The following is a 56,677-nucleotide window of genomic DNA, read 5'->3' as shown; positions in this document are numbered from 1 at the left end:
GATGACCTCACGGGTCATGGCTCCGGGCACGAAAACCAGCGATGCGCCGGCGTCGAGGAACGCCCGTCCCCTGACGATGGCGTCCTCGATGCTGTCCTTAATGGGCCGGTCGCCGCCACGGGCAATTGCATCAGTGCGGGCGTTCAGCTGGAACGCAATGCCTTCGTCCTCGGCGGCCGAAATGATCGCCTGAACACGGGCCACGGCCTCGTCGAAGGGCCGCAAACGGTCTTCTACATTCGCGCCAACCACGCCGATCGCGATAGCCCTGCGAATGGTCTCGGCAGGGTTCTCGTAGCCATCGTCCAGGTCAGCAGTGACCGGGTGATCCACGGCGTCGACAATTCGCTTGACCCCTTCCAGCGCGACGTCCAACGGCATGGTTCCATCGGCGTAACCAAAGGCCGCAGCAATGGAATGCCCGGCGGTTGCGATTGCCTTGGTTTCAGGCAGGTCTGCCACAGTGCGGGCACTGATGGCATCCCACACATTGACCACGCTCAGGATTTCCGGTGCCTCATGCAGGGCCTTGAGCTGTAGTGCACGTGCAGCGGTATTTGCTTCAGTCATTGTTGTTCTCCGTCATCGTTGTCCGTCATTCACGGGTGGAACTACCACCCACAGCCTAGGCATAACGTCACACAGGTTCCGGGTAAGGCCTGACGCCATGTCCTCGTATGTCCGTGTACTACGGCCTTTGCTGAATCGTGGGTAGCGGCTCCACCGATTCCGCACCCACCACCTGGTCGCGGCCCTGGGCTTTGGCGCTGTATAACGCCGCGTCTGCCACACTGATCATGAAATTCAGGTCTGCGGCTTTGGCGCCTGTGGATGTCACCCCATAGCTGACCGTGGGGTAGGGCAAACCAGCTGGATCTGCCATGGCGGACAGGCGCTGGCTGATTTCCGAGGCGATGGCCTCTGCCCGTTGTTGCGTCGCGCCCGGCAAGAGAAGAATGAACTCCTCCCCGCCGTATCGCCCCACAAGATCCGTTGACCTTACTGACGCGGTGCAGGCCTCGGCAAAGGCACGCAAAGCAGCATCTCCTGCGGCATGTCCGTGTTCATCATTGACGGCCTTGAAATAGTCCAGGTCCGCCAGGATCAGTGCAGCGTTCTGGTGGGCAGCCGGGCCTGCCAGTTCCTTTTCGGCCAGGCCCAGGAAGGCGCCCCTGTTAAGCAGCCCGGTCAGATGGTCCCGTTCGGCACGTTCCCGGAGCCTCTTGATCAGGTGGCTGTTGCCGAGCGAGTTGATGGTGAAAGACAGCGAGACCAGCAGAATCAGGTGCATCAGCGCCGCCGGTGCATAGCCGAAAAGTGTCCGGAAGGAACTCCCGTCCGGCCCTTCCAGTACAAACGTGACGCCCCGGCCCAAGTAGTACAGGGACGTAAGTCCGGCGATGAGGGCCAGAAACTTCGTCATCCGGGACTGGGCGGACTTCGCCAACCACAACTCTCCTGCGGCCATGCCAAGGCCTGCTGCCGTCATTCCCAGATACATCAAGCCTCCGGACCACAGGCTGGATTCGACACCGTCCATCGCTGATGCAAGGAAGGTGATCAGCGGTGCCGGCGATATCTGCCACGCGCTGACTTTTCGCTCGCGAAGAGCTCGAGCGCCGGCCCAAATGCTGAACGCACCGGCCACGATCAGCGCTTTGCCCGGCGGATTGGCCCAGGCCAGAAAGGAGGTTCCGTTCAGCAGGAAAGCGAAATTTCCGGCGAAGAAGAGAAGGAGGGCAACCCGCCACCATGTGGTGGAGGTGGACCGGATTCGCCGTGAGGAGGCGGCGGACAGCACTATCAGGGTCAACGTGACTATCCCCAGGACCATCCTTACGGAGAACGGGTCCAGGACTATCGCTCCTTCATGCAAAGAGGCTGCAATCATGGCTCGGTCCTGCTACCGGCAAACCACCGCGAACATCCTGTTTGTTGACCTCATGGCTCTTTGACCTCGCAAAACATCTGATCCCCCAGTACGTTGTGGCGGCCGATTGGCCGCAAAACCACAGTCAAGCACGTTTTCCCGCTGCAGCATCCAACGGTCACCACAAGCGGCGAAAAAGTTTTCTGATTTTCGCGTCACGATCAGGGGTTTGGGTGCACTGTAACCGTAAGGGTCCCTCTTGCCCGAAGTTCGGACTATCCACATACGCCCAAAAAACCGTTGCTACCCGCACGCCCTGATGGTTCGATGGGGTTCATGGCTACCGCAGAGAGTTACGTCATCGCGATCGGAACCAAGAAAGGCCTGTGGCTCGCAAGCAGCCCGGACCGCAAAGTATGGTCCCTCTCCGGCCCGCACTTCCTGATGAGTGAAATACCCAGCATCGGGATAGATACACGGGACGGCAAAACACGAATCATGGTGGGTGTGCGGTCCGAGCATTGGGGTCCCACCGTTGCCCACTCGGACAACCTCGGCGCTACATGGACCGAGCCCGAGCACGGCGCCATCAAGTTCCCGGAGGGCACCGACGCCGCGTTGGAGCGCATCTGGCAGATATACCCCGACGCCGCATCACGCCCGGGAGTTGTCTGGGCCGGGTGCGAGCCGATTTCCGTTTGGAAATCAACCGACGGCGGCGAGCACTTCGAGCTGAACCGCGGACTCTGGGACCACCCCCACCGTAGTGAGTGGGGTGCCGGCTACGGCGGGGCGGCGGCGCACTCCATAGTGGTTGATCCTTCCGGGGAGAAGGTTCACATCGCCATGAGTACGGGCGGCGTTTACAGATCGCTCGACGGCGGCGCCTCCTGGGAGCCGCGCAACAAGGGAATCTCGGCCTACTTCATGCCCGATCCCAACCCGGAGTTCGGCCAGTGCGTTCACAAGATCGCGGCGGATGCCGCCGTCGAGGACCGTTTGTACGCGCAGAACCATCACGGCGTGTACCGCACGGACGATGGAGGCGAGAACTGGGACTCAATCGCGGACGGACTTCCGGCGGACTTCGGGTTCGTGATGCTGACTCATCCTCGGCGCGAGGGCACGGCGTGGGTGGTCCCGTTGAAAGCTGATGGCGAACGCATCCCGCCGGACAGCAAGCTCAGCGTCCATCGCACAGACGACGCCGGCCGGACGTGGAAAGAGCTGCATACCGGTCTCCCGGACCACGAATACAACGCCGTGTTGAGGGACGCAGCGTCCGTGGACACCGCCGAACCCACCGGCGTGTACTTCGGAACCCGCGGAGGCGCCGTGTATGCCAGCGCAGACGAGGGCGAGACGTTTACCGAAGTGGCATCGCACTTGCCGGACGTGCTGTGCGTGCGAGCCGCCGTCGTGGTGGGAAACCCGGCAGGGGCAGAAATCCCGCTGGCAGTCGCGGAAGCCACGTTGGTGGCGGAAACTGAACAATTCGTGGAGGCAGCAGCGCAGACGCGGGATCCTGGTACCGAAAACCAAGCCCCGGTGCCTGGTTAGGCCCATCATGGCTGACTATACGGTCGTGTTGCCTGGTGTCCTGCAGCCACTCGTCGGCGGACAGTCCTATCTGACTGCGTCCGCCGACGGGGCTGTGACCGTTGGACAGTTGCTGGACTCGGTGACCGGAGATTATCCGGTGCTGGCCAGGCGTTTGCGTGATGAAACCGGGGCTCTCCGCCGTTTCGTGAATATTTACGTTAACGGTGACGAGATCCGGCGTGTGAAAGGTCTTGATACTGAAGTTGCGGCCGGCCAGGAGGTTTTGATCATCCAATCCGTGGCTGGCGGCTGAGAGGGGTTTGGGGTCGAGCCGGATCAGGCGACACGCCAAACACTGCATTCGTCGGTGTTGATGGCTTTCCGCATTCCTGAGGCGTGGTCCATGATCCACACCACGCCGATGCCCGGCGCAGTTTCCTGGACGCGTCCGCGGCGGATAACCACGTCATCATAGGCGGGTCCCACGGACAGGCGGGCTTCGATCTCGTCTCCCCGATGGAGCTGGCTGATCGCGCGTATACGTGTTGTGTGTGTTGTGACTTCCTTCAACATGGTGGCCTCCTGGGCTGGAGCTTGTGCCTGCACTTGCCGGCTCTTCCAGTGTGGCGCGGCAATGTTGCCACGGTATTTCGGCCCGGTTAGGGTCCCGTTAGCATTCCGGGATGGTTGGGTTTCCAGGTGAACAGCCCCGCCTGCCGGGCTCGGTGACTACCCGGTTGTAGCCTGATCTCGGTTGCTGAGACTCACAGGAACCACAGGCTCCGGCTCAGGGAGATCGAATGGGTGCGCTACGGCGATCAATCGCGTTATCTACAGGCTTGGTGGTGTTTGCTACCGGCCTGTTTTTCGTACAGACCCCCGCGCCGGCGGTGCCGTTGCCCGGGCCGGACAATCCGAACGTCCAGTTCGTGGAGGGTACGCCGCACTCGGAGCATGAGTTCGAGAATCCCCCCGAGCGTGCCACGCCGTTCAATACCGGCCCTGACTCGGGCGCAGGTCCAGACTCCGGCGCGGCGGCTGCCGGGCCCAGCGGCGACATCCGGGTACGGCTGGTCACGGCCAAATTGGCGGACAACGGCAACACGGTCTCCATGACCAGTGCCGAGCAAGCTGTCACTGCGTCCAGCAATTACTGGAAAGCCATGACGGCCAACAAACTGTCCATGACGGTGAATACCAAGGTTGCCGGTCACCAGTCCAAGGCGAAGTCCACCGATAGCTACAGCACCATCATGTCCACCATCACCAGCGAGCTGGGTTGGTCGGCCAGCCCGTACACGGCACTGGTGATTTTCATTCCCACGTCCACGTTGTCCGGAAACGCCCTGGGCGCCGGATACAGCAGCGGAAGCTACAGCGGCCGGGTCCTCCTGCCGCAAATCAGCGGGTTCACGAACAACGTGATGAGCCATGAGTTCGGGCATGTCATCGGCCTGATGCATGCGGACGCGTTGCAGTGCGGCAGTGGTGCGTCCGACGTCGGCGTTGACGGTTACGGTCGGTTCACGGATCCTTCGTGCTACATCCGGGAGTACGGTGACACGACGGACATCATGGGTGCCGCCCAATTCGAATCGCCCGTGGTGAGCAGCTCGCTCTGGGACTACGCGGGGCTGGGTCGTGGCGACGAAATCCGGGACGTGGGGATTGCCACCGGCGCTAAGACCTACACGCTCAAACCATGGGGTGGAACGGATGCCCAGCGTGCCATCAAGTTCACGGATCCCATCAGCAAAGAGGTCTACTACCTTGAGCTGCGGCAGGCCGCCGGATATGACAGCTACCTGGACGACTCCGGCAAGCCAGCAGGAAACAGGGGCGTCAAGATCGTCCAACGCGGCGGAGCCACGGTCGCTTCGTCCCTGATCCTCATGCCGTCCACCAAGCCATTCCCGGAACCTTGGTACGCCACCAACCACGCATGGCAGGCCGGCAGCACTTTCACCACCTATACCGGCACTCAGGTGACCATCAATTCGGTGTCCACCACAACGGCGTCGGTCACTATTTTTGCCGACCCCAAGCTCACGGCGAAGATTCGGTTCTCGGCCGGCGACTTCGACGGCGATAAGCTCGCCGACGTCCTCTCCCGTGAGGCGAACGGCTCCCTGATGCTGTACACAGGACTGCCCGGTAACAGGCTCAACAATCCCCGTGAGATTGGCTCGGGATGGAACATCTTTGATGCCATCACCGGTATCTCGGACTTTGACGGCGACGGCCGCGGGGACATTTTGGCACGCACCAGCGACGGTGCCTTGTGGCTGTATCCGGGCGATGGTCGCGGCGGTTTCCTGGCCAAGCGGCAGATCGGATCAGGTTGGCAGGGCTTCTCAAACCTCATTGGCGTGGGGGATTTCGACGGCGATGCCCGCCCCGATCTCATGGCCACCAAGCCCGATGGCAGTCTGTGGCTCTACCCAAGCGACGGCCAAGGTGGATTCCGGGCATGGTCGCAGATCGGCTCCGGCTGGAACGGCTTCACCAGCATCACTTCCGACGGCTCCTTTAGCGGTGCCGGTGCCGGACTGCTGGCGCGGACAAGCGACGGCACTCTCTACCTGTACCCCGGAAACGGCTGGGGTGGCTTCGTGCCCCGCATCAACCTCGGGGGTGGTTGGAATTCGGTGGGCGACATCGTGAGTGGGCAGGACTTCACGGGTGATGCGAAGTCGGACGTGCTGACCGCGACCTCGTCAGGAACCATGCGCCTCTACCCGGGCAGCGGTTCGGGATTTGCCGATCGGCTGGCCATTGGGGCCGGGTGGAACCAGTTCAGCCAGGTGTGGGAGGCAGGAGATTTCGACGGCGATGGTGTCGCGGACATCCTTGCCCGCGGCACCAATGGTGTGTTGTGGCTCTACCCCGGCAACGGTTCCGGCGGATTCCTTCCAAGGGTCCAAGTGGGTTCTGGGTGGGCCGCGTTCACCTCCGTTCTCAGTGCGGGAGATTTCGACGGCGATGGCCACCCGGACCTTGTGGCTCGGACCTCTGACGGTGTGTTGTGGCTGTATCCGACGGATGGGCGCGGCCAGTTCCTGGCCCGCAAACAGATTGGCACAGGGTGGCAAGGCTTCACGCAGATGCTGGCACCGGGCGACTTTTCGGGCGACGGCAAAGCCGATCTCGTGGCGCGGGCCGCCGACGGAAATCTTTGGCTCTACCCGGGCAACGGAGCCGGTGGTTTCCAGCCATGGCGGCAGATCGGAACCGGCTGGAACATTTTCGATTCAGTCATGCAGGGCGGTGACTTCAACGGCGATGGCCGGGAAGACATCATGGCCCGCGGAAGCGATGGCTCGCTGTGGCTCTACCCGGGCAACGGCAACGGGGGCTTCCTGGCACGGGCTTCCCTGGGGGCAGGCTGGAACATGTTCTCTACCTTCGCCGCTTTGGGGAATGGCTTTACGGGATTGGGGAATCCTTCAGTTGTTGGAATCGCCGGTGATGGAACATTGTTCCTTTACGTCGGCACCGGCCAGGGGGCCTTCCAGAAGGTGGTGGTGGACCCGCGGTAGGGGATTAGCGCCTCGCTCCTGCCCAGTTGCGCCCCTCCCGTTGTGCGCTCCTGCCCAGTTGCGCTCCCGCCCAGTGCCAGACCCGGCCCGCGAGCAGCAAAATGCCCGGCACGTCACAGGACGTGCCGGGCATTTCCGTTGCTCCAGGCCGAGTAACCGGGCAGGAGCGTCGGGGTTAGACGTGCTGGTGTCGCTTGTGGACGCCGAGTTCCGCAGTGGGCGTCTTGGCTGATTCGCGGGCTGTCATGGCCGAGACAGCTGCGATGACGCAGATGACCGCGGTAAAGATGGAGATCTGGACCCAACCGCCGGGTTTGGTGCCACCCAGGGCGGTGACGATTGCGGGAGCGAAGCCTGCCATCAGGAAGCCGAGCTGCGTACCGATGGCCAAGCCGGAGAAGCGGACCTTGGTGCTGAACATTTCACCGTAGAAGGATGGCCAAACGGCGTTGGCTGCGGCGTATCCGAAGGAGAAGTAGACAACGGAGACCAGGAACATCAGCGGCACGTTGCCGCCCTCCAGGGTCAGCAGGAACACCGGCGTCATGATGGCGCTGGACAAAGCTCCGTAGATGAATACGGGTTTGCGGCCGATCTTGTCCGAGAGCATGCCGAACAGTGGCTGGGTTCCCAGGGCAACAACGTTTGCCGCGACCACCAGCCAGAGCGTGATGGTGCTGTTGACGCCGGCAACGTCCTGGGCGTATTTGATGGCGAGCGTACCAAAGACAGTGCTGACGGCGGCGATGAAGGCGCAGCAGACCACGCGGAGAACATCGCGCCAGTGCAGCCTGAGGAGGTCGGCAACGGGGAGCTTGGAGATCTGGTTGTTCTTCTTGGCTTCGGCGAATGCGGGCGGTTCGTGCAGGGTGCGGCGGATGAAGAAGGCCACCAGTACTACCACAGCGCTGAGCCAGAACGGGATGCGCCAACCGATGCCGTACTTGATGTCATCCGGCAGGGCCACCACGGGGATGAAGACGAGGGCTGCAAGGATTTGGCCACCCTGTGTACCGGTGAGGGTCCAGGAGGTGAAGAAGGAGCGGCGGTTGTCCGGGGCGTGCTCAAGGGTCATGGAGGAAGCGCCGGCCTGCTCGCCTGCAGCGGAGAGGCCCTGGCAGAGCCGGGCGAGGACCAGCAGGGCCGGAGCCCACCAGCCAATGGTCTTGAAGTCGGGGAGGCAGCCGATAACAAATGTGGCTGCCCCCATGAGGACCAGCGTGAACATCAGGACCTTCTGCCTGCCAATGCGGTCACCGAAGTGACCCAGAATCACCGCACCCACGGGGCGGGCAACGTAGGCGAAGCCGAAAGTTGCGAAGGACATGATGGCCGCGTTCGCGTCGGCGGAGGGAAAGAAGACGTGGGGGAAGATCAGGGCCGCGGCAGAGCCGAAGATGAAGAAGTCGTAATACTCGACGGCGCTGCCCAGGAAGCTGGCAAGCGCGGCTTTCTTGGGGGTTCCGGAAGTGGTTTCAGTGCCTGGCGTCGCTGACGGCATTGTTTGGCTCATGGGGTGTTCCTTCTGTGACGACGATGTCGCGGATCTGGCTTCTGTGGGGAGACCCAAGCATGGTGCGGCCGGTCGATCCCTGCATTAGTAACCACATGGTGAGAGCTACTTGTGCAATACAGCAATAGTGGCTGTGAGTGGGGTCACTTGTCAAGAGATGTCACCACCATCTAGAAATAGCTCTCACTATGTGAAAGCATCAAAACATGAGTGTGAAAGAGGACACAAAGACCGACATGGTCGGCAAGGCCTTGAGCCTGTTGGTTCTATTGGGAAATGAACCGCGCGGGGCGAGTGCGGCGGATCTGGCAAGGAGTGCGAATCTCCCGTTCAGCACCACGTACAGACTGCTGGGTTCACTGACCCGCGATGGATTTGTTGACTACGAGCCCGATGGGCGTCGGTACCACTTGGGACTACGCGTCTTCCAGCTCGGCCAGCGCGTTTCCAATCACCACGGCTTCGCGGCAACGGCGCTGCCCGTCCTTCAGCGTGTCACTGAAATTACGCATGAGGCCACCATCTTGTCCGTGCGCGACGGCAATCATCACCTCACTGTAAACAAGGTGGACGGACCCAAGACCTTTCGGGTCACCAGCGACCCCGGTCACCTGGGCGCCTTGCACACTACCTCCGTGGGTAAGGCGATCGTGGCGTTTGAGGATGAGATCGAGCGGAAGAGGCTGCTGGAGGAGCTCCCCCTGGATCCGCTCACCGAGCACACCATTACCGACCGCGACAAGTTCCGCGAGGAGATCGAGCAGGTGCGACGCCAGGGTTACGCGGTGATGGATGAAGAAAACGAGATTGGCATGCGCGCCGTCGCTGTTCCGGTTCTCAACTCACAGGGCCATGCGTTCGCCTCCCTCGCCACGGCCGTCCCGGTGTTCCGCATGAGCATGGAGGAATTGATTGCCCACGTCCCTACCCTGCAGGAGGCCGCGGCTGAACTCGCGGCCCGCCTGCCCCAGCGGTGACCCTCACCCAACCAGGTCGCAATAGTGCGCGTTTAGACGGCTCTAAGCGCGCTTAACTGCTACTTGGTTGGGTGCGCACTGTGGAAATGTTCGCGATAAGAACAAGCGTGCGGAATATGAACACTTGTAGTAATCTAAATAACACCCCGGCTGGAAGCGCCCCAGAAAGCGCCAAAAGCTCGGCGGTGCTGAAGTCAAAGGAGCTTTAGGATGAGCAACCGAGCCGAGTCCGTTCTGGTGGGCCTCGTAGGCGAAGGCGTCATGCCCTCGCTCACGCCGCCCATGCACGAACGCGAAGCCGATGTGCAGGGCCTTCGCTTGCTGTACCGCCCCATCGACTTGCTGGAACTGCAGTTGCCGGCCGCCGCCGTCGGGGATCTCCTCACCGCAGCCCAGCGCATGGGCTTCAACGGGCTGAACATCACTCACCCGTGCAAGCAGCTGGTGCTGGGGCACCTTGATGAAATTTCCGACGACGCCGCGCGCCTGGGCGCCGTTAATACAGTCCTGATCCAGGACGGTCGGTTCATCGGCCACAACACGGACTTTTCCGGCTTCGGCTCGGCGCTCGCCGACGGCCTCCCCGAGGCGCGACTGGACCGCGTAGTTCAGTTGGGCGCAGGCGGTGCCGGCTCGGCCGTCGCGTACGCGCTGCTCAAAGCCGGCGTCAGCACGCTGGACCTTGTAGATATGGATCCCGCCCGCGCTGCGGAACGCGCTGCCGAGCTCGGCGGGCTGTTCCCCGAAGCCATAGTGACACCGCGGAGCATCAACGAGCTGCCCGAGATCATGCCCCTCGCTGACGGCTTGGTGCACTGCACTCCCATCGGCATGGCGGCCCACCCCGGGCTCCCCTTGGACATGGGCCTGGTGGAGCCGCGGCATTGGGTGGCGGACATCGTCTACCGCCCCATCGAAACGCAACTGGTCCGCGAGGCGCGGGCCAAGGGATGCGACGTCCTCGACGGCGGTCGCATGGCAGTCGGTCAGGCAGCCGACGCCTTCCAGCTCATCACTGGACGCGAGGCGGACCGCGATCGCATGCGGGCGCACTTCCTGGAGCTGATCGCCGCCGAAGAAGAGGCGCTCTTGGCAAAGGCGGCCAACTGATGCGCACCGGAATCGCCACGGTTTGCCTGTCCGGCACGCTGAAGGAGAAGATGCAGGCCTGCGCGATTGCGGGCTTCGATGGCATCGAGATCTTCGAACAGGACCTCGTCACGTCCCCCCACAGCCCGGAAGAGGTCCGGACAATGGCCGCCGACCTCGGCTTGGGCCTGGATCTCTACCAGCCGTTCCGGGATTTCGACGGCGTCACTCCGGACCTGCTGAAGGCCAACCTCAAGCGGGCCGAGGCCAAGTTCAAGCTCATGTCACGTTTGGGCATGGACACCATCCTGGTCTGCTCCAACGTGGCCACGGCAACCATTGACGACGACGATCTCAGAGCCGAGCAGCTCGCGGAATTGGCAGAGTTGGCCGGGGCGCACGGCGTCAAGGTTGCCTACGAAGCCCTGGCGTGGGGCAAATACGTCAACGACTACGAGCACGCCTACCGCCTGGTTGAGATGGTGGACCACCCCAACCTCGGCACCTGCCTTGACTCCTTCCACATTCTTTCCCGTGACTGGGACACCGCGCCGATCGAGCAGATCAACGCGGAGAAAATCTTCTTCGTTCAGGTTGCCGACGCCCCCAAGCTCTCCATGGACGTGCTGTCCTGGAGCCGCCATTACCGGGTTTTCCCGGGTGAGGGCCAGTTCGAGCTTGCCAAGTTCATGGGCCACGTTGTCCGTGCCGGATACACGGGCCCGGTCTCCCTCGAGGTCTTCAATGATGTCTTCCGCCAGTCGGACACCGAGCGCACCGCCGTGGATGCCATGCGCTCCCTCATCTGGCTGGAGGAACAGAGCGCCAAGTGGCTCGCAAGCACCTCCGTGGCAGATGCACCGGAAGACAAAGCCGCGTCCCGCCGTCGTTATCCCATGGAACTGGCCACGCTGCCCAAGGTGAGCGAACCCGCCGGCTTCAACTTTGCCGAGGTCAAGGCTGACGACACCGCTCAGCTTGAGAAGCTCCTGGGCCAACTCGGCTTCGGGTTCGAAGGCCGCCACCGCACCAAGGATGTCCAGCTCTGGACCATGGGCCAGGCGCGCGTCATCATCAACGAGCAAGCGGCCTCGCACACCGAACCGGCTATCGCCGCGTTGGGGTTCGACGTCGACTCTCCAGTGATTGCCTCCGCTCGCGCCCAGCAGCTCAAGGCGCCCGTGGTGGCCCGCAAGGTCCAGGCCGACGAGGAAGTCTTCCAAGGCATTTCTGCCCCTGACTCCACCGAGATCTTCCTGTGCCAGGGCAGCCCGGACGGGACGGCGGCGTGGACGCACGAGTTCGGCGAGGGTCTGGAACACGCCTCCAGCGCACAGAACGCCGTCATTGACCACGTCAACCTCGCCCAGCCGTGGCAGCACTTCGACGAAGCCGTCCTCTTCTACACCAGCGCCCTCGCCTTGGAACCGCAACCCTTCGCGGAGGTCCCCAGCCCCAGCGGACTGGTGCGCTCGCAGGTGATGCAGACCAGCAACGGCGCCGTCAGGCTGGTGCTCAACCTGGCTCCGGCCCAGCAGGCACAAGAAAAAGCCCGCAAAACGTACCAGGAACACATCGCGTTCGCCGTGGAAGACCTCGTGGCTACGGCCCGGTCCGCCCGCGATCGTGGCCTTGAGTTCCTCCAGATTCCGGCCAACTACTACGAGGACCTGGACGCCCGGTTCGATCTTGAACCCGGATTCCTGGCCACCCTCAAGGAGCTCAACCTCCTCTATGACCGGGACGCCAACGGCGAGTTCCTCCACTTCTACACGGCCACTGTGGGCAGTGTGTTCTTCGAAATGGTGGAGCGCCGCGGCAACTACGACGGCTACGGGGCGCCCAACGCCCCGGTGCGCCACGCCGTCCAATACGACTCGCTCCACCGGGCTTAGACCCGAAACCAAAGAGAATCCATCAACCGAAAGGAGCCGGCCGTGCCGCAAGAACAGACAGCACCAGCGCTCGAATCCGAGGAGCTCGTGCCCGCCGCTGAGCCACACGCTGCGCACGATTCCAAGAAAGTGGAAACCCAGGCCGATCTCAGTGCTGAGATCAAGGGCATCGGGGACCGCTACGCCGAGGCCCTGAAGAATGGCAAAGGCCCGGAAACCATGCCGCGCCTGGACTACGCTCCTTACCGCAGCAGTATCCTCCGCCACCCCACCAAGAGCCTGCACCACGCGGACCCGGAGACAATCGAGCTCTACTCGCCCGCGTTCGGACACCAGGATGTCCACGCCTTGGAATCGGACCTGACCATCCAGCACAACGGCGAGCCCCAGGGCGAACGCATCATCGTGGCCGGCCGCGTCCTTGATGGCGACGGCAGGCCGGTTGCCGGTCAGCTCGTGGAGATCTGGCAGGCCAACGCCTCCGGCCGCTACATCCACAAGCGCGACCAGCACCCCGCACCGCTGGACCCGAACTTCACCGGCGTCGGGCGTTGCATCACCGGCGACGACGGCTCGTACAGCTTCACCACCATCAAGCCCGGCGCGTACCCGTGGAAGAACCACCTGAACGCCTGGCGCCCGGCCCACATCCACTTCTCCATGTTCGGCTCGGAGTTCACCCAGCGAATCGTCACCCAGATGTACTTCCCGGGCGACCAGCTCTTCCCGCTGGACCCCATCTACCAGTCGATTGTGGACCAGGATGCCCGCGACCGCCTGGTGGCACAGTACGACCACGAGCTGACCAGTCCGGAATGGGCCCTCGGCTACAAATGGGACATCATCCTGACAGGTTCCAAGCGGACCTGGACCGAAAACGAAGCATACGGCGACGCCGGGGACGAGGAGTAAAGCGCATGAGCAAGCTGGCACCCACACCGGGTCAGACCGTTGGCCCTTTCTACGGCTACGCCCTCCCCTTCAATAAGGACAACGAACTCCTGGCGCCGGGCAGCCCCGGCAGCATCCGCCTCCAAGGCACGGTCTACGACGGCGCGGGCAATGCCATTCCGGACGCCATCCTGGAAATCTGGCAGCCGGACTCCGAGGGCAAGATCGTCCAGCGCACCGGCTCCCTGGTCCGCGACGGCTACACCTTCACCGGCTGGGGCCGCGGCTCTGTGGGCAACTCAGGCGTGTACACGTTCACCACAGTCAACCCCGGTCCCACGGCACCGGGTGCTGCTGCGTTCATCTCCGTGGCTGTGTTTGCCCGCGGCCTCATGAACCGCCTCTTCACCCGCGTGTACCTGCCGGAAAACGAGGAAGCACTGGCCAACGATCCCCTGCTGAGCTCCCTGGATCCCGAACGCCGCAAGACCCTGATCGCACGCCGCGATCCCGACGGTGGCCTCACCTGGGACATCCGCCTGCAGGGCGGCGACGAGACCGTGTTCCTGGATTTCCAGCAGGACGGATCGCTGGATCTGGCTTCCGAGGATCAGGCAACCCGATGACCGACGGCGACTTCGGCCTCCTGAGCCCCGTTTCGGCGTCGCCCGCTGTGACGGCGCTGACGGGCGACCGTGCCGTGATCACCGCAATTCTCGACGTCGAAGCTGCGTGGGCTTCCGTCCTCGAGGATGCGGGGCTGGTCCCCGCCGGATCCGCCGCTGTGGTGGCCGAAGCCGCCTCGATCGAGCATTACGACGCTGCCTCAATTGCCGAACGCGCCCAAGGCGGCGGCAACCCGGTCATTCCCTTGCTAGGAGACTTGCGCGCCCGCGTCCGGGAGTTGGACTCGGGCGGGATCGGTGCCGGCAAAGCCGTCCACACCTCCCTGACCAGCCAGGACGTCCTGGACTCAGCCCTCATGCTGCTGGCCAGCCGCACCATTTCAGCGTTGCTGGCTGACGTCAAGGGCACGACGACGGCGCTCGCCACCTTGGCGGAGCAGCATGCGGACACGCTGTGCGTGGGCAGGAGCCTGACGCAACACGCGCTTCCGTATACGTTCGGGCTCAAGGCTGCGCAGTGGTTCCAGGGCGTAGCGGCTGCCGCTGCCCGCTTTGAATCCCTGGAATTGCCGGTTCAGTTCGGCGGGGCCGGTGGGACGTTGGCCTCCGGCACGAAGCTCACCGCTGGCTCGGCCTCTACGCCGTTCACCCTTGCGGATTCCTTGGCTGCCGAACTGGGCCTCGCACCTGTTCCGGCCCCTTGGCACACCAACCGGCTGGCCATCACAGCCCTGGGCGACGGCCTCGCTGCCGTCATCGATTCCTTCGGCAAGATCGCTGCCGACCTGCTCTTCCTGAGCCGGCCGGAAGTCGCCGAACTTGGCGAACCCCTGGCTGCCGGGCGGGGTGTTTCCTCGGCCATGCCGCAGAAGCAGAACCCCGTGCTGTCAGTCCTGATCCGCAGCGCAGCGTTGCAGGCTCCTGGTCTTGCCGCGCAACTGCACCTCGCGGCGGCTACCTTCAACGACGAGCGGCCCGATGGCGCCTGGCACAGTGAATGGCCGGCTCTGCGCCAGCTGCTCGCGTTGGCCTTGGGCGCAGCCGGACACCTTCGCGAACTCACCGAAGGCCTCCGGGTCTTCCCGGACGCCATGCGCCGGAACCTCGAGCTCTCGGGACCACTGCTGCTCAGCGAAGGTGTGTCGGCCGCCGTCGCGCCTCTCCTGGGCGAGGACGGAAAACAGAAGCTGCAGGCCGTCGTCGACGAGACCCTGAAGGCGCCCGCCGCCGAGCAGTCCCGGATGTACACCAAGCTGCTGCGCGAAACCGTGCCTGCGGACAAGCTCTCGGACGCCGAGCTTGAGGCCCTCCTGGACCCCGCAAGTTATCTCGGCGAGGCAGCGGAGATCAGCCGCCGGATCCTGGCCGCCTACCCGGACTATGCAGGAACCTCGAAAGGAGCCACTCGTGGCTAAGCCAACCATCAAGGCCGTGCTGCTGTCCCCGCAGCGTGAACTGGGAGCCAAGCCTCTCCTGGTAGTGGGTCCGTCGCTGGGCACGTCCACCATTCTCTGGACTGAGACTGCCGCGCTCCTGGGCGACGAGTACGACGTCATCGGCTGGGACCTCCCCGGCCACGGTATCTCGCCGACCACCACGGAAGGTTTCGATGTTGCGGAACTGGCTGACGCCGTCGTCGATCTTGTTGATTCGGTTGCCCCCGGCGTGAGGTTCCACTACGCCGGTGTTTCGCTGGGCGGGGCCACCGGCCTGCAGCTCGGCATCAAACACGGCGACCGCCTCCGCAGCCTGTCCGTCCAGTGCAGCGGCGCCAAGCTCGGTACCCCCGAAAGCTGGCTGGAGCGTGCGGAGACCGTCCGCAGGCTGGGCACCCCGGTGATGATCCAAGGCTCCGCTGAACGCTGGTTCGGGCCGGGCTTCATGGACCGCCAGCCGGACATCAGCAGCCGCCTCCTGCACGCCCTCCGCGACGCCGATCGCTTTGGATACTCGTTCTGCTGCGAAGCCCTCGCCGCATTCGATGTCCGCGAGCAACTGGGCAGCATCACCATTCCCACGCAGGTGATTGCCGGCGTCGAGGATTCCGTGGCTCCGCCGTCGATGGCCGAATCTGTTGCGGACGGGATCAGGGCTGGCGGCGGTTTCGCCGTGGTGGAAACGCTCGACGGCGTCGCACACCTGGCGCCCGCAGAAGCGCCGGCCGCTGTGGCCGGCTTGATGCGCACTTTCATGAAGGAGAACGGACGATGAGTACTGTTTCCGGCGATGCTGAACGCAACGGCGCCGTGCAGCCAGATGCCACCGCACAGGACATTTACGACGCCGGCATGGTGGTTCGCCGCGAAGTGCTCGGCGACGCGCACGTGGACCGGGCGAACACCAACAAAGATTCCTTTACCGAGGACTACCAGGACATGATCACCAGGATCGCCTGGGGTGGCATCTGGACGCGGCCCGGCTTGAGCCGGCAAATGCGATCCGCCGTTACCCTCACGGCACTGGTGGCGCACGGTCACTGGGAGGAGCTGGCCATGCACGTCCGGGCTGCCCTCAATAACGGCCTGAGCAGGGACGAAATCAAGGAAATCCTGCTGCAGACCGCCATTTATTGCAGTGTGCCGTCGGCCAATTCCGCGTTCAAGACGGCCCAGAAGGTCTTCGCCGAGATCGACGCGGCCTCCACCCCCAACTAGTCCCCACCCCGAAGGAAATCCCATGAACCAGGCTTTCGTGTACGACGCCGTGCGCACGCCCTTCGGCAAGTTCGGCTCCGGTCTTGCCGCTGTCCGTCCCGACGACCTTGCCGCCCATGTGGTCCGCGAGTCCGTTAAGCGTGCCCCGGGGCTTGATGTTGAGCGAATCGACGAAGTGGTGTTCGGCAACGCCAACGGTGCCGGCGAGGAAAACCGCAACGTGGCCCGCATGGCCACCCTGTTGGCTGGCCTGCCCGTCTCCATTCCGGGCACCACGGTCAACCGCCTCTGCGGCTCGTCCCTGGACGCCGCCATCATCGCCTCGCGCCAGATCAACGCAGGCGACGCCGAGCTGATGCTGGTGGGCGGCGCCGAATCCATGAGCCGCGCCCCGTGGGTGCTGCCGAAGACCTCCAAGCCCTACCCGGCCGGCGACATGACCTTGGCGTCCACTACGTTGGGTTGGCGCCTGGTGAACCCGGCCATGAACAAGGACTGGACCATCTCGCTGGGCGAGGCCACCGAACGGCTCCGCGAGAAGTACGGGATCACCCGGGAGCGGCAGGATGCTTTTGCGGCTGATTCGCACAACCTGGCCGACGCCGCGTGGAACGAAGGCTTCTACGATTCTTTGGTGTCGCAGGTTCCGGGCACTGATCTTGTGCGGGACGAAGGCATCCGTGCCGGTTCTTCGGCGGAGAAGCTTGCCGGGTTGAAGACGGTGTTCCGGGCTGAGTCTGACGGGCCCGACGGCGGCACGGTCACCGCCGGGAATGCCTCGCCTTTGTCTGATGGTGCTTCGGCGGCGTGGATCGGATCCGAAGCTGCGTCTTCCATTCTTGGCTTGGACCCGTTGGCGCGCATCGCCGGGCGTGGTGCCCACGGCAACGATCCCCAGTTCTTCGGTTTCGCCCCGGTGGAAGCCGCGAACAAGGCCCTCGCGAAGGCGGGCATCGGCTGGGACCAGGTGGGCGCCGTCGAACTTAACGAAGCGTTCGCCGCGCAATCGCTGGCGTGCGTTGACGCGTGGGGGATCGACCCCACAATAGTGAACCAGCACGGCGGGGCGATCGCGATGGGCCACCCGCTCGGTGCCTCCGGTACCCGCATCCTGGGTACGCTCGCCCGCTCTTTGCAGGCTTCCGGGCAGCGCTGGGGAGTTGCGGCGATCTGCATCGGCGTGGGCCAGGGCCTTGCTGTGGTGCTCGAAAACGTCACTGCCGGCGCGTCAGCATAGAAGGGTAAGAGTCATGTTGAATTTCATTGACACCGTTGGCGAGGCTGTCGCCGGCATCAAGGACGGTTCCGCCGTGATGATCGGCGGTTTCGGCAACGCCGGGCAGCCGTTCGAACTGATCGACGCCCTCATGGATTGCGGCGCGAAGGACCTGACCGTGGTGAACAACAACGCCGGACAGGGCGATCAGGGCCTGGCGTTGCTGATCAAGGAAGGCCGGGTCCGCAAGATGATCTGCTCGTTCCCGCGGCAGTCCGATTCCTGGCACTTCGACGCCAAGTTCCACGCCGGGGAGATTGAGCTGGAGCTGGTTCCGCAGGGCAACCTGGCCGAGCGCATCCGTGCTGCCGGTGCCGGTATTGGTGGGTTCTTCACGCCCACCGGGTACGGCACCACGTTGGCTGAGGGCAAGGAAACCCGGTTGCTGGATGGAAAGTGGCAGGTGTTTGAGACGCCGATCCATGCCGACGTCGCCCTCATCAAGGCACTCAAGTCCGATGGCAAGGGCAACCTCGTTTACCGCAAGACGGCCCGGAACTTCGGCCCCATCATGGCTGCCGCTGCCAAGCACACCATCGTGCAGGTCTCGGACATCGTTCCCACCGGTTCCCTGGATCCGGAGAACGTGGTGACCCCGGGTATTTACGTCAACAGTGTGGTCCGCGTCGATTCTGCCGGCAGTGGAGTCGGCACCAGCGCAGAGAAGGTGGCTTGAGCATGAGCACCCAAACAAGCATCCAGACCTCGGAGACGACGCTGGGCCGCGACGAGCTCGCCCAGCTGGTGGCCCGCGACATCGCCCCGGGTTCGTTCGTGAACCTGGGCATCGGTCAGCCCACGCTCGTGTCCAACTACCTCACCGAAGAGCAGAACATCACCCTCCATACGGAGAACGGGATGCTCGGCATGGGCCCGGCAGCTGAGGGCGACGAGATCGACGGCGACCTGATTAACGCCGGCAAGATCCCCGTCACCGAACTGCCCGGGGCCTCGTACTTCCACCATGCCGACTCGTTCGCGATCATGCGCGGCGGGCATCTGGACATCTGCGTCCTGGGCGCCTTCCAGATCTCCGCCACCGGCGACCTCGCCAACTGGCACACGGGAGCTCCCGACGCGATCCCGGCCGTCGGTGGTGCGATGGATTTGGCCACCGGCGCCAAGGACGTCTTCGTCATGATGACCCTGCTGGCCCGCGACGGCGCGTCCAAACTCGTGGAACACTGCACCTACCCACTCACCGGCGTCGGCTGCGTGACCCGCGTGTACACGGACAAAGCTGTGTTCCTCACAGGGCCCGACGGCGTCACTGTCCGCGAGACCTTCGGCTGCACCTTCGAAGAAATCCAGGAACTCGTGCCGCTGCCCCTGAAGAAGCCGGCCTAAGGGAGGCAGAGTAGGCCTCGCAAGTTCCCGCCCCCGCGTTGTGAGGCCCGCTCTGCAGGGTTTTCGGGGCGTGAGTCCTGCAGAGTAGGCCCCGCAACGCGCTCTAGGATTGGTAACCATGAGCGATTCCGCAGTTACCCCCCAGGCAAGCGATCAATATGTGCAGTCGCTGGCCCGGGGACTTGCCGTGATCCGGGCGTTCGACGCGAACAACCCCGTGATGACACTCAGCGAAGTCGCGGCCCGCACCGATCTGACCCGTGCCACGGCCCGGAGGTTCCTGCACACCTTGGTTGAGCTGGGCTATGTCCGCACCGATGGCAAGACGTTCGCGCTCACGGCCAAGGTGCTGCAGCTCGGATACTCGTATCTGTCAGCGCTGTCTATTCCGCAGCTTGCCCAGCCGCACTTGGAACAACTGAGCCTAAAGCTGGGGGAGTCCACCTCTGCCGCGGTGCTGGACGGACCGGATATTTTCTACGTGGCCCGCGTTGCCACCCGCCGGATCATGAACGTCGGGATCACCGTGGGCACCCGCTTCCCGGCGTATGCCACGTCCATGGGTCGAGTGCTGCTCGCCGGATTGCCGCAGACCAAGCTGGAGGCTTACCTCTCGACGGCGGAACTCACCCCGCTCACCCCGCGGACCGTCGCCAGCGCCTCCGACTTGAGGGCCGCCGTCGAACATGTCCGCAGGCAGGGGTGGTGCCTCCTGGACCAGGAGCTGGAACTTGGGCTGATGTCCATCGCAGCACCGGTGTGGAACCACAACAACGGCGACAACGTGGCTGCGATCAACGTGTCCCTGCAGGCCCAGGCCGTTGCTGCCCAGCCGGACCCGGAGAAGTATCTGGAGGGCGTGCGCCAGGAAGTGGTGGCCACCGCGCAGGCAATCTCCCAAGACGTCTCCGCGAAGCACTAGCCGGTTCGAGCACTGACTACTTCCGGATCGCAGCCAATCGGGTCTCAAGGATCCGGCGGACCATCGAGTCCGGCACGGGGTTGTCCGCCGAGAACCGCAGCGTCCCCGGCGACCATGAGTAGCCCCCCAGCTCTTCGGACATTTCCGGCAGGATCTGCCCACTAAACGGGTACAGGGCAAGGTGCTTCTTGGTTTCGAGCACGCTCACAAAGCCCTTGCCCTCAACCAGCAAAGCGGGCATCCCGTAGCTGACGCCTTCTTCGGCGTCGGGGGCCAATTCGCGGGCGATCGCCACAATTCGCTCCAGAGTCGAGCGGTTGCCCTCGCTGACGCCCGCAAGATATTGGATAACGGTTCCCATGGCCCAATCCTGCGCCATCGACGGGAGTTTTTGTACAGCTAATGACCTCTAGACGCGGTTTTAGGGGCGGTATCTGTACAAAAACTCCAGAGGTTTAGCGTTCCGGGATCACCGCGATGCCCTGAATTTCGATCAGGGCCTCTTTCTGCCAGAGGCGCGTGACACCGATGCCTGCCATGGCGGGGTACTGCGATCCCGCCATTTCGCGCCAGATGCGTCCGATTTCGCGGCCGTTGGCCATGTAGTCGTCAACGTCCGTGAGGTAGATGGTCACGTTGACAAGGTCTTCGGGCTGTCCGCCGGCCTCGCGCAGGGTGGTGATCACGTTGGAGAACGCCTGCGTGAACTGTTCCACGATGCCGCCGGGAACGATCTTCATGTTCTTGTCCAAAGCCGTCTGCCCGCCCAGGAAGACGGTGTTGCCAGCCAGGATGCCGTGCGCAAAACCCGATGGTTTGGGCAGCGATTCCGGGTTGATCGTTGTGTGGCTCATGCTGTTCCTCCTCGTTGTGGCAACTGCAAAAACTTTTGGAAAGCCTCTGTGCAGATCATTTCTGCCGTGCTACGTTGAGCATATGTGACGATCGTAAAAAAGTCGACACATCACAAAATCTCGAAGGGAACCCGCAATGAAACTCGCCACCCTGCGCACGGCCAACGGAGGAACGACGGCGGCACTCGCCACGGGCGCCGACTCTTACCTCACCCTGCCCGCCGATGACGTCGGCGCGCTCCTGGCTCGGCCGGACTGGCGGAACGTTGTTGAAGAGGCTGCAGCGTCGAAGGAGCAGACCATAGTTGCGGCCGCCGACGCTGACCTCGCCCCGCTCCTTCCCCGGGCCGGCAAAGTCATCTGCTGCGGCTTGAACTATGGGGACCACATCCAGGAAATGGGCCGCGAACTTCCCGAATACCCCACACTGTTCGCCAAGTATGCGGACACCTTGGTGGGGGCTGAAGACGCCGTAGAAGTCCACGGCAGCGGCCGTGTCGACTGGGAAGCCGAGCTGGCCGTCGTCGTAGGTTCTGAACTGTTCCATGCAGACGAAGACCAGGCCCGTGCGGCCATTGCCGGGTACACGGTGGCCAACGACGTCTCCATGCGCGACTGGCAGAACCGGACCCTGCAGTGGTTCCAGGGCAAGGCCTGGGACGGCACAACCCCCGTGGGCCCGGTCATGGTCACCGCGGACGAGGCGGACCAACACTTCAACGTCCGCGGATACGTCAACGGCGAGCTTGTGCAGCAGGGAAACACCAGCACCCTGGTATTCGGCCCGGCACAGCTGCTGTCCTACATCTCGCAATTCACCGCTCTGCGTCCCGGCGACCTCGTCCTTACCGGAACACCCGGGGGAGTGGGCATGGGAATGACCCCGCCTCGCTTCCTTAAGGACGGCGACGTCCTCACTACGGAAATCGACGGGATCGGCCGGTTGGAGAACCAGTTCCGAATCCACGCACCCGTCGCAGTCCCCGCCTGACAGCAATCGTCCAGAACCACCAGATAAAAGGAGAAAACCCATGAGCCAGACCACTACCGAGTACCAACTCGAAGGCGATAACTCCATCTACGCGCAGGCTGACGGCAAGGTTGTCCCGGTTGTCACCCGCGCCGGAGCTGAGGACACCAACACTGCGCAGTCCGGCGACTGCATCCGCGTGTCCGGCGTCAGCATCCAGCACACCCCGGCAACCAAGATCTGGTTCGGCCAAGTGTCCAACACCCCCGGGTACCGCTCACTTCCGCACCACCACGGCGAGGCTGAGACCGGCGGCTATGTGTTACGTGGCCACGGCCGCATCTACTTCGGCGAGAACTACTCGGAGTTCATCGACATGAAGGCCGGCGACTGGGTTTTCGTGCCGCCGTTCATGCCCCACGTTGAAGCCAACATGTCCATCACGGAAGAACTCGTCTGGCTCACAGCGCGCACGCCGGAGAACCTCGTGGTGAACCTCGAAGACGTGGCTGACGAAACCCTCGCTGACTACCGCCGGGCCTAAGCCATGATCACTGGAACCCTGACGTCCGAGACCTTCCTTAAGGCAGTTGAACTAACGCCCACAACGGCCGAGGTGTTCGACGAAGCCTATGAAGCAACCACCCAGTACGTGCCGTGGCCAAAAGCCTATGGTGGAGACATGGTGGCACAGGCGGCGGCCGCGATGATGCGGTCCGTTGATGCTGACAGGACTCTGCACTCGATGCACAGCTACTTCATGCGTCCCGTGGATATCGGTTCCAGTGTCCGGTACGAAGTGGAGCGCCTGCGGGATGGCCGAGGGTATTCCACCCGCACGGTCCGGGGTTTCCAGAACGGCAAGGCCGTGTACGCGGCCATGGGTTCGTTCCAGGTCCCTGAGAGCGGCCCGGACTTCCAGCCCGAGGCTCCTGCCGCCGTCGAGCCTGAATCGCTGCGGACTGCGGCCGAAGCGCTGGACGGCGTGGACGGCCAAGCCGCGAAGTACTGGTCGACGGGCCGCAGCTTCGATATGCGCCATATTCCAGGGCCGGTATATATCGATCTCGAAGGCGGTTCCGTGCCGCAGCAGGCCATTTGGGTCAAGGCTTTTGACGCCCTGCCCGACGACGCCGACCTTCACCGCACAGCGCTGGCTTACGTCTGCGATTACACAATTTTGGAGCCGCTGCTCCGGGTGAACGGACTCAACTGGTCCAGCCCGGGACTCGCGACCGCCAGCTTGGACCACTCCATGTGGTTCCACCGCGATGGTCGCGCCGACGACTGGGTGCTCTACGCCCAGGACGCCATTTCCGGTCAAAGCAACAGGGGCCTCGCCATGGGCCGCTTCTTCGATCGTCACGGAAGGCTGCTTGCCACGGTCGCCCAAGAGGGCATGATTCGGGCTGGCACCTAAACAGCATTAGATCTCCGCCAACCATCCGCTTCAACGACGCACCACTGAAAGGACCGGCCATGAGCATGATGCCATCGGCCCACGTGGACACGTTTACCCGCGACCACCTGCCGCCAGCCGATACTTGGCCTGCGCTTGAATTCACCCTTCCCGAACTCCACTACCCGGAGCGGCTCAACGCTGCGGCGGTACTGATCGACGACGCTGTTGAGCAGTACGGCCCAGACCGTCCCGCCCTGTGGACACCTGACGGCTCGGTCTGGACCTACGGTCAGCTCCAGCAGCGTTCCAACCAGGTGGCACAGGTCCTCACCGAAGACCTCGGTGTCGTTCCGGGCAACCGCGTGTTGTTGCGCGGACCCAACAACCCTTGGATCGTGGCTGCCTGGCTGGGTGTCCTGAAAGCCGGCGCCGTAGTAGTCACCACCATGCCCATGCTGCGCTCCACCGAGGTCTCCACCCTCATCCAACTCACCAAACCCGTGGTCGCCATCTCTGATCACCGGTTCGTGGACGAGCTCGCGATCGCGGCGGCGGATGAGGTCAAGGTCCTGACGTACGGGGCCGGCAACGGATTCGACGACGACGGCGACCTCGCCTCGCGCTGCGAGCACAAGAGCGGCAAGTTCACGGCAGTGGACACAGCCGCGGACGACGTCGCCCTGTTAGGACCGACGTCGGGCACCACCGGCGTGCCCAAGGTGACTATGCATTTCCACCGGGACATCCTGGCCAACGCGGATACTTTCGCCCGTTACATCCTGGAACCAACTGCAGATGACGTGTTCGCGGGTTCCCCGCCCTTGGCGTTCACGTTCGGACTTGGCGGTTTGGTGGTCTTCCCGCTCAGGTTCGGCGCGTCGTCGCTACTCACAGAGAAGGCCGGGCCGGTGGAGCTTGCTGAAGCCGCAGCCGCGGCAGGAGCCAGCATCCTCTTCACCGCACCCACGGCTTACCGGGCCATCCTGAAAGAGAAGCGCGGAGACCTCCTCAGGGGCCTGCGTATGGCCGTCTCCGCCGGAGAGCATCTCTCCAAGGAAACCTGGGAAGCGGTGCATGAGGCCACGGGTTTGCGGCTGATCAACGGGATTGGCGCCACGGAAATGCTGCACGTCTTCATTTCCGCGGCAGGGGACGATATCCGCCCTGGGACCACTGGCCGCGCGGTGCCGGGCTTCAGGGCCACCATCCTGGACGACGACGGCAACGAACTCGGCCCGGGCAACATCGGCCGCCTGGCAGTGATCGGCCCCACCGGATGCCGCTACCTCGACGACGCACGGCAGGCCAACTACGTGGTCCGTGGCTGGAACGTCACCGGTGACACGTTCGCCATGGATGCCGACGGGTACTTCACCTACCAGGCACGATCAGACAACATGATCGTCTCCTCCGGCTACAACATCGGTGCGCCCGAGGTTGAGACGGCCATCGACCAGCACCCGGATGTTGTGGAAAACGCGGTCATCGGGGTTCCGGATGAAGAGCGCGGCAGCATCGTCTGCGCATTCGTCGTCCTGCGTGAAGGCGTCACAGGCGATGCCGGCAAGCGCAAAGAGATCCAGGACTTCGTGAAGCAGACCATCGCCCCCTACAAGTACCCCAGGGACGTCCGCTTCGTTACTGAACTTCCACGCAACCCCAGCGGCAAACTCCAGCATTTCAAGCTCCGCGACAGGGTCCTCTCGCAGGACAACACCGGGAACGCGAGCAAGACCGAACAACTTACCCCCGCCGGCCAGAGCCAGGCTTGAGAAGGAGCAACACCATGAAAATCGCAATCGTTGGAGGCGGGCCTGGCGGTCTGTACTTCGCAGCACTGATGAAGCAGCTGGACCCGTCGCATGACATCACCCTCTGGGAACGTAACGCTGCCAGCGACACCTTTGGCTTCGGCGTCGTGTTTTCCGATGAGACCCTGGGCGGCATCGGCAACGCTGATCCCGTAGTGGCCGAGTACATGAGCCGTCGCTTCGCACGCTGGTCCGATATCGACATCCACTTCCGCGAGCAAATGATCACGGTGGGCGGCCAGGGCTTCGCTGCCATGAGCCGCAAGGAACTGCTGGAGCTGCTCCAGCGCCGCTGCATCGAACTGAACGTAGACGTGCGTTTCAGTACCCTGGCTCCTGCCGTGGAGGAGCTTGAAGCCAACTACGATCTTGTTCTCGCAGCGGACGGCATCAACTCCCAGATCCGGGCCAAGTACGCCGACTCCTTCAAGCCCAACCTGGACCCGCGTACCAACAAGTTCATGTGGCTTGGTACGGACCAGGTTTTCGAGGCCTTCAAGTTCTTCGTGAAGGAAACCGAGTGGGGCGTCATGCAGATCCACGGTTACCCCTACTCGGACGAGGGCTCCACCTTCATCGTGGAAATGCACCAGGACGTGTGGCACGCCGCGGGCTTCGACGAAACCGCCAACGAGGTCTTCCCTCCCGGTGTCTCCGATGAGAAGGCCATCGCCAAGATCCGCGAGATCTTCGCCGAGGAACTGAACGGCTACGAGGTCCTCACCAACAACTCCAAGTGGATCAACTTCACCACGGTCCGCAACGAGAGCTGGCGCCACAACAACGTAGTGTTGCTGGGCGACGCCGCCCACACCGCCCACTTCTCCATCGGTTCGGGCACCAAGCTGGCCATGGAGGACTCGCTGGCATTGGCTGCTTGCCTCCACGAGCACCCGGATGTGGAGTCCGCCTTGGTTGCTTATGAGGCCGAGCGTCGGCCCGTGGTTGCCTCCACCCAGCGTGCAGCCCAGGCATCCCTTGAATGGTTTGAGCGCATTGGCCAGTACAAGGACCAGGACCCTACACAGTTCGCGTTCAACCTGCTGACCCGCAGCCGCCGCATCACGCAGGAAAATCTGCGGCTCCGCGATCCCGAGTTCGCGAACGCTGTTGACCGCGACTTCGCTGCCTCGCAGGGACTGACAGAGGTCGCTCCGGCCATGTTCCAGCCGTTCCGGATCGGCCAACTGGAGTTGAAGAACCGCATTGTGGTCTCCCCGATGGACATGTACTCAGCTACGGACGGTGTTCCGGGCGACTTCCACAAGGTCCACCTCGGCTCCAAGGCACTCGGCGGTGCAGGCCTGGTCATGACAGAGATGGTCTGCGTCTCCGAAGCCGGCCGCATCACCCCCGGTTGCAGCGGCCTCTACACGGATGAACAGCGTGAGAGCTGGAAGGAAATCGTGGACTTTGTTCACGCCCGTTCCACCGCCAAGATCGGCGCCCAGCTGGGCCACTCTGGGCGCAAGGGCTCCACCAAGCTCATGTGGGAAGGCATTGACCAGCCGCTCGAGTCCGGTAACTGGACCGCCGTGGGTCCCTCTGCCTTGCCGTACAGCCCGGAGAACCAAACTCCCGTGGAGCTGGATCGCGCTGGAATGGATGCCATCAAGGCCGAGTTCGTCGCCTCCACGGTCCGTGCGGACGAGGCCGGTTTCGATCTCCTGGAAATCCATGCTGCCCACGGTTACCTGCTGTCCTCCTTCCTTTCGCCGGTGTCCAACAAGCGGACCGACGAATACGGTGGCAGCTTGGAGAACCGGCTGCGGTTCCCGCTGGAAGTGTTCGACGCCGTTCGTGCAGCTTGGCCTGTCAGCAAACCGGTGACGGTGCGCATCTCCGCCACAGACTGGATCGAAGGTGGCAACACTTCGGATGATTCCGTGGCCATCGCCAAGGCGTTCGTTGAGCACGGCGCCGCCGGCTTGGACGTTTCCACCGGGCAGGTCGCCAAGGAAGAGAAGCCCGCCTTCGGCCGTAGCTACCAGACGCCGTTCGCGGACCGCATCCGTCAGGAAGTTGCCGCACCTGCAGGCGTGGCGGTGATCGCCGTCGGCGCCATCTCCACCTACGATGACGTGAACTCCATCCTCCTGGCCGGCCGTGCGGATTTGATCGCCTTGGGACGCACGCACCTTTACGACCCCCAATGGACGCTGCACGCAGCTGCCGAGCAGGAATATCAGGGGCCCGGCGCCGACTGGATCCCACAATTCCGTGCTGGTCGCCGCAAGCCTCCGAGCTCACGCACTGACGCCGTTCGTCCCCGCCTGTCCCTGCTTAAGGAAGCCGACATGGAAGAAGTCAACACACACCTCCGCTGGACTCCCGAGTCCGCCGCAGCATCGGTTTTGGTGAAGTAGCCATGGCCACCGCACCAGTCAACGACTGGAACGTGCCCAAGAAGACCACCGGTTTGGTGTTGTTCTGCTGCTGGCTCGCGATCCTCGCCGAAGGCTACGACGTCGGCGTCCTTGGCGCCATCCTGCCGGCACTTGCCGAGTACAAAGAATGGAACCTCAGCCCCCTGGCCTTGGGCGGTCTGGGATCATATGCCCTGATTGGCATGCTTATTGGCGCCCTCTTCATCGGCACGCTCAGCGACCTCGTCGGCCGCAAGAAAATGCTCCTGGCTTCCATGGCGATCTTCACGCTCACCCAAGCAGGCGCTGCTTGGGCGCCGACGCCGGAGCTGTTCGGCTTGTTCCGCCTCATTGGCGGACTGGGCATGGGTGGTGTCATTCCGGTGGCAGCGGCCCTGACCATTGAATACTCGGCGCCGAACAAGCGCTCCTACAACTACGGCCTCATGTACTCCGGCTACTCACTGGGCATCGTTGCCGCCGCTTTGGCTGCGCTGTTCGTCCTGCCCATGGGTGGTTGGCGTGCTGTGATCGCGATCGGTGCCGCACCTGTGGTGCTGATTCCGATCATTTGGAAGTTCCTGCCTGAATCCTTGGAATTCCTGGAGTCGAAGGGCCGGAAGTCCGAGGCCAAGGCCTTGGCCGCCAAGCTGAACATCTCCAACTACAAGCCCGTTGTTGCTGTGGCTCCGGCAGTTCCTGCTGCCCAAGGCGGCCAGGTGGATCCGTGGTGGAAGACCATCACCACCATGTTCTCCCGGAAGTACCTGCGCTCCACCGTTTTCTTCTGGATCTCGCTGTTCTGTGGCTTGGTCCTGGTGTACGGCTTGAACACCTGGTTGCCGAGCATCATGAAGAAGGCCGGCTACGACCTCGGCTCGTCACTGACCTTCCTGCTGGTCTTCAGCCTCGCCTCCGCAATCGGGGGCCTGCTCCTTGGCCGCGCCGCAGACAAGTACGGCAAGAAGCTCATCCTGGTGGTGTTCTACATCCTGGGCGGCTTGGGCATCATGCTGCTGGTCTTCCCCAACACCATGGTGGTCAACCTGCTGTTCGTGGCCTTCGCAGGCGTTGGTTCCATTTCCACATCGCTGGTGCTGACCGGCTATATTGCCGACTACTACCCGGCCAAGGTCCGTGGCACGGCGACGGGATGGGCCCTGAGCTTCGCCCGCCTGGGTGCCATTTCCGGACCGTTGATCGGTGGCTGGATCGCAGGCTCCAAGCTGCCCTTCGAGGCCAACTTCGCAATCTTCGCCGGCATCGCGGTTCTGGCCGCGGGTGCTGTGGCGATGATTCCGAAGCCGCAGCCTGAGGTGGCAGTCGCCGCCGTCGACGTTGATCCTAACGACGCCGCCGTTAGCGCCCGCTAGGAGAATCGTGGATAGGTTTCCGGAGGCGTCTGTCCAGCGAACAGTGGAATGGGTGGACACCGACGCCTCCGGGCACCAGCACAACTCGGCCATTCTGCGCTGGGTTGAGGCTGCGGAGGCCGAGCTCTTCCGTTCGCTGGAGTTGCCGGACTATTTCCCCAGCGCTCCGCGTGTTCAGCAAGTCATCAACTACAAGGCCAAGCTGTGGTTCGGCCAGCGCATCACCGCCACGGTGACGGTAAGCGCGCTGGGCCGGACCTCGCTGACCCTGGCTTTTGAGGTAGCGTCCGACGCCGGTGAGGTCGCCGCCTACGGGACGGTCACCACCGTGTACGTCCCCCATGGAACCGCAGCTGCACAGCCATGGCCGGAACACTTCGTCAAAGCTTTGAAAGGAGCCTGACCCCCTACGCCGAGACGGCGGTTGATGACAATGGTGAGCAATGGGATTGTCATTCACTGCCGTCTCGGCCAGTGGTGGTTGGGGACGCGGGGTGGGTGGCTAGCGCAAGCCCTTGATGATGTTCTTCGGCCGCTGCATCTCGCCGTGCTTTGCGCCGAGGATGATCACCCAGGCCGCGAACGCCGGAATGGCCCACTGCAGTGCTTTGAGCTGGGTCTGAGCGGACTTCAACTCATCGGATGCGCCGGCCCGAGGTTCTGTTGCACCCTTGGCGCCTTCGTCGGAGAGCTCATCCACCTTCTTGCCCACAACACCTGCGTACAACGTGACGGCGGCTCCAGCCAAAGTCACTACAGTCTTGTAGACAGTGTTTGCGGCGACGTTGTCCTGCTTGGCGATCCGGCCCTTGTTCTCCCATGCGATGGCAAGGTCCGAGGCCAGGTGTCCGGCGAAGGCTGCTGTCTGGATGGGGGCCCACTTTCCCCAACCCTTGCTGGAGAGGCGGGTGCGCTCGGTGGGGTCTTTCGCTTCTGCAGCGGCACCATTAAGTCCGATGGCGCCCATCAGTGAGCCGCCAAACCATGCCGCGGCGGTGAGGTCGTGAATGGAGCGGGCTACGAGATTTCCTGCCATGATGTGTTTCCTATCGTTGATACGGAAAGGACCTTTCGGGGCGGTGTGAGCCTCGAATCAGCGTGGCTCCATAGTAAGCATGCTTACTATGACACGGCTAGCCGGACAGTCTCCAGAAGAAGAACGAGCGCCTCAGGCATTCCACATGATCCGTTGATCGGGGCCGAATATGGGCATTGAAGCAATCTGACCGGAAGCATTACCGCGCCTATGATGAACTGGACTGGCGCCGGAACTGCGGCGCGGAAATGAGGATCCTTCGATGTTCGCCGTCCCGGCACCCCCGGTGCGCCACCAGCAGCTGCTCGTCACCATTTTCGGCCTCTACGGACGAAATGCAGGCGACGCATTGCCGGTATCTGCGCTGATCTCCATGTTGGGATCACTGGGCTACGACGCTCCCGGCGTGAGGTCGTCAGTTTCCAGGCTCAAAGCCAAGGGTGTTCTTAAGAGCGTCCGCGAGGGCGGGATTGCCAAGTACAAAATTTCGGAGTCCGTCAGTGATGTGTTCCGGGAAGGTGACCGCAGGATCTTCGCCCCGGAGCAGCCCGCGCCGGTGGATACCTGGGTGCTGGCGGTCTTCTCCGTGCCCGAATCCATGCGGAACCGCCGGCACCAGCTGCGATCAGCCCTGCTGTCCTTGGGCTTTGGTTCAGTCGCCAACGGTGTGTGGATTGCTCCCGCGCATAAATTGGAGCAAGCCCGGGAGCGGCTCACGGCTGGCGGGTTGATCGAGTTCGTGGATCTCTTTCGGAGCGACTACGTTTTTGATGGCCCTATGCGGCCCAAGATTTCGGAGTGGTGGGACCTCAAGGAATTGGACCAGCAGTTCACGGAATTCCTTGAACTCTACGACGGTGCGGAGCAGCGCTGGACCGGACTCGTGGGCAGCGATCCGGACATCGCACTGGCTGAATCCACCGAGGACATGCGTCGCGATGCCTTCCGCTACTACATCCCGATGCTCACCATGTGGCGCAAGTTTCCGTACCGGGATCCAAACCTCCCCACTGACTACTTGCCGCCCGATTGGCACGGTCCTGCCGTGCGCAGGACGTTCCAGGCGGTCCACCGCTTGGCCGCTCCGCTTGCCGCGGCCCATGCGCATGAGGTCATAGCCGAGGCACTCAATCCGGCTGCTGCCTGAGCGCGGGCCGGGTGTTTACTCGCCGATTCGGGGTGCGTCGATGATGCCAAACACCTCACCTTGTGGCGCTCGGATGATGGCCATACGTCCCAGCGGGCTTTCGGTGACAGGCATCAGCAGGCTGGAGCCGAGCTCTACGGCACGATTCGCAGTGCCCTCAACGTAGTCGCTGGCGAACCAGGTCAGCCAGTGGTTGGGGGTGTTGGAGGGAAGGTCAACGTCATGCTGAATCCCGCCCACTTCCCGGCCATCCAGCGGCCTGCGAATGGTGGAGTACACCAAGCCGTCTTCGGTGACGTCCTGGTAGCTGACGTCGAAGACCTCGGAGTAGAAGGACCGCGCCGAGGCGAAGTCCCGGGTGTGGAGCTCATTCCAGCACAGTGCGCCGTGCTCATTGACGCGTTCCGCGCCGATATGGGTGCCTGCCTGCCACACGCCGAAGGTTGCGCCCACGCTGTCAGTCGCCAGCGTCATTCGCCCGGATTCCATGACGTCGAAGGGAGGGGCAAGCAGCTCTCCGCCGGCCGCTCTGATCTTCTTGGCGGTGACATTGACGTCATCCGATGCCAGGAACGTTGTCCATACGGTGGGCGCATCCGGATCCTGCTTGGGCCCTACGCCCGCCACCGCCCGCCCGGCGACGTGTGCAAGCGAGTATTCCCCGGCGTCCTGACCGCCGGCAACAAAATCCCATCCGAAGAGGTCTGCATAAAAGGCCTTCGCCGCTTGGAGATCGTCAACGCCCAGGTCAACCCACATGGGCGTCGCTGCGGGCCAGTTCGAGATTTTGGTGGACATGGAACTCCTCGGGGTGGGACGCTTCGGGGGCAGCTGCCTCCCCGAACGCCTGATGCGCCAGGCATTTAGAGAGGCAGCCACCCATAAAGTGCGCCGTGGTCCCGATTCGTGACACGATTTCGACCCAAAATTCACGGCACCCGCAAAATTCACGGCGCCCGCAAAGGTGGGGCGGCAAGCGTAAGCCCCTTGCCGCCGTCGTGCGTTCCGGGTTAGACCGTGCGCGTTGCCTTGGCGAGGTTCCCGCGCAGTTCCTCCGCGTTCTGGCGGATGACGTAGGCGGGGCGGTCACGCTCTACGCGCCAGCTGTCCTCCAGCGGGCCGATGTTGACGGTGTCGAAGCCGAATTCGTCGTAGAGCTTGGTCACAAGCTCGGCGGCTTCGGGGAAGTCGCTGGAGGTGGCCAGGGCGCGACGGTTGGGTGTGCCGGCAGCGGTGCCGTCCGTGGTGATGTCCTTGGCGAAAATGTGGTTGAAGCCCTTGGCTACCTTGGAGGTGGGCAGGTGCTTCTGAAGCAGGCCGGAAGTGGTGGCCTCTCCGTTGTCCAGCTCAGCGATCCGGCCGTCGCGCTCCCAGTAGTAGTTGTTGGTGTCGATCACGATCTTGCCCTCAAGCGGCTCGGTGGGGATGTCCTTGTAGTTCTTCAAAGGGACGGTCACGACGGCGAAATCTCCTGCTGCTGCTGCCTCACCTGCCGTTGCGGCCCGGGCGCGCGGCCCGAGTTCGGTCACCAGCTCACGGAGGGTTTCCGGCCCTCGGGAGTTGCTGATGACCACGTCATAGCCGAGTTCTACCGCTTTGCGGGCGACTTGGCTGCCAATGTGTCCTGCACCGATGATTCCGATTGTTGTCATGCCTGTGATAACAACAAGTTGCACACGCCTAATTCCCGCGTGACGCAATATTACTGCGAGGTTTATACTAAGTAGTCTTACTATGCTGTTTGGCATCGAAGACGAGGAGGTTCGGATGGCCGGGCATTTGGAACTGGCTGAAACGCCTGATGGGGAATTTCGGATTCTGATGGTGGACGGCGACGACGTGTTGATGGGTCTGTCCAAGCAGTTTTCCACCATGGACGAGGCTGTTGAGGGAGTCGCAGCCATCCGTGAAGTTGCAGGAACGGGGCTGCTAAGACCAGCTTCGGCTGAGCGGTATGCGGTACTCATGCTTGAGGAACCAGTGATCGACTCCGCGCTGGCCGCCCAAGGTGCGCAAGCGCAGACACATGCAGGGGTGGTCAGCTGTGGCAACTGATGAAGCGACAAGAAAGAAACGCGGCGTTCTTTTCGATGTGGATGGAACCCTGATCGATTCCAGCTACTTCCATGCCATGGCGTGGTGGCAAGCCTTCCGACGTGAAGGCCTGGATGTCGAAATGTCCGCCATTCACCGAAGGGTTGGCATGGGAGGTGACCGGCTCGTCCAGAGTCTGCTCCCGGACTGTCCCGAGGACATGCAGGAAGATCTCAAGTCTGCGCACGGTGCGGTCTTTTCGACGTTTTGGCCGGCTCTGCGCACCTTCGATTCGGTCCGTGACCTTCTGGCTGCATGCTCGGACGCGGGACTGGCTGTGGGCTTGGCCTCGTCAGCGCAGGAACGCGACCTTGAAGTAAGCAGGGACCTTCTCGATGCCGGATCCTCCATTGATGCGTGGACCAGCTCAAACGACGCAAAGCAGAGCAAGCCCGCACCGGACATCCTCGAGGCCTGCCTGGAAAAGCTGGGGCTCGGTCCGGAGGATGTGGTGTTCGTAGGCGACGCCGTGTGGGATGTAAAGGCCGGAGCTGCGATCGGCGTTCCCGTCATCGCCCTGACCTGCGGCGGAATCAGCGAAGCCGAACTGCGCGACGCCGGTGCCGCGGAAGTCTATGACAATCCGCGGCACCTGTTGGAGCACTTGGAGACCAGCATCATCGGCCAGCTGATGGCGGGTTCGCGGGACACCTAAGCGCCTGTCCAGCCGCCTGCGGGCATGCCGCCCGGCACCCGGAGCGGTGTTACCGCGTGAGCTTTGCCGAATCCGGTTCCTGATCACCGATGTGGCCGGGCGCGTTGGCGGCGAGGACGCGCTGAACGAACGCGCTGTATTCCTCCATATAGTGGCGCAGAAGCCCGGCTGTCGCTTCGTCCTTAACTGAACCGTCGTCGTCGTACGCATCTGCGACGAAGCGGATGTAAGCCTCAGGTGCGTTCAACTGTGGCGCATCCAGGAAGCTCAAAACGCTGCGCATGGACGACTGCATCACGGCGGTTCCAATACCGCCCGGCGATGCGCCGATGATTCCGGTGGGCTTGCGAGCGAATGAATTGGTGCCCCACGGGCGTGAACCCCAATCGATGGCATTCTTCAAGGCGCCGGGAATAGAGCGGTTGTACTCGGGCGAGATAAACAAGATGCCGTCCGATGCGGCGATGGCATCCTTCAAGTCCCGGCCGGCCGCCGGGAAATCAGCATCGTAATCCGAGCTGTACAACGGAAGGTCTTTGATGGCGATCTCATGGAACTCGAGTTCCGGCGGCGCCACGCTGATGAGGGCCTTGGAGAGGACCCGGTTGATGGAATTGCTTGCCAGGCTTCCGACGAAGTAACCGATTTTGAAGGTGTCCATAGTGGCGTTCCTTTCCGACGGCACGGCCGGAACCGGCTCGTCGACGGTGTGGTGCTGGTTGCTCCCAGCTTCCACCGACCTTAGTGGACTTATGCACATAGCGCAGCCCCTACTCCCGCCGGGCCCCTTGCAGTCATAGACTCATGCCAACTGAGTTCTGGAGGGTTCCGGAAAAGGGGTGGCGGGTGAAGGCAGGCATAGCGCGCGAGACGCTTGACGGTGAGCGACGTGTTGCTGCAACGCCGGAAACGGTGAAGCAACTGATGGGGTTGGGCCTTGACGTTGAACTGGAGTCCGGTGCCGGCATGGCCTCCGGCCATAGCGACGATGACTACCGCACAGCAGGGGCCACGGTAGTGCAGTCCCTGAACCTCGGGACACTAGATGTCTACTGCCATGTGCGCCCCATGGAACCGTCGACGGCGGCAGCTCTCCGCCGGGGTTCGGTCACCGTGGGCCTGGGGTCGCCGTCCTCGGAGCTGCCCACTGTGCGGGCGCTCGCCGCCGGGGGCATCACCTCCTTTGCGCTGGAACTGGTTCCTCGAATATCGCGTGCCCAGTCCATGGATGCGCTCACCTCGCAGGCCCTGGTGGCCGGCTATCGCTGTGTGCTTGAGGCCGCCATGCGATTACCGAGGTTCTTTCCGCTGTACATGACGGCAGCGGGAACCATTCCGCCCGCCCGCGTGCTGGTGCTCGGCGCCGGGGTTGCCGGCCTTCAGGCCATCGGAACCGCCAAGAGACTAGGTGCTCGCGTGTCCGCCAATGACATCCGACCCGCCTCGGCGGACGAAGTGGCATCCATGGGAGGAACCTTCATCAAGCTGGACCTTGAAACCGCAGAGGCTTCGGGCGGCTACGCCAGGGAGCTCAGCGCGGACCGGGGTGCCCTCCAAAGAGCCCTCTTGGCGCCGCACGTGGCCCAGGCCGACGTCCTCATCACCACTGCTGCCGTGCCTGGAAGGCGCGCCCCACTCCTTGTGACCCGCGAAATGGTCCAAGGGATGCGCCGGGGGTCCGTGGTGGTGGACTTGGCTGCGGAATCCGGCGGAAACGTGGAGGGGAGCATCCCTGGGCAGGACATCCCCATCCCCATCGGCGATGGCCAGGGCACAGTGACACTCGTGGGAATCAAGGACGCGGCATCGGCAATGCCTGCGGATGCCTCACGACTGTTCGCCAAGAACGTCGCCAACCTCCTGGCACTCATGACTCGGGACGGCGTGGTGGTTCCGGACTTTGAGGATGAAGTCATTGCAGGCACGTGCCTCACCCACAACGGCCAAGTCCTCCACGCACCAACTGCGGAGGCACTTGCGGCGCTCGCAGGAGAGGCTGCGCCCCTTGTAGGCGGGAATGCCGGCGCCTCCGGAGCCAGCGGTTCACCATCCGGCGGTTCTCGCACTGGCAGTGAACCCGGTAGCGAACCCGGTAGCGAACCCGGCAGCGAACCCGGTAGTGAAGGAGTGCGCTAATGGATGGCATGAGCCTGCTAACGATTACTGTGCTGGCTGTTTTTGTGGGCTTCGAAGTTGTTTCCAAGGTCTCCAGCACCTTGCATACGCCCCTCATGTCAGGCGCCAATGCCATCCACGGCATCATCCTGGTGGGTGCCATCATTGTGGCGGGACAGGCCGCTGACCCGTGGGTGTTGGCAGTTGCGCTGCTGGCCGTAGTCCTTGCCACGGCTAACCTCGTGGGTGGTTTTGTGGTGACCGACCGGATGCTGGAGATGTTCCGCGGACGGCAGCGGCCGCCGTCGAACGCTGCCGTTCCTGAAGGCCGCGGAGGCGCGGAGCCGGCCGCCACCGTGGAGCCGGAGAAGAAGGAGCGCCGGCCATGACCCTTCTGAACCCCACGTGGACCTCGCTGCTGTACCTCGCCGCGGCGGCCTGCTTCATCCTCGCCCTTAAGGGCCTAAGTTCACCACGGACTGCCCGGCGCGGGAACCTGATCGGAGCATTTGGCGCTCTGCTGGCTGTGGTGACGGTGTTTGTCTCTGTGAAACTGGACAACATCCCTTGGATTCTGGGGGCCATCGTTGTGGGCTCGGGTGTGGCAGCGCCGGTGGCCCGCCGGGTGCACATGACCCAGATGCCGCAGCTCGTGGCACTCTTCAACGGTGTGGGTGGTGGTGCTGCGGCGCTGGTGGCGTTGCTGGAACTCTCCCATTCGGGCGATCCGTGGGTTCGCCTGGCCATTGTCTTCACGTTGCTGGTGGGTGCGGTGTCCTTTGCTGGCTCCGGTGTCACTTTCGCCAAACTTCAAGGGCTCATGACCACCCGGCCGGTGACATTTCCCGGGTTACCAGCCTTGATGGCCGTGGTGCTGCTTGCCGCAGTGGGTGCTGGAATTGTGGTGATCCTGAACGGCTGGTTGGTGGTGGCGCTGCTCCTGCTGCTCTTGGGTCTTGGTGCCGGAATCCTGCTGGTGCTGCCGGTGGGAGGCGCGGATGTGCCGATTGTCATTTCACTCCTGAACGCCTTCACTGGCCTGGCTGTCGCGGCGTCCGGACTGGTGCTAGGCAATGTCCTCCTGGTGGTGGCCGGGACGCTGGTGGGGGCTTCCGGCACCATCCTCACCCGCGCCATGGCTGCCGCGATGGGTCGCAGTGTTGCAGGCATCATGTTTGGGGCTTTCAAGGGCGGATCTACCGCAGGTTCAACCACCGTCAGTGAGCGGCCCGTAAGATCCTCCAGCGCGGAGGACGTGGCAGTATTGCTCGGCTATGCACAGCGGGTGATCATCGTCCCGGGATACGGCCTTGCAGTGGCCCAAGGCCAGCACACTGCCGCGGAGCTGGCCTCGGCCTTGGAGTCACGCGGAATTGAGGTGGACTTCGCCATCCACCCGGTGGCCGGGCGCATGCCGGGCCACATGAACGTACTCCTTGCCGAGGCTAACGTGCCCTACGAGTCCTTGAAGGAGATGAGCGACATCAACTCGGAGTTCAAGACCACCGATGTCGCGTTGGTGGTTGGGGCCAACGATGTTGTGAACCCTGCCGCAAAAACCACCTCGGGGTCTCCGATCTACGGCATGCCCATTCTGGAGGTCGCCGACGCCCGGCAGGTGGTTTTCCTCAAACGTTCCATGCGCCCCGGATTTGCCGGTATTGAGAACGAGCTCCTGTATGAGCCCCAGACCACCCTGCTGTTTGGCGACGCGAAGGACTCCTTGACCAAGGTGCTGGGGGCGGTCAAAGCGCTGTAATTGACGCAGGTCACACAACTGGGCCTGGTATTCGCGTCATGTGAGCATCGGCGACGGCACACTTCCTGTACAGAAAGTTTGTCCAGGACGCTAGGAGCCACCCATTGCAGCACCGTAAGAAGGATTCGTTATTTGGAGCACCCTTCGTACAAGCAAGGGGAAAGAGTGTGACCAACTGGAGGTCGCTGGTTGGTCTGAAAGTTCAGATCTGGCGCGGCGACGAGATCGTGGACCAGGGCGTAGTGGAGGCCGTGACATCTGACGGCAGCGTTGTATGGCTCACCCAAACGGGAGCAGTGGAACGTCGGATGGTGGTGAAGGAACGCGGCGCAGGCATCCGGATCCAGCTCATCAACTGAGCTGGATCCGGAGAGCTGGCTGACGCTACACAGCGTCAGCCAGCAAACGGCCCCACTTCGCGTCGAGCAGTGGGGCTCCCGCCAACTTCAGGGCATGCCAGAGGGTGACCGCCACGGAATCGAGAACGGGTACTCCGGTGCGGCTTTCCACCTCCGCCGTGATGTTGGCGCCGTACAGGTTGGTGCATAGGTAGACCAAGGCATCCGGGTGCGAAGCTGCCAACTCGAGTGACCCAGGAAGCATCTCTTGGTCGGTGACCCGCGCGAAGGACTCGTTGTCGCTGAGGTCCAGGTGCCGGTGGTCGACCGTCTTGATCCCTTCACGGGCATAGGACGAGATCACGGACTCGTTCACGTCGGCGGTGTAGGGCGTGAACAGCCCGATCCGCTCGGTTCCAAACGACGCGAACGCGTCAAGATAAGCGAGCGTGGACGTGGTGGCAGGGATGCCCGTGGCCTCTGTGATCTCGCGGACCAAAGCATGGTCATGCGCAGCGCCAAGCCACGATCCCGAGGTACCGTTCCAGGCGATCACGTCCACATTAGCCGTGGCCAGCAGCTCGGCCGCAGCACGCATCACCGAGGAATCGAACTGCTTGTCCGAGGAATCGTCCAAGGCAATGCGGGTTACCGGGATGCGCGTTGAGTGGATGGTGACGTCCTGGCGATCGCCGAGGATCCGGTACGTCTGCGGCTCCAGGCAGGTGTTGGAGGACGGCACGATCATTCCGATCCGGGTGGCGCGATTGTTGGAAGGCATGGTGGCTCCTAGAGAGTAAGCGTAGAAACGGGCACGGCCAGCGAGTCGCGGTGTTCGGTGAAGCCGTTTCGGGCAACGAAACGTCCCACGGGCCCTGGATCATGGAAACCGTCGCCGTCGAGTACCACGCGACCAGCGGAGACGACGACGGCGGGCCAGCCGTTCAGCGTCTTCCCCTCGAAGGGCGAGAAATCAGTTCCCATGTGCAGCGCGCCGCCGTCGACGGTTTGCTGTTTGACGGGATCGAAGACCACCAGATCGGCGTCGAAACCTTCCACGATTGCGCCCTTGCGCGGCACGGCGTTGATCCGTGCGGGGCCGGCAGAGAAGACCTCCACGAAGTCCTCCACGGATCCGCCGGCTTCGGAAACCAAAGCGGTGAAGCTCACCGGCATGCGGGTCTCAACGCCGGGCAGGCCGTGCGGCATGTAGCGGACATCGTCGGTGCGCTCGCGTTTTTGGGAGAGGTCGTAGCAGGAGTGGTCCGAGGAAACCGTGTGGATGGCTCCGGCTGCAAGGCGGTCTTTGAGAGCGGCCACTGTTTCGGCGCTGCGCATGGGCGGGCAGCACGCGTACCACTCGGGAAACGCCGAACCGTAGACAGTGTCATCGAGGGTCAGATAGTGCGGGCACGTCTCGGAGTACGCCTCCTGCCCGCGCTCGCGGGCCTCGGTCACCAGGTCCACGGCGCCGGGTGTTGACTGGTGCACGAAGTACACGGGAGCCCCGGTGTACTCGGCCATGGCAAGCGTCTCTTTGACGGATACTTCCTCGGCGAGTTCCGGCCGGGTCCGGTGCAGGTGCTCGATCCCGATCAGGCCATCGGAGGCGTGTTGTTCCGTGCAGTCGGTGATGATGGCGTCGTGCTCGGCGTGGATGTAGGTCAGGCCGTCCAGGCGAACCATTTCGCGCATGACCTTCAGGACCGTATCTCCATCGGCCATGGTGGAACCACGGTTGGTGGTGTACATCTTCACGGACCGAACACCCTCGGCGGCCAGTTGCTCCAGTTGCCACGGGACGGTCTCGTCCCACGTGACCACTGCCCCGTGCAGTGCGACGTCGCAGCGTGAATCGGCGGCGAGCCGTTTCTTGTTCAGGACGGCATCCAGGGGAGTTTCCTGGGCGTCGCGTGGAATACCGAAGTCAATGATGGTGGTGGTCCCACCCCACAGCGCAGCGGTGGAGGTGGTCCGGTAGTCATCCAGGGTGCGGAAGCGGCCGGTCACTTGGGCCACGTGGCAGTGGCCGTCCACGCCGCCGGGAATGACCAGTTGACCCACCGCTTCTACGGTGCGGACGGCGGCAGGAACGGGCTGGGTGGCGTCAATGAGCTCGATGATGCGGCCTCCGTCCACCACTACATGGGCGTCCTGTCGGCCAAAGCTGTTGACCACGGTGCCGTGGGCAATGACGAGATCGGGGAGTTGGGACATCGTCGTCCTCCTTTGTTCTTGAAAAGTTCTAGACAGTGGCAGGGCGGTGGGCCGACTGCGCTGTGGCCAAGGCGGCGTCGAGGTCTTGCGACAGGCCCCGCCTGGCCTTCACCGGCGGTGCTGCGAACGAACCGCTGCGATGGGCGCCGGAACGCAGGGCCACCACGGCCTCCGTCATACGAATGCCGGCCGAGATACCGTCAACCACCGGCACGGGGATGTGGCCTTCAAGTTCCCGGGCCAGTCCGGCGAGCGGTGCACCTGCGAGGATCACGACGTCGGCGCCGTCCTCGTCGACGGCCTGCCGGCTAAGTGCCAAGAGGGTTTCCTTGAAATCGGCTTGTACGGAGCCGATCGAGTTCAGGCTCTGGTTGATGGAGCGAATGGAGGCCAGGCGGCCACCGAAGCCGAATCGTTCAACACAGTCGAGGTACCAGGCTTGTATGCGGTCCGAAATGGCGATGATGGAGAACCTGTGGCCTTGCAGTGCTGCTGCGCACAGGGCGGCCTCGGTGATGCCGATGACCGGTACGTCCACCAGCTCTTTCAAGGCCGGCATGCCGGGGTCTCCGAAGGCAGCCACCACAACGCCGTCCACCGCGGTTCCGCCGGGTTCGTCCCCGGCGTGAGTGCCGCCGTCGTGCCCGTATTCGGCGATGAGTTCGGCAGCCGCACCCGCAGCGATCAGTGCCTCGAAGCGCGTCTCGATATATTCGACGCCGTGCCCGGCGGTCCGCACGATCAACTCGGTATCCGGACCCGCCGACCGCTGTGCTTCGGCTTCGATCAGGGCTGTGACGTCGTCACTGATATTGGGATTGATGACCAGGAGTTTCATGGTTTCTTCCGTTGCAGCTTGGGCTCCGTCGCGCTGGACTCCTGCGGGAACTGCTCGCGGTACTTGCCGATGTGCGACGCCGATTGCGCGGCGGCGCGGTCTGGATCGCCACTGGCGATGGCGGCGTAGAGGTCGCGGTGTTCCTGGATGAGTTCCGGGAGGTCGCTGACATGGCGGAAGAGCCAATGCATGCGTCCCTGCAGGGGTTCCAGTGCGGAGCGGAGGAAATCGTTGTTGGCGATGCGCGTGATGGCATCGTGGAATTCGCTGTTGGCGCGGTGGGCTTCCAGAATGGAGCCCTTGGCCAGGCAGCGGTCGGCCTCGTTCAGGAGGCCTTGGAGGTGTTCGAGATCTGTCACGGTGGCTCGTTTGGCGGCCAGGCGGCAGGCAAGCACCTCAAGGGATTGGCGAACATCGAAGAGATCTTCCACGTCCTTGGGGCTCAGCCCGCTGACCTCGGAGCCGCGGCCGGCGCGGTCGCGGATCAGGCCCTCCTGCCGGAGCATCCTCAGGGCTTCGCGGATGGGAAGGCGGGAGACATTGAATTCGGCGGCGAGATCGCGTTCCACCAGCCGGGTGCCGGGCGCATAGTGCCCCTCAAAAATCCTGGAACGGAGCGTGTCACGCACAGACTCCCGGAGGGGGCGGTCAGTGTTCTTCGTGTCTTCTGCGGCAAGCATGTCCAGCTCCAATTCGTAATGTGTGAGGCAGTGCGCCCGGCGACCCGACGGGCATCCGGCCATCCGGCGGTTCAGGACCGTCCGGCCGGACCGGTCGATGCGAGTCAGACCGGGAGTCGCTTGTTGTAATCCAGTGCCAGCACCGAGATGCCCATGATGACGGCGGATCCAACAAAGTACAGCAGTGCCCAGGTGTAGGAGCCGGTGGCCCCGACAATCAGGCCTACCACAATCGGGGTGACGAATCCGGCAATGTTGCCGCTGAAGTTCATGGCACCGCCCAGGACACCGGCGTTGGTCCGGCCACCAAGGATGGACGGGATGGACCAGAACAGGCCAACCCAGCGCAGGAAGAACAGGACCACCGAGAGAAGCACGACGGCGGTGATCGGGTCCGCGACAATGGTGACACCTACGAGGCCGCTCACCACGACGACGCTGGAGATGCCCAGCAGCGTACGCATGACGAGGTTCGCGGATGCGCCGGAGGCGCGCCACTTGTCGGCGATGATGCCGCCGAGGATTTCACCGACGAAGCCGGCACCGAAGATGACGAACGTGGACCAGCCGATGGTCTTGAGGTCGAAGCCCTTGGCTTGTGCCAGGTAAAGCGGACCCCAGGTCAGCAGACCGTAGAAGACGCCGTTGAAGCCAAGCCAGCCGAAGCACATGGCCCAGAAGGACCGGAACTTCAAGTAGGGGAGGAGCGCGCGCTTGCCTTGGGCGCCTTCCTTTGCGGCCTCGGCATCGTCCTCGGCGTGGGAAGCCTCGATGTAGGCGGCTTCTGCCTCATTGACGCCCTTGTGCTGGCGGGGGTTGTCGCGGATGTACCACCAGACTGCAAGGCCCATGAGGATGGTGGCTGCTCCGGCGATGATGAAGGACATCCGCCAGCTGCCGGTGGACGCGATCAGCCAGGTGATGAGGATGCCGCCCAGGCCCGCGCCAAGGGGAGCTCCGGCGTCGAGGATGGTGGCGCCGCGGCCACGTTCCTTCTTGTGCATCCAGATGGCATTGAGCTTGCCACCTGCCGGCATGACGCCGGCTTCAGTGACGCCGATACCCAGGCGGGCGATGAACATGCTGACGAATCCGCCAGCGAAACCGGAAGCGGCCGTGGCCGCGCCCCAGCCGATGCAGGAAGCGGTGACCATTTTGCGGGGGCCGAACTTATCGATCAGCCAACCGACGGGGATCTGCATCAGGGCATAGGTCCAGAAGAAGGCCGACAACAAGAGCCCGACGAGCTCGGGAGGCAGGTTGAATTCCTTCTGGATGATGGGGAGGGCTACGGAGATGGAACCACGGTCTATGTAATTGACCGCGACGAGGACCAGAAGCAGGATGAAGAGCTTCCAGCGGACGTTCGTGCGTCGCTGCACGCCGTTCTTGCCGGATGTGGGCTCGTTCTCCTGGGTTTCCTCGGTTGCCAGTTGGGTGTTTTGGGGAGACACAGCTTCTCCTTCATTAGGAGTCAACGGGATGGAATGTCTTGGGGGGATGAGCCGGGCGGGATACCGCTGCAGCCTGACCCGCGCCGGCGGCAGCTGTTGTGGGCCTGCCCATCGATGGGGCGGAACCACAGCCGGAAGCGGGATCATTTGGGATCCCGCTTTGGGATCCCAAAAACAAAACTAGATGTGATGTGCGGCACTGTCAAGGGTTTTGGTATACCTGCGCTCCCCGCCGAATGTGACCGAGCCCGTTGCGGCGCCCTGCCTAACCCCGCTGTCCCTCCGTTGAGGCCGAACTGTATGCCAGAATCTCTGCCAGCTCGGCGAGCCGGTGCGCACGCGCCGATTCTGCCGGAGTGAACGGCTCGCCAGCACGAGAGAAGACCAGTGGTCCATGCCAGGCCGTCGGGATCTTGAGGATGTCTGTTGAAGGCCCGACGCCGGTTGTCGCCTCGCTGCCCGGGCGTTCCGGATCGATGGGAACTACTTTCGCGGAAAGAAGCTCGGCGACAGCCAGGGGGAGTTCCTGCGGATTCCCGGCGACCCTTGTGGCGAGGCTCAGCGCCTTGGTTTGGCCATCGGCCATGGCCAGTGCGGTGGTGGGCCAAACCTGGGACTCACGCCCGCCGCCGTCGTGCAGTGCCTTCAGCAGTTCCTGTTCGGTGACGCTCCCCGGTGCCGAGAGCACGAACTCGTCCATCACCGCACCCTCCATACCGGCTCCGGCCGTCACATGGACATGCAGGCTGAGGATGTTGCTGTCCAACTTCGCGAGTGATTGGGTGATTTTCTGCAGTGATCCCGGCTGGTCGTGGAGCAGGGTACGCGCGCGCCACAGCGAGGGCGCCAGATGAAGCTGCCTGCGCTGGTGAAGGGCTGCGCCGTGCAGCCAACGCCGCAGAACCTTCGCGGCAGACGGCTCAGCCACCCAGATGACCAGCACGGTGGCCGTGACCGCCAGCAACAGGACCTTGGCCACGTAGGGCAGATGGGTTTCCACCACTGCGGCATGGACCAGGAGCTCGATGGGAAGCATGACCGCGATGTTGGCGAGGGTGAGGCGGGCCTTGGGCGGTTCGGGCAACTGGCCGCAGACATCACAGAGGAGGTCCGCGGTGACGGGAGTGCTCGGGTTGGGCTTCATGCTTTCATGCTGCCCTGCCCCTGTTTCGAACCGATTGCCTGTGCGTCACGTTCCGGGGACAGCCCAGTGAACGCAAAGAACCCGGCGTTCTCGCGAGGAGAACGCCGGGTTCTTCAAGCAACCGGGTTCAGTGAAGCAACCGGAAAGGGGCGATCGCGGAGAGCGGGGCCTAGCGGATGCGGTCCGAATCGAGGTCCGGGTCGAGGTCCGAACCCTGGCCTGCGTTGCGGGCGGCGGCCGCGTCCTTCAGGAGATCGCGGATTTCGGCCAGCAGCGCAGTATCTGCAGGCAGCGGCTCCTCCTCGGGCTCCTCGGTGGAGAGCCGGTCCTTGACCAGGGAGTTGATCTTGTTCATGGGTGCCACGAAGATGAAGTACACCACGGCCGCGGTGATCACGAACGTCACCAGGGCGGTCAGCACGGCGCCGAAATCAACGAACGTAGCGGGGTTGTTCTCCCAGATCTTGAAGCCCAGTCCTTCGGCGTTCATGCCGCCGGCGGCAGCGATCACGGGGTTGATGATGTGGTTGGTGAAGGCTCCGACAAGAGCGGTGAAGGCACTGCCGATGACGACGGCAATGGCCAGCTCAATCACGTTGCCGCGAAGTATGAAGTCCTTGAAACCCTTAAACATGGATGGTCCTCCGATTGGGTGCGGGTGTCTGCCTCAGCAGAGATCAAACTACCACTCCGGGGTTTCACGTGGGGGTCAAGCGGTGTCTTTGGCCGCCGGACCCCCACTGGATTCCAGCTTGGGCGTTCCGGATCAGGCGGACGTTGCTTCCAGATCGCGCTGGGAAACCCTTGCGCCCTTCCCTCTGTTCACCATGAGAGCCAGCAGGTCGAACACCACGGTTGCCGCGGCCACGCTGGTGATGTCGGCGTGGTCATAGGCGGGCGCTACTTCAACGACGTCGGCGCCTACGATGTTGATGCCGTTCAGGCCGCGGAGCAGTGCCAGAAGTTCGCGGGAATGCAGTCCGCCCATTTCAGGCGTGCCAGTGCCCGGTGCGTAGGACGGATCCAGGACGTCGATGTCGATGGAAACGTACACGGGAGTATCGCCCAACCGCTGCTTGACCTGGTCAATGGCCGCCGGGACGCCGATGACATCCAGGTCAGAACAGCGAATGATCTGGAAGCCGAACTCGTGGTCCTTAAGGAAGTCGTTGCGATCGTAAACCGGGCCACGGATGCCTACATGCATGGATTTGTCTTCAATCAGGAGCCCCTCTTCGAAGGCCCTGCGGAAGATGGTCCCGTGAGTGACCGGCTGGTCAAAGTAGGTGTCCCACGTGTCCAGGTGGGCATCGAAGTGAAGCAGTGCAACGGGGCCGTGCACTGTGTTGAGGGCCCGCAACATGGGGAGGGCAATGGTGTGGTCGCCGCCGATGGAGATCAATTTCTTGTCCTGGCTGATCAGCGGGCGGGCCTGCTCCTCGATCTCGCGCACTGCCCGGCTGATGTCGTAGGGCGTACACGCGATATCGCCGGCATCCACTACCTGGACTTCGTTGACCGGCTCGACGTCCAGCTCGGGGTGGTATCCGGGGCGCAACAGGCGGGAGGCCTCGCGGACTGCGGCCGGGCCAAACCGGGCGCCGGGACGGTAGGAGGTACCGCCGTCGAACGGGACGCCGACGATCGCGATGTCGTAGTCGGGAACGCGATCGATCTGCGGCAGCCTCGCGAAGGTACCCAATCCTGCGAAGCGGGGAACCTTGGTGGCATCGACGGGGCCAATGGGCTGGTGAGTGGTCATGACAGGGATCCTTCGGTTACTTTGTGGGACTCCGGGGTGCCCGGCTTCTTTTTACTGGTGAGTTCTGAGAGGGACTTGTTGGCCGTTTCCGGCGCGAGCAAGAACGTCGCTATCAGGCCAACCAGAGAGATGACGGCGCCGATGAGCAGGGAACCGGCGGCACCAAAGCTCACAATGGCGATGGGCATCAAGTACGTGCTGGCCGCCGAGCCGATGCGGCTGATTGCCGTGCCGAAGCCCACTGCCGTTGCGCGGACCTCCGTAGGGAAGAGCTCGTTGGGGTAGACAACTTCGAGGAAGCTGGAGGCGCCGGAAGCCAGCGCGAAGATCGCCAACGCGATGAACAGCGGTGCGGCCTGGACGTCGGGAATGAAGGCCGGGATGGCGAGTGCCACCACGATGACGCCGAAGCTCCAAAGGAGCAACTTGCGTCGACCTATTCTTTCCACGAGCCAGAGGCCGGGAATGCCACCCACCACGAACAACATGGAGATCAGGAACGATCCCCCGTAGAGGTTGGCGTCGCCGTGCATCCCGAAAGATGCCAGAAGGTCCGGGGCGAACGTGTAGACGGCGAAGAGCGGGATCACCTGGGCCGTCCAGAAGATGGAGACAAACAACGTGCGCTTCCAATACTGGCCCCTGAAGATATCCAGGAACCGGCCCTGCTTGGCGGGACCCTCGCTGTCAGAAGCGATATCGCTCAGCCCGTATTGCTGCCCGTAGACCTTCTTGATGACTGCGTCAGCCTCATCACGTCGGCCTCGGGAGAGCAGCCAGCGAGGCGACTCTGGGGTGCCGAGACGGCACAGCAGGGTAATGATGGCGAAGATCGCAGGGCTGGCGACCATCCAGCGCCAGGCGTCCGGACCCATGTCCCGAAGCAGATAACCGACGGCGTACGCGACGGCCGCGCCAACGGCCCAGACCACGAAGGTGGCGCCCAGCAGACGGCCGCGGTGCTTCTTCGGCAGGAACTCTGCCAGAAGGGAGGTGGCGATGGGGTAGTCGGCGCCAATGGCCATTCCAAGGAAGAAGCGGCACAGGACAACCTGCCACACTTCGGTCGCGAAGCCGTTCAAGAGGGAGAAGACGGCCAGCGCGATGAGGTCGGCTATGTACATCTTGTGCCGGCCGATCTTGTCGGTGAGCCACCCAAAGACGGCACCGCCGAAGAAAATGCCCACCAAGCTGGCCGCGCCGATCAAACCGATTTCAGCCGTGCTGAGCTGCAGCCCCGGCGTCATGGTGATCAGGGCGATGCCGATGATGGATAGGGCATACCCATCAATGAACGGTCCGCCGGAGGCGAAGAACGTCAGCTTCTTGTGAAACGTGGTCAGTGGGGCATCGTCAATGAGGTTGCTTGTTGCGCTCATTGCAACCCTCTCTCGTGAGTGCTCTTGGGGAGCGGGGGGAGTAAGTACTTCAATTCTTGGTGACCCGCGTCACTCCGGCTATCTGCACTTTGAATACAAATGATGAAGTCTCTTATACCTTTGTCTAAAGCGCCCCATCAACGTACAGAACAGGAGTCCACCCATGGCAATCACCGTCGCCGAACTCGTCGCCGAGCCGCAGCTTGGCCTCACGCTCCTGGCCGGATCTGGCGGCGCCGACAACCGCATCACGTGGGCCCACACCTCGGACCTGCCACGGCTCTGGGAATGGGTCACAGGCGGCGAGCTCATGATGACCAATGGCCTCTCGATTCCAGCTGACGCTGACGGGCAAGTGGCGCTCGCCGAAGCCTTGATGGACTCCGGCGCCAGCGCCTTGGCCATCGGCGAGAAGATGCACGCGCCGCCCCTGACCGCGGAATTCCTGGCCGCTTGCGACAGGCTGCCGTTGCCCCTGCTCAACATCCCGTATCCCTTGCCGTTCATCGCGATCGCCCGCTCGGTTGCTGAGGCGTCGTTGGTGGAAGAATCCCGACGACTCCGGCAGACAGCGCGGGTCTACGATCTACTCCGGACTGTCGGGGCATCCGAGGATCATTGGCAGAGCCTTGTCCAGCGGCTTGCCACGGAGCTCGACGCAGAGCTGTTCGTGGTGGACCGCCGCTGCCTGCATCCGTGGCATCCCGAAGGTCAGCGGCTCCCGGACTTCCTGGCCGACGAATGGGCCCCGCTTCCCGGCCGGGTCTCTGTGGCCGGCAAGAACTTCCAGTGGCACCGGATCCGCGGCAGGCACGTGCTGACCATGGACATTCCCACCCATGCAAACGCGCTTCTGGTGGTGCTGCCCAACAGCGAACCGCACCCGGACGCCGTCGTACTTCTCCATGCCGCGACCGTGCTGGGACTGCAGCTTTCGCGCATCGTCCTGTCGTTGGAAGGCCGCCACCGGCTGGCCGGCGAGTTCCTGATGCAGGCCATGGAGGGACGCCTCGGAGTGGCCGAGATGGAGAGCCGGCTGACGGCTTTTGAGGTGCCGGCCCGGGATTTCGTGCTCGCCTCCATGTCGGCGGACGCTGCCAGGGAATTGGACGCTGTCAAGCAAGCGGACGACGGCGGTGGGCTGGCTGGCGTGCACATCGAACTGTGGCGGCACGGAGTTGCGTCAGCGTCCTTGAAGCGGAACAACAGGCTGCATGTGGTGGTCCCAGCTGATGTGGACGACGACGTCCTGGCGCACTGCGCCGGCGCGGAAACCGTCATCGGCATCAGTGCCCCGGCCGCCGTTGCGGGGCTGCAACGGGCTCTTCAGGAGTCCCTTTGGGCTCTCGGCTCGGCCAAGGCCAACAAGCTGGACGTCGCCCACTATGCGCAGGGACCATCGTGGTTGGGCATGACGGGTTTTGAGGAAGGAACGGCGCTGGTCCGGCGACTGCTGGGCCCAATTTTTGACTACGAGCAGAGCCAGGACGGCGATCTCATCGTCACCTTGCGGACCTATCTGAACTCGCAGCGTTCCTGGCAAAAGACGGCTGCCGCCCTGTTCGCGCACCGGCAAACAATCATCTACCGCATACGAAAAATCGGTGAGCTGACGGGGCTGGACATGGGTGAGACCTCCACGGTGGCGCAACTCTGGTTCGCGTTGCAGATTCACGAGACCATGCACCAGTAGCCGCACCTTGCTTGCGCTTTTTCGAAACTACCCGCTATGGTGTGAAGCGTGTCACTCATGGTGGCGCAACGCTTTTGATCTGCGGCGGGAGAGTCCTGCCGGTACATCCAGTCAGGCGCCGTAGGAGCAAATCCTCCCCAGGAATCTCTCAGGCCCATGTACCGCCGCGGTTAGGCAACTCTGGAAAGCAGTCCGGGCAACCGGGCTCACCGACGGTGCAAGCAGGAGACCATCCCTGCGGAATCTCTCAGGTCCAATACAGAGCGGGGAGGAACCCCACATCATCGTGGCGCTCAGTGGGCGCCTGAATCATGGAGTTCCTCTTGACTGTTAAATCAACCCCCACCGCCTTCGCGGACCGGCATATCGGCGCCAGGCGCCAGGCCGACGTTGACACCATGCTCAAGGCCATCGGCTACGACTCTGTCGACGGCTTGGTGGACGTCGCGGTCCCCGATTCCATCCGCCAGGACACAGCGCTGAAGCTGAACGATGCCCTCACCGAGGTGCAGGTCCTCACAGAGTTGCGCAAGCTGGCTTCGAAGAACAAGACCGCCGTGCAGATGATCGGCCAGGGCTACTACGACACCGTCACGCCCCCGGTTATCCGCCGCAACATCCTCGAAGCTCCCGCTTGGTACACGGCCTACACCCCGTACCAGCCGGAAATTTCCCAGGGTCGCCTTGAAGCGCTCCTCAACTTCCAGACCATGGTCCAGGACCTCACCGGACTGCCGGTGGCGAATGCTTCCCTGCTGGACGAAGCAACTGCTGTTGCTGAAGCTGTGCTGCTGATGCGCCGCGCCAACAAGAACAAGACGGCAAAGGACGGCAAGACCGTCCTGGACGCTGACCTTCTCCCGCAGACCATCGCCATCGTGAAGGGCCGTGCCGAGGCGCTGGGCTTCGAGGTGGAGATCGCTGACCTGTCGGCAGGTCTCCCGGAAGGCGACATCAACGGCATCGTGCTCCAGCAGCCGGGCGTTTCGGGCCGGGTGTTCGATCACACTGCGGTGATCGCCGACGCCAAGGAACGCGGAGCACTGGTCACCGTCGCCGCCGACCTGCTGGCGCTCACCCTCATCACGCCCCCGGGCGAGCAGGGCGCGGACGTCGCCGTCGGAACCGCCCAGCGCTTCGGAGTTCCGCTGTTCTTCGGCGGCCCGCACGCTGCCTACATGGCCGTCCGCGAAGGCATGGAGCGCACGCTTCCCGGCCGCATCGTGGGCGTTTCCAAGGACAACGCAGGAGTGCCCGCCTACCGCCTGGCGCTGCAAACCCGCGAGCAGCACATCCGCCGCGAGAAGGCGACGTCCAACATCTGTACCGCGCAGGCTTTGCTCGCCATCGTTGCGTCGATGTACGCGGTGTACCACGGCCCCGAAGGCCTGAAGGCGATCGCTGAAACCGTCCACGGCCATGCCCGGGTTTTGGCTACCACTCTGCAGAAGGCCGGCCGTGAACTCGTCGCCGATTCCTTCTTCGACACCCTCACGGTCCGCGTCCCCGGCAAGGCGGACAAGGTCATCGCTGCTGCCGAAGCCCGCGGCATCAACCTGCGGCTCATCGACGCAGACACCGTGGGGGTTTCGGTGGATGAAACCACGACGCCGGAGGTCCTGTCCGCGGTGGCCGTCGCCTTTGGTGCCGGCCCGGTAGGGGACGCAGTAGGGTTCGAACTGCCCGCAGACGTAGTCCGCACCTCTGATTTCCTGCAGCACCCGGTGTTCAACACGCACCGTTCCGAGACGCAGCTGTTGCGCTATATCCGCAAGCTGTCCGATCGGGACCTCGCGCTGGACCGAACCATGATCCCCTTGGGATCGTGCACCATGAAGCTGAACGCCACCGCGGAAATGGAAGCCATCTCCTGGCCGGAGTTCGCGTCAATCCACCCGTTCGCTCCGGACCACCAGACAGCGGGTTGGCGCGAACTGATCGAAGACCTCGAGGCCGACCTCACCGAGATCACGGGCTACGACCAAGTTTCTATCCAGCCGAACGCCGGTTCCCAGGGCGAGCTCGCGGGCCTGCTGGCGATCCGCGGCTACCACCTGTCCCGTGGAGACCAGCAGCGCAATGTCTGCCTCATCCCGGCCTCGGCTCACGGCACCAACGCTGCCTCCGCGGTGCTGGCCGGCATGAAGGTTGTTGTGGTGGCCACGGCTGCTGACGGCACCATTGATCACGCGGACCTGGCCGCCAAGATCGAAGCGAACAAGGACGTCCTGTCCTGCATCATGATCACGTACCCGTCCACGCACGGTGTGTACGACGCCGACGTCCGCGAGGTCTGCGACGCGGTCCACGCAGCGGGTGGCCAGGTGTACGTTGACGGCGCCAACTTGAACGCGCTGGTTGGCTTGGCGCAGCCGGGCAAGTTCGGTGGAGACGTGTCCCACCTAAACCTGCACAAGACCTTCTGCATCCCGCACGGTGGCGGCGGACCGGGCGTTGGCCCTGTTGCTGCGAAGGCACACCTGGCTCCGTTCATGCCAGGCGATGCGAACAAAGCGACGCACGAGGAAGGACACGGGGTGGCCATCTCGGCGTCCCGCTATGGTTCTGCCGGCGTTCTGCCGATTTCCTGGGCGTACGTGAAGCTCATGGGCGGCCAGGGTCTCACCGAAGCCACCAAGTCCGCGCTGCTCGCAGCCAATTACGTTGCCTCCCGCCTGGATGAGCACTTCCCGGTTTTGTACACGGGCGAGGGCGGACTGGTAGCCCACGAGTGCATCCTGGACCTCCGCGAGCTGACCGCACGCACGGGTGTCACGGCCGAGGACGTTGCCAAGCGCCTCATCGACTTTGGCTTCCACGCTCCCACGCTCGCGTTCCCGGTTGCGGGGACGCTCATGGTGGAGCCCACGGAGTCGGAAGACCTTGCCGAGATCGACCGCTTCATCGAAGCCATGATCACCATCCGTGCCGAGATCGAGCAGGTGGCCAGCGGTGATTTCACTGTTGAGAAGTCGCCGCTGCGCAACGCGCCGCACACGGCTGCCGCCGTCGTGAGTTCCGACTGGGACCGTGAATACCCGCGTGAGCAGGCCGCCTTCCCGGTCCACCACCTCAAGCAGGAGAAGTACTTCCCTCCTGTTGGCCGCATCGACGGCGCCGCCGGTGACCGCAACCTCGTGTGCTCCTGCCCGCCCCTCGAAGATTTTGAAAACTAAGGACTCCCCACATGTCTGAGAACTACACCGCTCTCTACGAGCAACACAAAAAGGCCGGCGCGTCCTTCACCGACTTCGGTGGCTGGCAGATGCCCCTCAAATACGAATCCGAGCTCGCCGAGCACCACGCTGTCCGCAAGACCGCGGGTTTGTTTGACCTCTCCCACATGGGCGAAGTCTGGGTCACCGGCCCCGACGCGGCTGCTTTCCTGGACTACACGCTGGTGGGCAAACTGTCCGCCGTCGCGGTGGGCAAAGCCAAGTACTCACTGATCTGCAACGCAGACGGTGGCATCATCGATGACCTCATTACCTACCGCCGGCCCTCTCCCGAAGAAGGCGTGGACAGGTACCTGGTGGTGCCCAACGCCGGGAACGCGAAGGTAGTCGCTGCCGCGCTGAAGGATCGTTCGGCCGGTTTCGACGTCGTGGTGGAAGACGCGTCGGCCGAGACATCGCTGATCGCCGTGCAGGGTCCGAACGCCGAAGCGATCCTGCTTGCTCTGGTCCCGACAGAGCAGCACGCTCTGGTCACCGAGCTGAAGTACTACGCAGCCGTGGAGGTCTCCATCAACGGGCAGGACCTTTTGCTCGCGCGTACCGGATACACCGGCGAGGATGGCTTCGAAATCTACCTCCCCAACGTCGATGCGGCTGGCCTTTGGGAAGCCCTGCTCGACGCCGGCGAAGGCCACGGTCTCATCCCCGCCGGACTCGCTGCCCGAGACTCCCTGCGACTGGAAGCCGGGATGCCCCTCTACGGCAACGAGCTTTCCCGGCACGTGAACGCCTACGCTGCAGGGCTGGGCCCGGTGGTTTCCCTGGCCAAGGAAAGCGACTTCATTGGCCGCGATGCACTGACAGCCATCAAGGCCGCCGGCGTCGGATCCACTCTCGGCCAGAAGCTCGTGGGCCTCAAAGGCGCTGGACGCCGCGCCGCCCGCGCCCACTACTCGGTCCTCAAGGACGGCTCCCTGATCGGCGAAGTCACCTCCGGCCAGCCAAGCCCCACGCTCGGCTACCCGATCGCGTTGGCGTATGTCGACGTCGAACATTCAAAACCCGGCACGATGGTGGACGTCGACCTCCGCGGCAAGGCAGAAGCCTTCGAGGTTGTTCAGCTGCCGTTCTACAAGCGCCAAAAATAGGAGTTTTTGTACACATAAAGCCCCTATGAGGCCCCTTTGAGGGCATCAACTGTACAAAAACTCGAAGAGAGAGAAGGAATTGAAATGAGCAAGGTAGTTGCTGAATTGAAGTACTCGGCTGAGCACGAGTGGGTTGCCGTTGATGGTGACGGGCCTGTGGGGATCGGGATCTCCGCGGTTGCCGCTGACGCCCTGGGCGACATCGTGTACGTGGACCTGCCGGAGGTTGGTTCCACTGTGACCGCGGGGGAGACCTGCGGCGAGGTGGAATCCACCAAGTCCGTGTCCGATCTGTACTCGCCCGTGACGGGGGAGGTGACCGAGATCAACGACGCCGTTGTCAGCGATCCGGCGCTCATCAACAACGATCCCTACGGTGCAGGCTGGCTGTTCAAGGTGGCCGCAACGGAAGAAGGGCCGCTCATGTCGGCCGAAGAATACGCTGCAACGAACGGTGGAGAACTGTGAACCCGGTATCTGTAACTGACTACCAGCAGGTGGTGTCGGCGTCGTTGGACGCACAGCTCGCCGAGCTGGACCCCGAGATCGCTGCGAAGATCGACGACGAACTGGGTCGCCAGCGCGACGGCCTGGAAATGATCGCGTCCGAGAACCACACAGCCGTCGCTGTGATGCAGGCTCAGGGCTCGGTGTTGACCAATAAGTACGCCGAAGGTTACCCGGGCAAGCGTTACTACGGTGGCTGCGAGCACGTAGACGTGATCGAGCAGCTGGCCATCGACCGGATCAAGTCCTTGTTCGGGGCCGGGTACGCGAACGTGCAGCCGCACTCTGGAGCGCAGGCCAACGCCTCGGTGATGCACGCGCTGATCAAGCCCGGCGACACCATCATGGGGTTGAACCTCGCCCACGGCGGGCACCTGACGCACGGCATGCGCATCAACTTCTCCGGCAAGCTCTACAACGTGGTCCCGTACGGCGTTCGCGAGGATACGCACACCGTGGACATGGCCGAGGTTGAGCGCCTGGCGCAGGAACACAAACCGGCACTGATCGTTGCCGGCTGGTCCGCATACGCGCGGCAGCTGGACTTCGCTGAATTCCGCCGGATCGCTGATTCTGTGGGCGCTTACCTGATGGTGGATATGGCCCACTTCGCCGGGCTGGTGGCCGCCGGGCTGCACCCGTCCCCGGTCCCGCACGCGCACGTCACCACGTCCACCACGCACAAGACCCTCGCCGGTCCGCGCGGCGGCATCATCCTCTCCAACGACGCCGACATCGCCAAGAAGATCAACTCGGCCGTGTTCCCGGGCCAGCAGGGCGGACCACTTGAGCACGTCATCGCGGGCAAGGCTGTCGCGTTCAAGATTGCCGCTTCGGAGGAGTTCCGTGAGCGCCAGGAACGCGTCCTGGCCGGTTCCCGCATCCTGGCCGAGCGCCTAATCCAGGAAGATGTGGCAGCCAAGGGCATCTCCGTTGTGTCCGGCGGAACAGATGTGCACCTGGTTCTCGTGGACCTGCGCAACTGCGAACTCAACGGCCAACAAGCCGAAGACAGGCTCGCCGCGATCGACATCACCGTCAACCGCAACGCCGTCCCGTTCGACCCGCGCCCGCCCATGGTCACCTCAGGCCTCCGCATCGGCACCCCTGCGTTGGCTACTCGCGGATTCGGCGAAGCAGCCTTCCGGGAGGTCGCGGACATCATCGCCGAAGTACTGATCGCCGACGCCGATGCCGACCTTTCCGGGCTGCGTCACCGCGTTGAGGTTCTTGCGAAGGCGCACCCGCTGTACCCGGGTGTAGCTAACCTCTCGCAGTAGCCCGGCTGGTTTGCCCTTCGGGTTCGCCTGTTGGGTTCGCTCGGGACGCCAGGTCCACAGGGGCCGACGTTCCACTCACCAGTGTTGGGGCCGGGCGCGCTTGTCAGTTTGCTTGGGAAATTATTCCTGGCCGATTCGGGGGTTCCCTGCGCAGTATGCCGTGCGAACGGCATATTGGGCAGCGAACCCCCGGAATGGCGAGGCGCGGTGCCGAGGGGCGGCGTCGGAGGGGGCAGTCGGGCTCGTGGTTGGTGGTTGGTGTTTGGGGTTTGAGGGTCCGCTCCGTTTGTTGGGGGCGGGGCGGGTTCTATTCGTTGTACGTCGTTAGGAAATGACCATGGCCGTTGGGGTCTTTGATCTGTTTACTGTGGGTATTGGCCCGTCGAGTTCTCATACTGTGGGGCCGATGCGGGCTGGTGCGGTGTTTGCCCGGGAGCTCCGTGAGTCCGGGGTGCTCGAATCCGTTGCAGGCTTGCGGGTTGATCTCTACGGCTCCTTGGCCGCCACGGGCAAGGGACACGGGACGTTCACAGCTGTCTTGCTTGGACTTGAGGGCTTCGACCCCGAAAAGATCCTGCCCGCTGAGGTAGAGGAGCGGCTGGCATCCATTGCTGAAACGGGCAAGCTCAATCTGGCCGGCGGGATCCTCCTCGACTACACCCTGGAGGATATGGTTCTTCATCCGTTGACGGTGTTGCCGCGGCATACGAATGGGATGAAGTTTCAGGTCTCTGATGCTGAGGGGAACGTTCTCAGGGAGGCGACGTTCTTTTCGGTGGGTGGTGGGTTCATTGTCCGGGAGGGTGAGGAAGACGCGGCCCTGGAGGATCTTGAGGAGTCGAAGAAGGAGTTGCCGTTGCCGTTTAGGACGGCGGCGGAGTTGATGGGCCGGTGTTCGTCCAAGGGGTTGGGCATTAGCGACATCATGTTCATCAATGAGCGTGCCAGCAGGTCTGAGGAGGAGATCCGTGAGGGTCTTCTGCATATCTGGGCCGTGATGGAGGCCTGTGTTGAAACGTCGTTGAAGCGTGAGGGTGTGTTGCCCGGGGGTTTGAAGGTTCGTCGTCGTTCTCCTGATTGGTTGGAGCGGCTCCTGAAGGAGGACAAGGACCGGAATGATCCGAAGTATTGGCAGGAGTGGGTGAATTTGATCGCGTTGGCGGTCAATGAGGAGAACGCTTCCGGTGGCCGGGTGGTGACGGCGCCGACCAATGGTGCGGCGGGCATTATTCCGGCGGTGTTGTATTACGCGTTGAACTATGCCCCGGGCATGGACAAAGCTACCCAGCGGGACCGGGATGATGTGGTGGTGAAGTTCCTGCTGGCTGCCGGTGCTGT

54 protein-coding genes and 1 riboswitch (2 of these 55 cut by a window edge) are annotated in these 56,677 nt (G+C 63.2%); of the genes, 35 read left to right on the top strand and 19 right to left on the bottom strand.

Annotated features, from left to right (window positions below):
• Positions 1-570, bottom strand: partial view of an isocitrate lyase/PEP mutase family protein gene (locus ACZ5J0_RS19230; RefSeq protein ID WP_166841917.1) — the 5' portion only. It extends 210 nt beyond the left edge of the window; 570 of the gene's 780 nt are visible here — the first part of the coding sequence; it begins with the start codon at positions 568-570; its stop codon lies beyond the left edge, outside the window.
• Positions 571-688: 118 nt separating this feature from the next.
• Positions 689-1,891, bottom strand: a complete 1,203-nt coding sequence (locus tag ACZ5J0_RS19225) for a GGDEF domain-containing protein (RefSeq protein WP_250820852.1) — start codon at positions 1,889-1,891, stop codon at positions 689-691.
• 306 nt (positions 1,892-2,197) lie between these two features.
• Here ACZ5J0_RS19225 and ACZ5J0_RS19220 point away from each other — a divergent pair, with 306 nt between their 5' ends.
• Both ACZ5J0_RS19220 and ACZ5J0_RS19215 read left to right on the top strand, forming a co-directional pair.
• Complete coding sequence (locus ACZ5J0_RS19220) at positions 2,198-3,430, top strand: WD40/YVTN/BNR-like repeat-containing protein (protein ID WP_464093824.1); 1,233 nt, start codon at positions 2,198-2,200, stop codon at positions 3,428-3,430.
• Between the two features lie 7 nt (positions 3,431-3,437).
• Positions 3,438-3,725, top strand: coding sequence for a MoaD/ThiS family protein (locus ACZ5J0_RS19215; protein WP_166841915.1), 288 nt, complete (start codon positions 3,438-3,440; stop codon positions 3,723-3,725).
• A 23-nt stretch (positions 3,726-3,748) separates the two neighbouring features.
• Here ACZ5J0_RS19215 and ACZ5J0_RS19210 read toward each other — a convergent pair whose 3' ends face one another.
• Positions 3,749-3,985: a hypothetical protein gene (locus ACZ5J0_RS19210; protein WP_024818712.1), complete on the bottom strand. Its 237-nt coding sequence runs from the start codon at positions 3,983-3,985 to the stop codon at positions 3,749-3,751.
• Between the two features lie 227 nt (positions 3,986-4,212).
• Between ACZ5J0_RS19210 and ACZ5J0_RS19205 the strand changes: the two genes are divergently transcribed.
• On the top strand, positions 4,213-6,951 hold the full coding sequence (locus ACZ5J0_RS19205) for an FG-GAP repeat domain-containing protein (protein WP_464093823.1): 2,739 nt from the start codon (positions 4,213-4,215) through the stop codon (positions 6,949-6,951).
• Between the two features lie 175 nt (positions 6,952-7,126).
• On the opposite strand, the gene ACZ5J0_RS19200 is transcribed toward ACZ5J0_RS19205, so the two are convergent.
• Positions 7,127-8,464 carry an MFS transporter gene (locus ACZ5J0_RS19200; protein ID WP_166841913.1) on the bottom strand — a complete coding sequence of 446 codons (1,338 nt, stop codon included), beginning with the start codon at positions 8,462-8,464 and terminating at the stop codon, positions 7,127-7,129.
• A gap of 206 nt (positions 8,465-8,670) precedes the next feature.
• Here ACZ5J0_RS19200 and ACZ5J0_RS19195 point away from each other — a divergent pair, with 206 nt between their 5' ends.
• The 12 genes from ACZ5J0_RS19195 (at position 8,671) to ACZ5J0_RS19140 (ending at position 20,141) form a co-directional block, all read left to right on the top strand.
• Positions 8,671-9,441: an IclR family transcriptional regulator gene (locus ACZ5J0_RS19195; RefSeq protein ID WP_142937423.1), complete on the top strand. Its 771-nt coding sequence runs from the start codon at positions 8,671-8,673 to the stop codon at positions 9,439-9,441.
• Between the two features lie 210 nt (positions 9,442-9,651).
• Entirely contained in the window at positions 9,652-10,551 is a 900-nt protein-coding gene (locus tag ACZ5J0_RS19190; RefSeq protein ID WP_464093822.1) for a shikimate dehydrogenase, read from the top strand.
• Entirely contained in the window at positions 10,551-12,425 is a 1,875-nt protein-coding gene (locus tag ACZ5J0_RS19185) for a bifunctional sugar phosphate isomerase/epimerase/4-hydroxyphenylpyruvate dioxygenase family protein (protein ID WP_142937425.1), read from the top strand. Before ACZ5J0_RS19190 ends, ACZ5J0_RS19185 begins: the two co-directional genes overlap by 1 nt.
• Positions 12,426-12,467: 42 nt before the next feature.
• Positions 12,468-13,337 (top strand): protocatechuate 3,4-dioxygenase subunit beta, encoded by an 870-nt coding sequence (gene pcaH, locus ACZ5J0_RS19180; RefSeq protein WP_142937426.1) that lies wholly within the window; start codon positions 12,468-12,470, stop codon positions 13,335-13,337.
• 5 nt (positions 13,338-13,342) lie between these two features.
• Complete coding sequence (gene pcaG / locus ACZ5J0_RS19175; protein WP_142937427.1) at positions 13,343-13,942, top strand: protocatechuate 3,4-dioxygenase subunit alpha; 600 nt, start codon at positions 13,343-13,345, stop codon at positions 13,940-13,942.
• Positions 13,939-15,357, top strand: coding sequence for a lyase family protein (locus ACZ5J0_RS19170; RefSeq protein WP_464093821.1), 1,419 nt, complete (start codon positions 13,939-13,941; stop codon positions 15,355-15,357). Before pcaG ends, ACZ5J0_RS19170 begins: the two co-directional genes overlap by 4 nt.
• A complete protein-coding gene (locus ACZ5J0_RS19165) occupies positions 15,350-16,153 on the top strand; it encodes an alpha/beta fold hydrolase (protein ID WP_464093820.1) in 804 nt (267 codons plus the stop codon). The genes ACZ5J0_RS19170 and ACZ5J0_RS19165 overlap by 8 nt, the downstream gene beginning before the upstream one ends.
• Entirely contained in the window at positions 16,150-16,596 is a 447-nt protein-coding gene (pcaC, locus tag ACZ5J0_RS19160) for a 4-carboxymuconolactone decarboxylase (RefSeq protein ID WP_223941245.1), read from the top strand. The genes ACZ5J0_RS19165 and pcaC overlap by 4 nt, the downstream gene beginning before the upstream one ends.
• 22 nt (positions 16,597-16,618) lie before the next feature.
• Positions 16,619-17,833: a thiolase family protein gene (locus tag ACZ5J0_RS19155; protein WP_464093819.1), complete on the top strand. Its 1,215-nt coding sequence runs from the start codon at positions 16,619-16,621 to the stop codon at positions 17,831-17,833.
• Between the two features lie 13 nt (positions 17,834-17,846).
• Entirely contained in the window at positions 17,847-18,548 is a 702-nt protein-coding gene (locus ACZ5J0_RS19150) for a 3-oxoacid CoA-transferase subunit A (protein ID WP_464093818.1), read from the top strand.
• Positions 18,549-18,550: 2 nt separating this feature from the next.
• A complete protein-coding gene (locus ACZ5J0_RS19145; protein WP_464093817.1) occupies positions 18,551-19,219 on the top strand; it encodes a 3-oxoacid CoA-transferase subunit B in 669 nt (222 codons plus the stop codon).
• Between the two features lie 118 nt (positions 19,220-19,337).
• Positions 19,338-20,141, top strand: a complete 804-nt coding sequence (locus tag ACZ5J0_RS19140) for an IclR family transcriptional regulator domain-containing protein (protein WP_464093816.1) — start codon at positions 19,338-19,340, stop codon at positions 20,139-20,141.
• A 16-nt stretch (positions 20,142-20,157) separates the two neighbouring features.
• Here ACZ5J0_RS19140 and ACZ5J0_RS19135 read toward each other — a convergent pair whose 3' ends face one another.
• Together ACZ5J0_RS19135 and ACZ5J0_RS19130 are read right to left on the bottom strand one after the other, a co-directional pair.
• Positions 20,158-20,502 carry an iron chaperone gene (locus ACZ5J0_RS19135; protein WP_464093815.1) on the bottom strand — a complete coding sequence of 115 codons (345 nt, stop codon included), beginning with the start codon at positions 20,500-20,502 and terminating at the stop codon, positions 20,158-20,160.
• A gap of 94 nt (positions 20,503-20,596) precedes the next feature.
• Positions 20,597-20,995: a RidA family protein gene (locus ACZ5J0_RS19130; RefSeq protein ID WP_159732123.1), complete on the bottom strand. Its 399-nt coding sequence runs from the start codon at positions 20,993-20,995 to the stop codon at positions 20,597-20,599.
• A 136-nt stretch (positions 20,996-21,131) separates the two neighbouring features.
• On the opposite strand from ACZ5J0_RS19130, the gene ACZ5J0_RS19125 reads away from it, so the two are divergent.
• From ACZ5J0_RS19125 to ACZ5J0_RS19095, 7 genes are read left to right on the top strand one after another with little or no spacing between them, the layout of a single operon-like run.
• Positions 21,132-21,986, top strand: a complete 855-nt coding sequence (locus tag ACZ5J0_RS19125) for a fumarylacetoacetate hydrolase family protein (protein ID WP_464093814.1) — start codon at positions 21,132-21,134, stop codon at positions 21,984-21,986.
• A 40-nt stretch (positions 21,987-22,026) separates the two neighbouring features.
• Positions 22,027-22,509, top strand: coding sequence for a cupin domain-containing protein (locus tag ACZ5J0_RS19120; protein WP_142937438.1), 483 nt, complete (start codon positions 22,027-22,029; stop codon positions 22,507-22,509).
• A gap of 3 nt (positions 22,510-22,512) precedes the next feature.
• Entirely contained in the window at positions 22,513-23,385 is an 873-nt protein-coding gene (locus tag ACZ5J0_RS19115) for an acyl-CoA thioesterase (protein ID WP_464093813.1), read from the top strand.
• A gap of 59 nt (positions 23,386-23,444) precedes the next feature.
• Complete coding sequence (locus ACZ5J0_RS19110) at positions 23,445-25,139, top strand: AMP-binding protein (RefSeq protein WP_464093812.1); 1,695 nt, start codon at positions 23,445-23,447, stop codon at positions 25,137-25,139.
• A gap of 14 nt (positions 25,140-25,153) precedes the next feature.
• Positions 25,154-27,544, top strand: coding sequence for a bifunctional salicylyl-CoA 5-hydroxylase/oxidoreductase (locus tag ACZ5J0_RS19105; protein ID WP_464093811.1), 2,391 nt, complete (start codon positions 25,154-25,156; stop codon positions 27,542-27,544).
• Positions 27,545-27,546: 2 nt separating this feature from the next.
• Positions 27,547-28,917, top strand: coding sequence for an MFS transporter (locus tag ACZ5J0_RS19100; RefSeq protein ID WP_142937442.1), 1,371 nt, complete (start codon positions 27,547-27,549; stop codon positions 28,915-28,917).
• A gap of 7 nt (positions 28,918-28,924) precedes the next feature.
• Positions 28,925-29,320 (top strand): acyl-CoA thioesterase, encoded by a 396-nt coding sequence (locus ACZ5J0_RS19095; protein WP_142937443.1) that lies wholly within the window; start codon positions 28,925-28,927, stop codon positions 29,318-29,320.
• Positions 29,321-29,419: 99 nt separating this feature from the next.
• Here the strand turns inward: ACZ5J0_RS19095 and ACZ5J0_RS19090 are convergent, their stop codons facing one another.
• On the bottom strand, positions 29,420-29,953 hold the full coding sequence (locus ACZ5J0_RS19090; protein WP_142937444.1) for an ABC transporter permease family protein: 534 nt from the start codon (positions 29,951-29,953) through the stop codon (positions 29,420-29,422).
• A 262-nt stretch (positions 29,954-30,215) separates the two neighbouring features.
• Between ACZ5J0_RS19090 and ACZ5J0_RS19085 the strand changes: the two genes are divergently transcribed.
• On the top strand, positions 30,216-31,100 hold the full coding sequence (locus ACZ5J0_RS19085) for a PaaX family transcriptional regulator (RefSeq protein WP_166841897.1): 885 nt from the start codon (positions 30,216-30,218) through the stop codon (positions 31,098-31,100).
• A gap of 15 nt (positions 31,101-31,115) precedes the next feature.
• Here ACZ5J0_RS19085 and ACZ5J0_RS19080 read toward each other — a convergent pair whose 3' ends face one another.
• Positions 31,116-31,898, bottom strand: coding sequence for a VOC family protein (locus tag ACZ5J0_RS19080; protein WP_464093810.1), 783 nt, complete (start codon positions 31,896-31,898; stop codon positions 31,116-31,118).
• Between the two features lie 212 nt (positions 31,899-32,110).
• Entirely contained in the window at positions 32,111-32,752 is a 642-nt protein-coding gene (locus ACZ5J0_RS19075; protein ID WP_142937446.1) for an NADPH-dependent F420 reductase, read from the bottom strand.
• Between the two features lie 82 nt (positions 32,753-32,834).
• Here ACZ5J0_RS19075 and ACZ5J0_RS19070 point away from each other — a divergent pair, with 82 nt between their 5' ends.
• Together ACZ5J0_RS19070 and ACZ5J0_RS19065 are read left to right on the top strand one after the other, a co-directional pair.
• Positions 32,835-33,155 (top strand): hypothetical protein, encoded by a 321-nt coding sequence (locus ACZ5J0_RS19070; protein ID WP_223941232.1) that lies wholly within the window; start codon positions 32,835-32,837, stop codon positions 33,153-33,155.
• On the top strand, positions 33,145-33,849 hold the full coding sequence (locus ACZ5J0_RS19065; protein ID WP_464093809.1) for an HAD family hydrolase: 705 nt from the start codon (positions 33,145-33,147) through the stop codon (positions 33,847-33,849). The genes ACZ5J0_RS19070 and ACZ5J0_RS19065 overlap by 11 nt, the downstream gene beginning before the upstream one ends.
• Before the next feature lie 49 nt (positions 33,850-33,898).
• On the opposite strand, the gene ACZ5J0_RS19060 is transcribed toward ACZ5J0_RS19065, so the two are convergent.
• Entirely contained in the window at positions 33,899-34,510 is a 612-nt protein-coding gene (locus tag ACZ5J0_RS19060) for an NADPH-dependent FMN reductase (protein ID WP_142937448.1), read from the bottom strand.
• Positions 34,511-34,695: 185 nt separating this feature from the next.
• Here ACZ5J0_RS19060 and ACZ5J0_RS19055 point away from each other — a divergent pair, with 185 nt between their 5' ends.
• From ACZ5J0_RS19055 to ACZ5J0_RS19040, 4 genes are all read left to right on the top strand, one after another.
• Positions 34,696-35,985 carry a Re/Si-specific NAD(P)(+) transhydrogenase subunit alpha gene (locus tag ACZ5J0_RS19055; RefSeq protein WP_464094752.1) on the top strand — a complete coding sequence of 430 codons (1,290 nt, stop codon included), beginning with the start codon at positions 34,696-34,698 and terminating at the stop codon, positions 35,983-35,985.
• Entirely contained in the window at positions 35,985-36,353 is a 369-nt protein-coding gene (locus tag ACZ5J0_RS19050; RefSeq protein ID WP_142937450.1) for an NAD(P) transhydrogenase subunit alpha part 2, read from the top strand. Before ACZ5J0_RS19055 ends, ACZ5J0_RS19050 begins: the two co-directional genes overlap by 1 nt.
• Complete coding sequence (locus ACZ5J0_RS19045) at positions 36,350-37,723, top strand: NAD(P)(+) transhydrogenase (Re/Si-specific) subunit beta (protein ID WP_464093808.1); 1,374 nt, start codon at positions 36,350-36,352, stop codon at positions 37,721-37,723. The genes ACZ5J0_RS19050 and ACZ5J0_RS19045 overlap by 4 nt, the downstream gene beginning before the upstream one ends.
• Positions 37,724-37,890: 167 nt before the next feature.
• Complete coding sequence (locus ACZ5J0_RS19040) at positions 37,891-38,082, top strand: hypothetical protein (RefSeq protein WP_223941228.1); 192 nt, start codon at positions 37,891-37,893, stop codon at positions 38,080-38,082.
• A 25-nt stretch (positions 38,083-38,107) separates the two neighbouring features.
• Here the strand turns inward: ACZ5J0_RS19040 and ACZ5J0_RS19035 are convergent, their stop codons facing one another.
• The 9 genes from ACZ5J0_RS19035 to ACZ5J0_RS18995 all read right to left on the bottom strand — a co-directional run bounded on the left by ACZ5J0_RS19035 (position 38,108) and on the right by ACZ5J0_RS18995 (position 47,535).
• Positions 38,108-38,842, bottom strand: a complete 735-nt coding sequence (locus tag ACZ5J0_RS19035) for a maleate cis-trans isomerase family protein (RefSeq protein ID WP_142937453.1) — start codon at positions 38,840-38,842, stop codon at positions 38,108-38,110.
• Between the two features lie 8 nt (positions 38,843-38,850).
• Positions 38,851-40,278 carry an amidohydrolase family protein gene (locus ACZ5J0_RS19030; protein WP_464093807.1) on the bottom strand — a complete coding sequence of 476 codons (1,428 nt, stop codon included), beginning with the start codon at positions 40,276-40,278 and terminating at the stop codon, positions 38,851-38,853.
• Positions 40,279-40,306: 28 nt separating this feature from the next.
• The gene (locus tag ACZ5J0_RS19025) at positions 40,307-41,116 is read right to left on the bottom strand and encodes an aspartate/glutamate racemase family protein (protein WP_464093806.1); all 810 of its coding nucleotides are present in this window, start codon (positions 41,114-41,116) and stop codon (positions 40,307-40,309) included.
• Positions 41,113-41,796 (bottom strand): GntR family transcriptional regulator, encoded by a 684-nt coding sequence (locus ACZ5J0_RS19020; protein ID WP_142937456.1) that lies wholly within the window; start codon positions 41,794-41,796, stop codon positions 41,113-41,115. The genes ACZ5J0_RS19025 and ACZ5J0_RS19020 overlap by 4 nt, the downstream gene beginning before the upstream one ends.
• A 104-nt stretch (positions 41,797-41,900) precedes the next feature.
• A complete protein-coding gene (locus ACZ5J0_RS19015; RefSeq protein WP_223941225.1) occupies positions 41,901-43,250 on the bottom strand; it encodes an MFS transporter in 1,350 nt (449 codons plus the stop codon).
• 265 nt (positions 43,251-43,515) lie between these two features.
• Positions 43,516-44,394 (bottom strand): ACT domain-containing protein, encoded by an 879-nt coding sequence (locus ACZ5J0_RS19010; protein WP_166841891.1) that lies wholly within the window; start codon positions 44,392-44,394, stop codon positions 43,516-43,518.
• 169 nt (positions 44,395-44,563) lie between these two features.
• Positions 44,564-45,028: a large conductance mechanosensitive channel protein MscL gene (gene mscL / locus ACZ5J0_RS19005; protein WP_166841890.1), complete on the bottom strand. Its 465-nt coding sequence runs from the start codon at positions 45,026-45,028 to the stop codon at positions 44,564-44,566.
• 132 nt (positions 45,029-45,160) lie between these two features.
• A complete protein-coding gene (speB, locus tag ACZ5J0_RS19000; protein WP_142937459.1) occupies positions 45,161-46,156 on the bottom strand; it encodes an agmatinase in 996 nt (331 codons plus the stop codon).
• On the bottom strand, positions 46,153-47,535 hold the full coding sequence (locus ACZ5J0_RS18995; RefSeq protein WP_166841888.1) for an MFS transporter: 1,383 nt from the start codon (positions 47,533-47,535) through the stop codon (positions 46,153-46,155). Before ACZ5J0_RS18995 ends, speB begins: the two co-directional genes overlap by 4 nt.
• Before the next feature lie 163 nt (positions 47,536-47,698).
• Here ACZ5J0_RS18995 and ACZ5J0_RS18990 point away from each other — a divergent pair, with 163 nt between their 5' ends.
• The 6 genes from ACZ5J0_RS18990 to ACZ5J0_RS18965 form a co-directional block, all read left to right on the top strand.
• Entirely contained in the window at positions 47,699-49,228 is a 1,530-nt protein-coding gene (locus ACZ5J0_RS18990; protein WP_223941224.1) for a PucR family transcriptional regulator, read from the top strand.
• A 75-nt stretch (positions 49,229-49,303) separates the two neighbouring features.
• Positions 49,304-49,402, top strand: a riboswitch (glycine riboswitch).
• Positions 49,403-49,551: 149 nt separating this feature from the next.
• Entirely contained in the window at positions 49,552-52,404 is a 2,853-nt protein-coding gene (gene gcvP / locus ACZ5J0_RS18985; RefSeq protein WP_464093805.1) for an aminomethyl-transferring glycine dehydrogenase, read from the top strand.
• A gap of 11 nt (positions 52,405-52,415) precedes the next feature.
• Positions 52,416-53,552 carry a glycine cleavage system aminomethyltransferase GcvT gene (gene gcvT, locus ACZ5J0_RS18980; RefSeq protein ID WP_464093804.1) on the top strand — a complete coding sequence of 379 codons (1,137 nt, stop codon included), beginning with the start codon at positions 52,416-52,418 and terminating at the stop codon, positions 53,550-53,552.
• Between the two features lie 84 nt (positions 53,553-53,636).
• Positions 53,637-54,020, top strand: coding sequence for a glycine cleavage system protein GcvH (gene gcvH, locus ACZ5J0_RS18975; protein ID WP_017197389.1), 384 nt, complete (start codon positions 53,637-53,639; stop codon positions 54,018-54,020).
• Entirely contained in the window at positions 54,017-55,339 is a 1,323-nt protein-coding gene (gene glyA / locus ACZ5J0_RS18970) for a serine hydroxymethyltransferase (protein ID WP_166841884.1), read from the top strand. The genes gcvH and glyA overlap by 4 nt, the downstream gene beginning before the upstream one ends.
• A gap of 337 nt (positions 55,340-55,676) precedes the next feature.
• Positions 55,677-56,677, top strand: the 5' portion of a protein-coding gene (locus ACZ5J0_RS18965) for an L-serine ammonia-lyase (protein ID WP_464093803.1). Its footprint extends 400 nt past the window's final position; only the first 1,001 of its 1,401 coding nucleotides appear in the window; its start codon is at positions 55,677-55,679; its stop codon lies beyond the right edge, outside the window.

Source organism: Arthrobacter sp. DualSoilB13 (assembly GCF_055389195.1).
This window is presented reverse-complemented; position numbering and strand designations above follow the sequence as displayed.

Bases quoted from the DNA above. Each gene is read 5' to 3' on its own strand.
- ACZ5J0_RS19225 (WP_250820852.1), bottom strand. From the start codon at position 1,891: ATGATTGCAGCCTCTTTGCATGAAGGAGCGATAGTCCTGGACCCGTTC.
- ACZ5J0_RS19220 (WP_464093824.1), top strand. From the start codon at position 2,198: ATGGGGTTCATGGCTACCGCAGAGAGTTACGTCATCGCGATCGGAACC.
- ACZ5J0_RS19215 (WP_166841915.1), top strand. From the start codon at position 3,438: ATGGCTGACTATACGGTCGTGTTGCCTGGTGTCCTGCAGCCACTCGTC.
- ACZ5J0_RS19210 (WP_024818712.1), bottom strand. From the start codon at position 3,985: ATGTTGAAGGAAGTCACAACACACACAACACGTATACGCGCGATCAGC.
- ACZ5J0_RS19205 (WP_464093823.1), top strand. From the start codon at position 4,213: ATGGGTGCGCTACGGCGATCAATCGCGTTATCTACAGGCTTGGTGGTG.
- ACZ5J0_RS19200 (WP_166841913.1), bottom strand. From the start codon at position 8,464: ATGAGCCAAACAATGCCGTCAGCGACGCCAGGCACTGAAACCACTTCC.
- ACZ5J0_RS19195 (WP_142937423.1), top strand. From the start codon at position 8,671: ATGAGTGTGAAAGAGGACACAAAGACCGACATGGTCGGCAAGGCCTTG.
- ACZ5J0_RS19190 (WP_464093822.1), top strand. From the start codon at position 9,652: ATGAGCAACCGAGCCGAGTCCGTTCTGGTGGGCCTCGTAGGCGAAGGC.
- ACZ5J0_RS19185 (WP_142937425.1), top strand. From the start codon at position 10,551: ATGCGCACCGGAATCGCCACGGTTTGCCTGTCCGGCACGCTGAAGGAG.
- pcaG (WP_142937427.1), top strand. From the start codon at position 13,343: ATGAGCAAGCTGGCACCCACACCGGGTCAGACCGTTGGCCCTTTCTAC.
- ACZ5J0_RS19170 (WP_464093821.1), top strand. From the start codon at position 13,939: ATGACCGACGGCGACTTCGGCCTCCTGAGCCCCGTTTCGGCGTCGCCC.
- pcaC (WP_223941245.1), top strand. From the start codon at position 16,150: ATGAGTACTGTTTCCGGCGATGCTGAACGCAACGGCGCCGTGCAGCCA.
- ACZ5J0_RS19155 (WP_464093819.1), top strand. From the start codon at position 16,619: ATGAACCAGGCTTTCGTGTACGACGCCGTGCGCACGCCCTTCGGCAAG.
- ACZ5J0_RS19150 (WP_464093818.1), top strand. From the start codon at position 17,847: ATGTTGAATTTCATTGACACCGTTGGCGAGGCTGTCGCCGGCATCAAG.
- ACZ5J0_RS19145 (WP_464093817.1), top strand. From the start codon at position 18,551: ATGAGCACCCAAACAAGCATCCAGACCTCGGAGACGACGCTGGGCCGC.
- ACZ5J0_RS19140 (WP_464093816.1), top strand. From the start codon at position 19,338: ATGAGCGATTCCGCAGTTACCCCCCAGGCAAGCGATCAATATGTGCAG.
- ACZ5J0_RS19135 (WP_464093815.1), bottom strand. From the start codon at position 20,502: ATGGGAACCGTTATCCAATATCTTGCGGGCGTCAGCGAGGGCAACCGC.
- ACZ5J0_RS19130 (WP_159732123.1), bottom strand. From the start codon at position 20,995: ATGAGCCACACAACGATCAACCCGGAATCGCTGCCCAAACCATCGGGT.
- ACZ5J0_RS19125 (WP_464093814.1), top strand. From the start codon at position 21,132: ATGAAACTCGCCACCCTGCGCACGGCCAACGGAGGAACGACGGCGGCA.
- ACZ5J0_RS19120 (WP_142937438.1), top strand. From the start codon at position 22,027: ATGAGCCAGACCACTACCGAGTACCAACTCGAAGGCGATAACTCCATC.
- ACZ5J0_RS19115 (WP_464093813.1), top strand. From the start codon at position 22,513: ATGATCACTGGAACCCTGACGTCCGAGACCTTCCTTAAGGCAGTTGAA.
- ACZ5J0_RS19110 (WP_464093812.1), top strand. From the start codon at position 23,445: ATGAGCATGATGCCATCGGCCCACGTGGACACGTTTACCCGCGACCAC.
- ACZ5J0_RS19105 (WP_464093811.1), top strand. From the start codon at position 25,154: ATGAAAATCGCAATCGTTGGAGGCGGGCCTGGCGGTCTGTACTTCGCA.
- ACZ5J0_RS19100 (WP_142937442.1), top strand. From the start codon at position 27,547: ATGGCCACCGCACCAGTCAACGACTGGAACGTGCCCAAGAAGACCACC.
- ACZ5J0_RS19090 (WP_142937444.1), bottom strand. From the start codon at position 29,953: ATGGCAGGAAATCTCGTAGCCCGCTCCATTCACGACCTCACCGCCGCG.
- ACZ5J0_RS19085 (WP_166841897.1), top strand. From the start codon at position 30,216: ATGTTCGCCGTCCCGGCACCCCCGGTGCGCCACCAGCAGCTGCTCGTC.
- ACZ5J0_RS19080 (WP_464093810.1), bottom strand. From the start codon at position 31,898: ATGTCCACCAAAATCTCGAACTGGCCCGCAGCGACGCCCATGTGGGTT.
- ACZ5J0_RS19075 (WP_142937446.1), bottom strand. From the start codon at position 32,752: ATGACAACAATCGGAATCATCGGTGCAGGACACATTGGCAGCCAAGTC.
- ACZ5J0_RS19070 (WP_223941232.1), top strand. From the start codon at position 32,835: ATGCTGTTTGGCATCGAAGACGAGGAGGTTCGGATGGCCGGGCATTTG.
- ACZ5J0_RS19060 (WP_142937448.1), bottom strand. From the start codon at position 34,510: ATGGACACCTTCAAAATCGGTTACTTCGTCGGAAGCCTGGCAAGCAAT.
- ACZ5J0_RS19050 (WP_142937450.1), top strand. From the start codon at position 35,985: ATGGATGGCATGAGCCTGCTAACGATTACTGTGCTGGCTGTTTTTGTG.
- ACZ5J0_RS19045 (WP_464093808.1), top strand. From the start codon at position 36,350: ATGACCCTTCTGAACCCCACGTGGACCTCGCTGCTGTACCTCGCCGCG.
- ACZ5J0_RS19035 (WP_142937453.1), bottom strand. From the start codon at position 38,842: ATGCCTTCCAACAATCGCGCCACCCGGATCGGAATGATCGTGCCGTCC.
- ACZ5J0_RS19030 (WP_464093807.1), bottom strand. From the start codon at position 40,278: ATGTCCCAACTCCCCGATCTCGTCATTGCCCACGGCACCGTGGTCAAC.
- ACZ5J0_RS19025 (WP_464093806.1), bottom strand. From the start codon at position 41,116: ATGAAACTCCTGGTCATCAATCCCAATATCAGTGACGACGTCACAGCC.
- ACZ5J0_RS19020 (WP_142937456.1), bottom strand. From the start codon at position 41,796: ATGCTTGCCGCAGAAGACACGAAGAACACTGACCGCCCCCTCCGGGAG.
- ACZ5J0_RS19010 (WP_166841891.1), bottom strand. From the start codon at position 44,394: ATGAAGCCCAACCCGAGCACTCCCGTCACCGCGGACCTCCTCTGTGAT.
- mscL (WP_166841890.1), bottom strand. From the start codon at position 45,028: ATGTTTAAGGGTTTCAAGGACTTCATACTTCGCGGCAACGTGATTGAG.
- speB (WP_142937459.1), bottom strand. From the start codon at position 46,156: ATGACCACTCACCAGCCCATTGGCCCCGTCGATGCCACCAAGGTTCCC.
- ACZ5J0_RS18995 (WP_166841888.1), bottom strand. From the start codon at position 47,535: ATGAGCGCAACAAGCAACCTCATTGACGATGCCCCACTGACCACGTTT.
- ACZ5J0_RS18990 (WP_223941224.1), top strand. From the start codon at position 47,699: ATGGCAATCACCGTCGCCGAACTCGTCGCCGAGCCGCAGCTTGGCCTC.
- gcvT (WP_464093804.1), top strand. From the start codon at position 52,416: ATGTCTGAGAACTACACCGCTCTCTACGAGCAACACAAAAAGGCCGGC.
- gcvH (WP_017197389.1), top strand. From the start codon at position 53,637: ATGAGCAAGGTAGTTGCTGAATTGAAGTACTCGGCTGAGCACGAGTGG.